The organism is Arthrobacter sp. P1_A5 (assembly GCF_056406825.1).
In genome coordinates this window covers 1-42,658 of record NZ_JBFTZL010000015.1, presented here as the reverse complement: position 1 = coordinate 42,658, position 42,658 = coordinate 1, and the positions used below count along the sequence as shown (strand labels likewise).

Below are 42,658 nucleotides of genomic sequence, written 5' to 3'. Positions count from 1 at the left end.
GTGTCGGAGGTGCGGGCGAGGTAGTCCGGGATCCGGTTCCAGCGCGCGGCCCGGGCAAGGGCCGAGCCCACCCCGCGGACGCCGTGGGGCGGGTAGCGGGTGGCGGCCACGGCGGCCTCCGCCTCGGCTGCCGAGTTCACCATGGGGATCAGCAGGTTCTGGACGCCCAGGTCCAGGTACTGCTTGATGAGCACCGTGTCATTCACCGGCGGCCGGACCACCGGATGGACCGGGTAGCCGTGCACGGCCTGCAGTTGGGCCAGTATGGATTCGAGTCCGTTGGGGCTGTGCTCGGCGTCGATCAGGAGCCAGTCCAGACCGGACCCGGCGCAAAGCTCGGCTACCAGGGGACTGCCCGAACACACCCACATCCCGGCCAGCGGCCGGCCGGCAGCGCCGGTTTGGTTGCGCAGGGCGTGCTTGAAGGTTGCGTCGGGTTCTACTCGAAGCGGCATGTGATGCTCCCCAGGGGTCCGTAGTCGGCGTGCACGGTGTCACCCTTGTAGACCCAGAGGGGCCGGGTGAAGGAGCCGGCGAGGATGATGTCGCCGGCTTTCATGCCATCGCCGTGGGCGGCAATCTTGTTGGCCAGCCAGTGCACGCCGTTGGCCGGGTGGTCCAGGACCCCTGCCGCGACGCCGGTTTCCTCCACGGTCTGGTTCTTGTAGAGGATGGCGGAGACCCAGCGCAGGTCCACGGCGTCCGGGCGGACGGGGTTGCCGCCGATCACCATGGCGCCCATCGCCGCGTTGTCCGCGATGGTGTCCACGATGGTCCGGCCCTCCATTTCGATCCGGGAGTCCAGGATCTCCAGGGCCGGGACCACGTAGTCCGTGGCGGTCAGGACGTCGAAGATGGTGCAGCCGGGACCGGCGAGGTCGGTCTTCAACACGAACGCGAGCTCCACCTCCACCCGGGGATGGGTGTACCGGTCCCAGTCCACGGAGCAGCCGGTTTCCAGCACCATGTCATCGAAGATGGCGCCGTAGTCCGGCTCGGTGATGCCGGTCGCGGCCTGCATCGCCTTGGACGTGAGGCCGATCTTGCGGCCCACGAGCCGGCGTCCGGCGTCCTCGTTGCGCCGCCGCCACAGCCGTTGGACTGCGTAGGAGTCCTCCACCGTCATCCCCGGGTAGCGGGTGGTCAGGCGGGGGACCGGTTTGCGGTTCCGGCCGGCTTCCAGCAGTTCGTCTGCGATGGCCTCGATCGTCGCGGAATCCAGCACGCTAAACCTGCGCCCCGAGCTTGAAGCCCGTCGCTTCTCCGGCAGAGCCGTCCTCTTCCTTGCGGGTGTAGGAGAACCCGTCGGCGCCCACGGTCACGGCCATCTCGCTCTTTTCCTCGCGGACGATCACGGGCTGGGGGTTGCCGTCGAGGTCCAGGACCAGGGAGGCTTCGGTGTACCAGGAGGGGACCACGGGGTTGCCCCACCAGTCGCGGCGCTGGTTGTCGTGGACGTCCCAGGTGATGGTGGGGTTGTCCGGGTCGCCGGTGTAGTAGTCCTGGGTGTAGATCTCGATGCGGTGGCCGTCCGGGTCCAGGATGTAGAGGTAGAAGGCGTTGGAGACGCCGTGCCGGCCGGGGCCGCGTTCGATCCGGTCTGAGATGCGCAGGGCGCCCATCTTGTCGCAGATCTGGATGATGTTGTGCTTCTCGTGCGTGGCGAAGGCAATGTGGTGCAGCCGCGGGCCGTTGCCGCCGGTCAGGGCGGTGTCGTGCACAGTCTGCTTGCGGTGCATCCACGCGGCGTACGTGACGCCGTCGGAGTCCTTGATGTCCTCGGAGACGCGGAAGCCCAGGTCCTCGAGGTACGCCCGGCCGCGCGGGACGTCCGGGGTGACCTGGTTGAAGTGGTCCAGCCGGACCAGTTCGCCGGCGGAGTAGAGGTCGTAGCGCTGGGTGAGACGCTCGACGTGTTCGGTCTMGTAGAAGAATTCGTAGGGGAAGCCCAGCGGATCCTCGACGCGGACGGCGTCGCCGATGCCCTTGGTGAAGCCTTCCCTGCGGCGCTCGGTGCGGCAGCCCAGTTCCTTGTAATAGGCCTCGGCCGCGTCCACCTCTGCCGGCGACTTCACCCGGTAGGCGAAGGCGGCCGCGGCGGCCACGGGCCCCTTGCGCAGCACCAGGTTGTGGTGGATGAACTCTTCCAGGGAGCGCAGGTAGATGGTGTTTTCGTCTTCCTCGGTGACGTGCAGGCCCAGCAGGTCCACATAGAACTGGCGGGACTTGGCGAGGTCCGTGACCACGAGTTCCAGGTAGGCGCAGCGGACGATGTCCGGGGCCGGGACAGTGGGGGTGGGGACGAAGTTGGTCATGGTGCTCTCTCTTCTTTGAAAGGGGTCTGGGTGGCGCCGGCGGGAAACTTAGGCGCCGAATTTGGGCGTGTGAACGGTGCCGAGGGTGATGTGGACGGCCTGCTGGTCGGTGTAGAAGTCGATCGAGCGGTAGCCGCCCTCGTGGCCCAGGCCGGAGGCCTTGACGCCGCCGAACGGGGTGCGGAGGTCGCGGACGTTGTGGCTGTTGAGCCAGACCATGCCGGCCTCGACGTTTTGGGAGAAGTTGTGCGCGCGGGTCAGGTTCTGGGTCCAGATGTACGCCGCGAGCCCGTACCTGGTGTTGTTCGCCAGGGCGAGGGCTTCGTCGTCGGTATCAAACGGTGTGATGGCGACGACGGGGCCGAAGATTTCCTCCTGGAAGATCCGCGCGTCCGGGGCGACGTCGGCGAACACGGTGGGGGCGATGTAGTTGCCTTCGGGCAGGTGGTCGGGGCGGCCGCCGCCGGCCAGGAGCCGGCCTTCGGTCTTGCCGATTTCCACGTAGGAGGCCACCTTGGCGTAGTGCTCAGGGTGGACCAGGGCGCCGACCTCGGTCTTGGGGTCGTGCGGGTCCCCGACCACGATGTTTTTTGCCCGGGCGGCGTACTTGTCGCAGAATTCCTCGTACACGGCGCGCTCCACCAGGATCCGGGAGCCGGCGGTGCAGCGTTCGCCGTTGAGGGAGAAGACGCCGAAGAGGGCGGAGTCGATCGCGGCGTCGAGGTCGGCGTCGGCGAACACGACGCACGGTGACTTGCCGCCGAGCTCCATGGAGAGGCCCTTGAGGTTGGCCGCGGCGTTGCGGAAGATCGTCTGGCCGGTGGTGGTTTCGCCGGTGAAGGAGATCAGCGGGACGTCCGGGTGCTTGACCAGGGCGTCGCCGGCTTCCTCGCCGAGGCCGTTGACGAGGTTGAACACGCCGTCGGGGAGGCCGGCGTCCTTGAAGATCGTCGCCCAGAGCGAGGCAGAGAGCGGGGTGAATTCGGCCGGCTTGAGCACCACGGTGTTGCCGGTGGCCAGGGCCGGGGCGAGCTTCCAGGACTCGAGCATGAACGGGGTGTTCCACGGCGTGATGAGCCCGGCGACGCCGATGGGCTTGCGGTTGACGTAGTTGATCTGGGCGCCGGGGACCTTCATGGCGTCGTCGAATTGGGCCACGATCAGGTCCGCGAAGAAGCGGAAGTTCTCGGCCGCGCGCAGCGCCTGGCCCTTGGCCTGGGTGATGGGCAGGCCGGTGTCGAAGGTTTCGAGCTCGGCCAGGCGGGCCTCCTGGGCCTCGACGGCGTCGGCGATCCTGTTTAGGATCCTGGCCCGCTCGCGCGGCTTCATCTTCGGCCATGGGCCGTTGGTGAACGCCTCGCGGGCCGCGGCGACGGCGAGGTCGATGTCTTCCTTCTGGCCGGCGGCGGCGGTGGCGTAGTTGGTATTGGACACCGGGTCCAGGACATCGAAGGTTGCCCCGCCCACGGAGTCGACGAATTCGCCGTTGATGTAGTGCTGGATGTGGGTGGGAATGCCCTGCGGAACGTAGTGGGTGGTGGTTTCTGCGGCAGTGAACGTCATTGTTTTTCCTTACTGATAGTGCAACGCGGGGTCACTTACGGCCCATGCCGGGCGCCTCAATGGGCGCTAAGTGACCCCGCGTTGGTTTGGGCGAGGTACGCGTCGAGGGTGGCGCTGCGGTGGCGGCGGGCGGCCTTTTCGATGTCATCCGGGCTGGCGCCGGATTCGATGAGCTGCAGCAGGGCCTCGTGTTCGTCAACGGATTCGTGGGCCCGGCCCGGGACGAAGCGGAACGTGGAGGAGCGCAGGGACGCGAGCCGGTTCCAGCCCCGGTGGACGAGGTCCAGGATGTGCGGGTTGGGGCAGTGCTCGAACAGGACGGAGTGGAAGTCCTGGTTCAGCCGGGTGAACCGGACGGGGTCGAAGTGCTGCAGGCACTCGCGCATCTCGGCGTTGACGGCCCGGGCGCGGGCCACGTCCGCCGCCCCGATCAGCGGGGCCGAGAGTGCCGTTGCGGCGCCCTCGACGATGCTAAGGGTCTGCATCGTGTAGAGGTATTCGGTGGGGTCGATCCCGGACACGGTGGCGCCGACATTCCGCTCGAACTTGACCAGGCCCTCGGCCTCGAGCCGGCGGATCGCCTCGCGGACCGGCACCACGCTGACGCCCAGGTCCTCGGCGATCTTGGCCAGCACCAGCCGGTAGCCGGGGGAGTAGGTCCCGTCCACGATCCGGGCCTTCACGGCCGCATAGGCCTGCTCGGATTTGCTGCCGGAGGTTGCCGGCGTGGCTGCGGCCCTGGTTGTGTCAGTCATGGGTTTTGCCTGCTTCCCATTCCTGGTACCGGGTCCGCCAGGCGGCGTTGAGCGGGTAGAGGCCGTCCACGCTGTGGCCCTGCTGCACCATCTCGGCGATGAAGGTTTCCTCGCGTTCCTGAGCGATGGAGTCGTCCGCGAGCTCATCGGCGAGGGCCGGCGGGATCACCAGGATCCCGTCTGCGTCAGCGACGATGATGTCCCCGGGCTGCACGGTGGTGCCGCCGCAGGCGATGGTGATGTCCGTGTCCCAGGGGATGTGCCGGCGGCCCAGGACGGCCGGGTGCGGGTTGGCATAGTAGGTCGGCATGTCCATGGCGGCCACGGCGGTGAAGTCGCGGACGCCACCGTCGGTGATGATGGCGGCGGCGCCGCGGACCTGGGCGCGCAGGGCCAGGATGTCCCCGATCGTGCCGGTGCCCTTTTCGCCGCGGGCCTCCATCACCAGGATCTCGCCCTCGTTGACGGAGTCGATGGCCTTCTTCTGAGCGTTGAAGCCGCCACCGTGGGTCGTGAACAGGTCCTCACGGTTGGGCACGTAGCGCAGGGTCCGGGCCAGGCCCACGATCCGCTTGTCCGGGCGGGTGGAGGTCAGGCCGTCGATGCTGACGTTGTTCAGGCCACGCTTGCGCAGCTGGGAGGACAGGGTGGCGGTGCAGACGGACTCCAGTTTGGCCTTCAGCTCCGGGGACAGGCCCGGCATCCCTGACGACTGGGCGGCAGCAAGGCCGGCCGCTTCACGGGAACCGTAGGCTTCCTCCCGCTGGAGATCATCGGTCTTGGGCCGGGCGCCGAAGTCCGCGAACGGCGTCGTGCCTTCCGACACCCGGGTGACCAGCCGGCCCGTGGAGAGAGCGGAGAGTTCGCCGGCGCTGACTTCCACCTCGACGACGTCGCCCGGTGTGGCAACCGACGCCCCTGCGGGGGTGCCGGTGAGGATGATGTCGCCCTCTTCGAGGGTGAGCAGCTGGGACAGGTCGGCCACGAGCCGGGCGAACGGGAACAGCAGGTCCCCGGTGGTGTCGTCCTGGACCAGTTCACCGTTGTGCCACGTGCGGATCCGCAGTTTGGCGGGATCGACGGCGTCTGCCGCGATCAGGCCCGGGCCCACGGGCGTGAACCCGTCACCGCCCTTGGAGCGGAGGTTGGAGCCCTTGTCCGCGTAGCGGAGGTCGTAGACGCCGAGGTCGTTGCTGGCGGTGACCCATTCGACATGGCTCCACGCATCCTCGAGGCCCACGCGGCGGGCGGTCTTGCCGATGATCAGGGCGATCTCGCCCTCGTAGCCGAGGAGTTCGCAGCCGGCCGGGCGCTCCACGGTTGAAGGCGCTGCTGCCGAACCGAGAGCCAGCGACGACGACGGCTTCAGGAAGTAGGAGGGCTGCCCGGGTGTGCGGCCGCGCTGGGCTGCCCGGCTGGGGTAGTTGATATGCACCGCGATGACCTTGCGGGCCGCGGCCAGGATGTGGTCGGTGACCTGTTCCAAGTGTTACTCCTCATCGAGTACGAAATCGTATACGAAACACTATGGACCGGGAATCGGGGAGCGTCAACCCCTTGCGCGGGGATGTTTGCGGGGGTATTTGCCGGGACCATCTGGCGCACTTGTAACCTGCGTCATATCTGACGTACAGTTTTGGATCAGGGACCGAAATTCTATTATCGAACGTCACGTTCTAATATCGAACACACTAGGCCGGCGACAGGCCGCCACACAACGAAGTGAGGAAAGCCCGTGCATTTCCACCACCACGGCTACGTATCCGGTGACCCGCGGGTCCAGCCGGCCGCCGGCACCGGCATCGACCGGCCCACGCAGCTTCCCGACGAGGTTGATGTGCTGATCGTGGGCTCCGGCCCCGCAGGCATGCTCGCCGCGGCCCAGCTGTCCCAGTTCCCGGGCGTCACCACCCGGATCGTGGAACGCCGGCCGGGCCGGCTCGCGATCGGCCAGGCGGACGGCATCCAGGCCCGCAGCGTCGAGACCTTCCAGGCCTTCGGTTTCGCCGAGCGGATCATCGCCGAGGCGTACCGCATCACGGAGATGGCGTTCTGGAAGCCGGATCCCGCGGACCCCTCGAACATCGTCCGCAGCGCCCGCACCCTCGATGACCCGGGCGGGATCAGCGAGTTCCCGCATCTCATCGTCAACCAGGCCCGCGTGCTCGACTACTTCGCCGAGTTCATGGCCATGTCACCGAGCCGCATGAGCCCGGACTACGGGCTGGAGTTCCGCGGCCTGGAGGTCACCGGCGAGGGCGAGTACCCGGTCGCCGTGACGCTGGCGCACACCGCCGGTCCTGACGAGGGCCGGGAGCGCGTCGTGCGGGCCAAGTACGTGGTGGGCGCGGACGGCGCCCGCAGCAAGGTGCGCGACTCGATCGGCTGCACCATGGCGGGCGACCAGGCCAACCATGCGTGGGGCGTCATGGACGTGCTCGCCTCCACGGACTTCCCCGACATCCGGCTCAAGTGCGCCATCCAGTCCCACGACGGCGGCAGCATCCTGCTGATCCCGCGCGAGGGCGGGCATCTCTTCCGCATGTATGTCGATCTCGGCGAGGTCGCCGCGGACGACCGCGGTGCGGTCCGCAAGACCACCATCGAACAGATCATCGCCAAGGCCAACGCGATCATGCACCCCTACACGCTCGACGTGCGCAACGTGGCCTGGCACAGCGTGTACGAGGTGGGCCACCGTCTTACCGACAGGTTCGACGACGTCCTCCCGGAGGAGTTGGGCACCCGCACGCCGCGAGTGTTCATCACCGGCGACGCGTGCCACACGCACAGCGCCAAGGCCGGCCAGGGCATGAACGTCTCTATGCAGGACGGCTTCAACATCGGCTGGAAGCTCGGCCACGTGCTGGAGGGACGCAGCCCGGAGAGCCTGCTGTCCACGTACTCGGCCGAGCGRCAGGTGGTCGCGAAGAACCTGATCGACTTCGACAAGGTGTGGTCGACGCTCATGGCGAAGAAGCCCGAGGAGTTTGAAAACCCCTCCGAGCTCGAGGACTTCTACGTGCGCACCGCCGAGTTTCCTGCCGGCTTCATGACCGAGTACTCGCCGTCGATGGTCGTCGCCGAGGCGACGCACCAGCAGCTGGCCACCGGCTTTCCCGTCGGCAAGCGCTTCAAGTCCGCGCCCGTTGTGCGGGTCTGCGACACCAACCCGGTCCAGCTCGGCCACCAGGCCACGGCGGACGGCCGCTGGCGCATCTACGTCTTCGCGGACCAGGCGGCGCCAGGACAACAGGCGGGCGTCCCGTCGCCCGCCGCGGACCTCGCCGCGTGGCTGGCCGCCGCGCCGGACTCGCCGCTCGCCGCCACCCCCGCGGGGTCCGACCGTGATGCCTGGTTCGACGTGAAGGTGATCTACCAGCAGGATCACACGGGCATCGACATCGGCAACGTCCCCGCGGTGTTCAAACCGGAGGTGGGGCCGTTCAGGCTCCCCTACCTCGAAAAGGTCTACGGCACCGACCCGGCGGCGGACATCTTTGAGTTGCGCGGCATCGACCGCGGCGGCGTCATCGTGGTGGTGCGCCCGGACCAGTACGTGGCCAACGTCCTGCCGCTGACGGCGACGGCGGAGCTTGCCGCGTTTTTCGCACCCCTGCTGCGGGCAGGGCGGGCCGCGGCGGTGTGACCGTGGGGTGGCCTTCTTCGCAAGGTTTGTCCAGGCTGGCGGTCAGAGGCCGGCCGCCTGCCTGGACCTGTATTCCGCGGCGGGGTAGACGCCAAGGATGCGCACCTCCGTGGTGAAGAACTCCAGTTCCTCCAGCGCCAGGCTGAGCGGCAAATCCTCGGGGTGCCCCTCGACGTCGGCCATGAACATCGTGGCCGCAAATTCATTGCCTACCATGTAGCTTTCCAGCCGCGTCATGTTCACCCCGTTCGTGGCGAATCCTCCCAGCGCCTTGTAGAGGGCTGAGGGGACATTCCGGACACGGAATACAAAGCTGGTGACTGCCGGTCCGGACAGGATGTCCCGGGCCGGCAGCGGCTCTTCCCGTGCCAGAACCACGAACCGCGTGGTGTTGGAAGGGTCATCCTCGACGGCGGAGGCGAGCACTTCCAGGCCGTAGAGCTGGGCCGCGAGTGGAGGAGCGAGCGACAGTTTTGTGGGATCGTTCCAGTCGCGCACTTCGCGGGCGGACCCGGCGGTATCGCCGGCGATCACGGGGCGCAGGCTGGCGGAGCGGATCAGCCGCCGGCACTGCCCCAAAGCGTGGAGGTGGCTGTGGACCTCGGTGGCTGCCTCGATGGTGCTGCCCGGGATGCCCAGCAGGTCGAAGTGAATGGGCAGAAAATACTCGCCGACGATCTGCAGCCCGGACTGGGGCAGCAGCACATGGATATCGGCCACCCTGCCGGCAATGGAGTTTTCGATCGGRATCATGGCCAGGTCGGCGGTGCCGACGGCYACCAGTTCAAAAGCGTCTTCGAAACTCGCGCAGGGAACGCTCTCCAGTTCGGGAAACATCTGCATGCACGCAATATTGGAGTTGGCGCCCGGTTCACCCTGGTACGCAATCTTCTGGGCCATGCTCCGTATGGTTTCACGCCGGGCGCCCTCCCACCCAAGTAAGTCGCGGCAGGGCCGTTTGAGGACCAAAAGCCCCTGCTGCGACTCAGCTGGGGTTCAGATGCTTGGCGAAGTGGTCCTCGATCCGCTGCCAGGCTTCCGGGGCCGATTCCGGATCCGGGCCGATGCCCATGACCCGCATGAGCGGCCGCAGCACCTTCGGCCCGGTCTCCACGTCGTTGAGGAAGGCGTGCCCGGCGTGCGGGAACTCCTTCACGTCGTTCTCCACGCCCAGCCCGTCGAGCACGGCCGCGAGTTTCGCCGCTTCGCCGGGCAGGGTGCGGTCCCGGCCACCGAAGTTGGCCACGATCGGGCAGGCGCCGGCGAGGGCCTCCCCGGGGTCTTTCGGGCGCCGTCCGTAGTTGACGGCGGCGGCGTGGAAGCCGTCATTGGCCAGCAGCAGGGCGAAGCCGCCGCCCATGCAGAAGCCGATGACGCCGATCTTGCCGGTGGTCCGGCCGGTTTCTCGCAGCCAGTCCCGGGCGGCGGCCAGATCGGTGAAGGCCCGGCCCTCGCCCGCGGACAGCGCGCGCATGGTGGCGACGAGGCAGCGGCGCGCCCCGCCGTCGCTGTACAGGTCAACGGCCAGTGTCAGGTAGCCGGCCGCCGCCATCCGGTCGGCGTGGCGGACGGTGATGTCGTCCAGGCCAAACGCCTCATGGACCATCAGGACCCCGGGGAACGGCCCTTCGCCCTGCGGCGTCGCCAGGTAGCCGCGCAGCGCCGGCGAACCGCCGGCGGCGGCGCCGGACCTGCCGAGGTCAGTATTGCTGAGATCGCGGGTGGCGGGCTTGCCGCGTCCTTCGTGTGTCCGTGCCATGCTGACCCCTCCGTCGGCTGTGGGGCCATTCTTGCACGGGCACAAAAAAGCGGCGCCGGAAATCCCCCAAAGGAAGATCCGGCGCCGCCATCGTTCTAAGGACTAGTCCTTCTTGAAGGCGTCCTTGACGTTTTCGCCGACCTTCTTCGCGTCGGCTACAACCTGGTCCTTCTGGCCCTCGGCGCGCAGCTGGTCGTTGCCAGTGGCGTTTCCGGCAGTTTCCTTGGCCTTGCCGCCGAGGTGCTCTGCTTCGTTCTGAATCTTGTCTCCGACACCCATGGTGTAGGCCACCTTTCGTTCCGGTTGAAAATACTGTCCGATCAGCCTAACACAAAGCATGCTTACTAATTCAAGGGGTCTCGCGGGGTAATTCTCCGGAGCGTCGTCCGCGGCAGCGGCGGGGCGGTTCGCGAAAGGATGAAATCCCCCCGGCCCGCGGGCTAGGCTCGAGGTCATGGACCACAAGACCACTCTCACGCAGCACATCAAGGCTCCGGCGGACGCGGTCTGGGCGGTGGTGTCGGACATTCCCGGATCTGCCGCGACCCTCTCCGGCGTCGAATCGATCCAGATGCTCACCGACGGACCCTATGCCGTGGGCACCCGCTGGAAGGAAACCCGCACCATGATGGGGCGCGCGGAAACGGTGGAGATGTGGGTATCCCAGTCCGAGGCGCCGTCGAACGGCCGGGGCGGCAGCACCACCGTGAAGGCCCTCCAAGGCGGCGCCGGCTACACCACCAGGTTCGCGCTGGCAGAGCGCGGCGGCGGAACCGACCTCACGCTGACCTTTGGCGCCGAAGTCATCCAACCGACCCGGTTCAGCAGGATCATGCTCACCGTGTTCGGTCCGCTCGGGATGCGCATCACCCGCAAGGCGCTTGCAAAAGACCTGGCGGACATCGCGGCCAAGGCCGAGTGCCAGTGATGGTCCGGCGCACCGCGGCGGAGAAAACCCCCAAGGTCACCGCCCCCCGGCTCGCGCCGGTCCGGCCCGGGGATCTGCAGGACGACCCTGCCCCGGAGTTCCGTCGGGGTGTTCGGTACGACGGCGTCCGCTACAGCCGCGCATCGGCAGACGGTCTGGACCTGGGCGGTACGGACTTTGCCGAGTGCGAATTCACCGGGGTGTCCTTCAATGAGACGCAGCTGCGGGGCGCGACTTTCCGTGACTGCATTCTGACCGAGACATACGCCCCGGTGCTGATGGCGGCCCGGACCAGCCTGCGGGATGTCGAGATCGGCAACCCCCGCTGGGGATCGGCGGAGCTCTATGAAAGCGGCTGGCAGTCCGTGCGGATCGACGGCGGCAAACTCGACTACGTGAACCTGCGCGGATCCAAGCTCACGGACGTGCAGATCAGCGACTGCATCATTAACGAGCTGGATCTGGGCTCCTGCACCGCCACGCGCGTCGCCTTGAAGAACTGCACGATCGGCACCCTCGATTTCACCGGAGCCCGGCTCAAGGACTTCGACCTCCGGGGCACCGACTTCCGCACCATCAGCGGTCTGGGCAGTCTGTCCGGCCTCGTCGTCGACGATCACCAGCTCACCCTGCTCGCTCCATTGCTCGCGGCTCATCTGGGCGTCGTCGTCGCGTAATCCGGCGGCATCCGGTTGACCCCCTTGCTCCGCCGTGTAATCTTTATAGAACGAACGGTCGGTAAATTACTCTGCTGCCGGCCCCGCTTTCTTGGTGAAGGATGTTCTCATGGTCGAGGCTTTTCTTGTTGGCGGCGCCCGCACTCCCGTGGGCCGCTACGGCGGCGCCCTCTCCGCAGTCCGCCCCGATGACCTGGCCGCACTGGTAGTCCGCGAGGCTGTGGCCCGCGCCGGCATCGATCCGGACACCATCGACGAGGTCATCCTCGGCAACGCCAACGGTGCCGGCGAAGAGAACCGCAACGTGGCCCGCATGGCCACCCTCCTTGCCGGGCTGCCCCTCCACATCTCCGGCATCACCGTGAACCGGCTCTGCGCCTCCGGGCTCAGCGCCATCATCATGGCCAGCCACATGATCAAGTCCGGCGCCGCGGACATCGTGATCGCCGGCGGCGTCGAATCCATGAGCCGCGCCCCCTGGGTCCAGGAAAAACCCCGGACCGCCTTCGCCAAACCGGGCGAAATCTTCGACACCTCCATCGGCTGGCGTTTCGTCAACCCCCAGTTCACCAAGGGCGAGCTGTCCCGGGACGGCAAAATGACCTACTCCATGCCGGAGACGGCAGAAGAAGTGGGGCGGGTTGACGGCATCTCGCGGGAGGACGCCGACGCCTTCGCCGTCCGCTCCCACGAACGCGCCCTGGCCGCCATCGCCGCCGGCCGCTTCGCCGAGGAAATCGTCCCCGTGACCGTCAAGACCCGCAAGGGCGAGACCGTGGTGGACACCGATGAGGGCCCMCGCGCCGGCACCAGCATGGACGTCCTCGCCGGGCTCCGGCCGGTAGTCAAGGGCGGCTCGATCGTCACCGCCGGCAACTCCTCCACCCTCAACGACGGCGCCTCCGCCATCATCGTTGCCTCGGAGGCCGCGATCCAGAAGCTTGGCCTCACGGCCCGCGCCCGCATCATCGACGGCGCCTCAGCCGGCTGCGAGCCCGAGATCATGGGCATCGGCCCGGTCCCGGCCACCCAGAAGGTGCTCGCCCGTTCCGGGCTCAGCGTCGAGGACCTCGGCGCCGTCGAGCTCAACGAGGCGTTCGCGACCCAGTCCCTGGCCAGCATGCGCCGGCTCGGCCTCGACCCGGAGATCGTGAACCGCGACGGCGGCGCGATCTCCCTGGGTCACCCGCTGGGGTCCTCCGGATCCCGGATCGCCATCACACTGCTGGGCCGGATGGAACGCGAAAACGCCAAAATCGGCCTCGCCACCATGTGCATCGGCGTCGGCCAGGGCACGGCCATGCTGCTGGAGCGCGTCTAGTGGCGGCCCCGGCCCTCGACCCGGCTGGCTTCGGCACGCTCCTGGTCGAAGAGCGCGAGGACCGCGTGGTGGTGGTGCTCAACCGCCCCGAGGTCCGCAACGCGATCGACCAGCAGATGGTCGATGAACTCCACACCGTCTGCGCCCATCTCGAGCGGCACCCCAAAGTCCTCATCATCGCCGGCACTGACGGGGTGTTCGCCTCCGGCGCCGACATCGGCCAGCTGCGCGAACGCCGCCGCGACGATGCCCTGCAGGGCATCAATTCCACCATTTTCGTCCGGATTGCCAAGCTGCCGATGCCCGTCATCGCGGCACTGGACGGCTTCTGCCTCGGCGGCGGCGCCGAACTGGCGTACGCCGCCGACTTCCGGATCGGCACCCCGTCCGTCCGGATCGGCAATCCCGAAACCGGACTCGGCATCCTGGCCGCCGCCGGCGCCAGCTGGCGCCTCAAGGAACTCGTGGGGGAGCCCGTCGCCAAGGAAATGCTGCTCGCCGGTTCCGTGCTGCGCGCAGAACGTGCCCTCGCGGTCAATCTCATCACCGAAATCCATGACCCGTCCGATCTGATGGCCGCGGCCCACAGCGTCGCCGACCGGATTGCCACGCAGGATYCGCTCGCCGTCCGGATCACCAAATCCGTGTTCCATGCCCCGGCCGAGGCGCATCCCCTCATTGACCAGCTGGCACAGGGGATCCTCTTCGAATCCCAGGCCAAGTTCGACCGTATGCAGGCTTTTCTGGATAAGAAATCAGAAAAGAAGTCAGCCAAAGAATCAGGGAAGCAGAAATAGACATGGGCAACTCCGCACTCCCCGCCAACCTTCCCGCCAGTGATCTTCCCAACAGCAACCTTCCCCACTCCGTGGGAGTCCTCGGTGGCGGCCGCATGGGCGCAGGCATCGCCCACGCCTTCCTGATCAACGGAGCCAACGTCGTGGTCGTCGAGCGCGACGAGGCGTCGGCCGAGGCCGCCCGGGAGCGGGTCGAGTCCGCCGCCGCCAAGAGCATTGAGCGCGGCGCCGTGGACGGCAACCTGGACGAGATCGTTTCCCGGCTCGAGGTCACCGTGGACTACGACGACTTCGTCGGCCGGCAGCTTGTGGTCGAGGCCGTTCCGGAGGACTGGGACCTGAAGATCACCGCGCTGCGCGGCATCGAGGAACGGCTCGCCGACGGCGCCTACCTCGCCTCCAACACGTCCTCGCTCTCCGTCAACGGTCTGGCCCGCGAACTGAAGCGGCCGCAGAACTTCCTGGGCCTGCACTTCTTCAACCCGGTGCCGGCGTCGACGCTCATCGAGGTGGTCCTCGGCGAGCAGACTTCCGACGCCCTGGCCCAGGCCGCCCGCGGGTGGGTCGAGGCGCTCGGCAAGACCGCCGTCGTGGTCAACGACGCGCCCGGCTTCGCCTCCTCCAGGCTGGGCGTCGCGATCGCCCTCGAAGCGATGCGCATGGTGGAAGAGGGCGTGGCCACCGCGGAAGACATCGACAACGCCATGGTGCTGGGCTACAAGCACCCCACGGGACCGCTGCGGACCACCGACATTGTGGGCCTGGACGTGCGCCTCGGCATCGCGGAGTACTTGCAGTCCACGCTTGGTGACCGTTTCGCTCCGCCGCAGATCCTCCGCGACAAGGTCGCCCGCGGCGAACTGGGCCGCAAGTCCGGCAAGGGCTTCTTCGACTGGACCAAGTGACCGGCATTCGTGCCTGCCCCTAGGATGGTGCGGTGACCTCCCTGGACCGCCCCGCGATTGCGCCCATCACCCTGACCGGCAAGTACGTCGTCCTTGAGCCGCTGAGCCAGGACCACCATGACGGCCTTGTCGAGGCGGCACGCGACGGCGAGCTGTGGCACCTCTGGTACACCAGCGTGCCCGCCCCGCAGCACATGGCCGCCGAGATTGAGCGTCGCCTGGCCCTGCGGGACAGCGGCGCCATGCTGCCCTTCACCACGCGGCTGCTGGACCCCGCCACGGGCGGGCCGGGGCGGGTGATCGGCATGACCACCTACATGAACATCGACGCCGCCACGCCCCGGGTGGAGATCGGCTCCACCTGGAACGCGGCGTCCGCGCATGGCAGCGGCAGCAACCCGGACTCCAAGTTTCTGCTGCTGCGGCACGCCTTCGAGACGCTGGGCTGCCCCGCCGTCGAGTTCCGGACGCACTGGCTCAACCACCAGTCCCGCGAGGCGATCACGCGGCTGGGGGCCAAACAGGACGGCGTGCTCCGCAGCCATACGCGCAGCGCTGACGGGGCGCTGCGGGACACTGTCGTGTATTCCATCCTGGAACATGAATGGCTGATGGTCCGGAACGCCCTCGAAGCCCGGCTGGCCAAGCGGCGCTAGCGTGCCGAGTAGGCCTTGGCCCCGTTAAGCGATGCGAAGTACGCCTCGTATCCCCGGGCGTTCGGGTGGAAGTTTTCGGGACTGGCGAGGGCCGTACGGCTGAAATTGATCCACGGGGCCGCAGAGTTCACGCCGTGACCTGCGAAAGCGGCCCGCACATCGACGTACTCAGCTCCGGTGGCCCGGGCGGCGGCGGCGATGGAGCCGTTCAGGCCGTCCGCCAGGACCGTGGCCTTGTAGATGAACCGGGACATCGGATCAGCCTGGCCGGGCGCGACCGGATCGTAGAGGTAGGGGTAGCCCGTCACTACAACCTTGGCGTTGGGGGCCGCAGCCTTCACGCGCTGGATCATCGCTGTCACGTCGCTGGACAGCCGATGGCTGGAGATCTGGCCCTCGGCGTAGGCACTGGCTGCATCGCACAGCGGCCCCGCAGCGGGATTGACCATGGCGGCGCCGCAGGAGGCGAGGATTTCCGCAAACCGGAGGTTGTTGCCGCCGGCGGTGATGGTGACGAGCCCGGTGGTCCTGGTCAGCCGCCTGAGCTGGGTGTTGACGACGTCCTGGGTCGTCTTGCCGCTGCAGGCCGCGTTGGCGACGAGTTTGATGGTCTTCGTGTGGGCAGCGAGTTCGGAATAGCTGTTCTCGCTGCGGTAGCAATCATCCAGGTACGGCCCCGCCCCCAGCCCGGCGGCATAGGAGTCTCCGAGCGCGACGTACCGGGTCCTGTCCGCCGCCTCCGCCGGTACCGCCGCCACACCGGCCGCCATGGCCAGGGCGGCGAGACCGGCCGCCAGAGCGGTCCGCCGGCGTCGTAGTTTCAGAGGTCCCATGGTGTTCTCCTCAGTGGCACCCTGGGTTCAGCGCCCGTGCCGTGAAAAACGTGTTGCGAAGCGTTAACCCCGCACCATGCCAATGGTCCCATTGTGTATAACGTTTGTGAATCCTGCCGCGGATCGCGCCGGTGCGTGTGCTTAGCTTTCTGGATGATGATTCCTGCAGCGCCCCTGGGCCAAGCCAAGGGGCAGGCGGTGCCCGGAACCGTGGAGTGGGATGGGGCCGTCAACGCGTGGCACGTGGCCGGGGACGTGTTCCGCATGGGACGGCGGGAGTGGCTCACCGAGTCCGGCTGGCGGCAGGTGCACCGCCGGGGCATCCGGACCGTCATCGACCTCCGCAACGAAGCCGAAATCCGGCGTCGGGAGACCGATCCGCCGGTGCGGGCTGAGGCCCTGGCCGGTTTCGACGTCGTGCTGGCCCCCACCGAAGACCCGGACAACCGCGAATTCCGCGAGCTCTGCGTGCCGTACCTCAACGACCCATCCTGTTATGCGGACAACGCCAGGCTGTTCCCGCACCTGCTGGCCCGGGTCTTCAAGGCGGTGGCCGCCGCGGAGGGCGGTGTGGTCATCCATTGCTCCGCGGGGCGGGACCGGAGCGGCATGATCGCCGCGATGCTCCAGGACCTCGCCGGTGACAGCGACGAGGCCATTGTGAGCAGCTACCAGCGCTCCATGCGGGGCATCAACGAGCACCTCCGGCACGCCGCCGTCCCGCATCCCCACGAGCGTTTCTTGCCTGAGAACGTGCTGGTGCCCCTGCTGGAATCCCGGGGCAAGAGCCTGCTGCAATTTGTCCGCTCCCTCAACACCGCGGACTACCTCTTCCGCCACGGCGTGACGACCCCGGAACTCGCGGCCATCCTCGGAAAGCTCGGCCGATAGGGTGGGCGCAGTTAGGGTAGGCCAGTGAAGACTCCGAAGTTCCAGCCGATGGTGCGGGCCGCCGCTGCCCTCGCGATTGCGCTTGCCGGTACCGTGCCTGCCTTTGCGCTGACCGCGGTCCCGGCGATGGCCGAAGCCAACGCCCCCGCCCCAGTCCCTGCAGACCCGGCGCCGGCTGCGTCGGCGATCGCGACGCCGGTTTCGACGCCGGTTCCGATGCCGGATGCGTCTGCGTCTGCGGTCCCGGCGCCGGCTGACGCGCCTTTGGCCGGTTCTTCTCCGGTGCCGTCCGCGACGCTGATCAGCGATGCCGGCCTCGCCGAGGCCGTGCGGCGGGACCTTGGCATGACCCTCGCGGAATTCGACGCCGCCGGTGCGCTTGCCCGCCGGGCCGCCGACGCCGCGCCCTCCCTGCGTGCGCTTCCCGGCTATATGGGGATCAGCCTCGCCGGAGGCAAAATCGCGGTTGAAGGCAGCGGCGCCGAACTCCGTGCCCGCGTGGCCGAACTGAACGGGTCCGGCCCGGCCGACTTCCTGCTTGCCGCCCCCGCGGCCGCCGCCGCTGTCCCGTCAGCCGCGGAGCTGCTGGCCTCCAGCACCCAGCAACTGTTCGAGGCCTATGTCCGCGAGGTCGGGGCCGCCGGGCTGCAGGCTGTCACCTACACAGACGGCCACTTTGTCATCCGCACCGGCGGCACCAACACGGCGCAGTCCGTTCCGGCTGCCGACGCCCTTCCCGCCCTTCCGGCCGCAGTTCCCGMCTCCGTTGTTCCCGCCTCCGGCGCGGGTGTGCAGCCGGCGAAAGCTCCGGGCACGGTGCCGAAGATGTCCGCGGCCGAATTCGTGGCCCGCTACGCCAACGTGACGCTGGAACAAGGATCCCGGATCACCACCGAGGAGGACTACTTTGGCGGCGAGGGCTACATCGTTGACGGCCTAGCCCTGTGCTCGGCCGGGTTCGGGGCCTTCAGCCCCGCGGGCGAGCCTCTGGTCCTGACCGCCGGGCACTGCGCCGGTGACGGCTCCGCGAAGCAGGCCGAGATCGAAAATCCGGCGGATGCGCCAGCGGCCGGGGGTGCAGGTTCTGGCGCGGCCGCCGGGATCCTGGGCACCTTCGGGTTCAGCCAGTTCGGCGGCACCGGCAATTCCAAAGTTGCGCCGGACGGCACCAACGTCGGCACGGACATCGCCGTCCTCCACGGCATCAGGAGCGGCCTGGACCTCCAGCCCGCCGTCACCCGATGGGACAAGCCCGCCGACCCGGGGCCGACGTCCGTGAGGATTGTGGGAACAGTGGCTCCTTTCCAGGGCCAGCCCGTGTGCCGGTCCGGCCGGACCACCGGGTGGAGATGCGGCACGGTGGACTCGGTCGGCATCTGGGCCATGGTTGGGCCAAATTCACTACCGCCCGATTATGACAACGATCTCCGGGCCGTCCGGGGCTTCGACTCAACGTCCGTCACCTCCGGCGGCGGGGACTCCGGCGGCCCGTGGATCAGCGGGAACTTCGCCGTCGGGCTGCACACGGGGGCGGAAAGTACCGACCAGGGCGTCCAGACGCGGGCCATCGCGACCAGCCTCGAGGACGCCATGGGCCAGGTCCCCGGCGGTGTCCAACTGCAACTGTTCCTGGCCAAGCCAGCGCTCGCTGCGGCCTCCAACGGAACCGTCACGGCCGGTGAGCCGATTACCGGGCACATCGATGCCGGTCCGGCCTCCGTGGTGGCTCCGAATTCCAAGGTCCGCATCACCGTCCTGAACCAGAAACCAGGCCAGACCTCAGGCCAGAAGGACGGCCAGCCCCTGGAAGTACCGGTCGACGCGTCGGGAAACTGGCAGCTCCCTGCACCGTCGTTGGCCGGGCCCTTCAAGTTCTTGGCTGAGACCGTGAACGGCTTCAGCGGCTCCGGCGCCGTCGCCCTGTCCGTCGATGTCTCCCGCCTCGCGGCTCCGGCCATCACCTCACCGGTGGACGGCCAGCCGGACGGCCCGGGACTCACCGCCATCGAAACCATCGAGGGCACCGGAGAAGCCGGAGGCACGGTGCGGCTCTCCGGCGACTTCACCGGGACCGGGCTCGTCGACGCAGACGGCCGCTGGAGCATCAACGTGGCCGATCAGCCGGTCTTCGGAAAAATTTCGGTCACGGCAGTGCTCACGGCCCCCGGAGAAATGGACAGTCCCGCGGCGACCCGCACCTACACCGTCATTCCGCCGGCTCCGGCGGTGTCGAACCTCAGGGACGGCCAACACCTGCGACAGGACGCCCTGCCAGCCACCATCTTTGGCACGGCCCTTCGAGGTGCCGGCGTGGCCGTGGCTGTGGACGGGGTGGCCGTGGACTCCGTGCAGGCCGGTTCCGGTTTCGGAGCGGGCAATGCCGCGCTCGAGCCCGGGACCGCGCAGACCTTGGCCGGCAGTGCCCGGTGGAGTGTCACGTTCCCCGCGGAACTGGCCGCCGGTGCGCACACCTTGACCGTGACGCAAAGCATTGACGGCGCCGCATCGCCGCCGGCCGCCGTGGCGTTCAGCGTCGACGCCGCGCCCGTTTCCGGGGAAACTCCGGCCGGGCCGCCAGCCGGGACAACAGGATCCGTGCAGCCGGCAACGCCTGGCCAGCCGGCGGTCCCGCAACAGCCCGCCAACCCGGCCGGGGCTCCCGCCGGACCGGTCAAACCGGTGCAAGCTCCCGCCCCGCCGTCGGACACCTCCGTCATTATGGGCGGCACAGCACCGGACAACACGGCACCAGGCAACACGTCGGGCACCACAGGCCAGCTAGCGAGCACGGGCGCAGGCGGGCTCCTGCCCTTGGCGGGCCTCGGCGCCGGTGTCCTGCTGCTCGGCGCGGCCTTCGTGGCGTTCGGCCGGCGCCGGGCGGTGCGTTAGCCGGGGGCTCCAAGCCCGGGCTCGCCGGAAAGCCGCGGGGTCGCCGTACGGCTACGGCGACCCCGCAAGTTTTGGGCGAATCCGGGCGTTCGGGAGGAAACAGCGAGCCGCGGGTTACTGGAAGTCAGCCAGCCAGAGATCCGGGCCGAAAACCTCGTACTGAATGTCCTTGGCGGGGACGCCACCGGCAATCAAGGCGCTCCGAACCGACTTCAGGAACGGCAGGGGGCCGCAGAGGTAGTACTCGGCGTCGTCCGGGAGTTCGACGTCGCTGACGTCCATGAAACCGGAGAGCACGGAACCGGACGCCCCGCCGGTCTCGCGCGCCCCGCCGGTCTCGCGCGCCTCGCCGGTTTCGCCCGCTTCACCGGTCCCCGCTGCCTCCGCGGGAGTCAGGAACCACGTCTTCAGGGTCCCGTCCGCGAGTTTCGCGAGATCGTCCGTGACCTGCGCGCGGAGCGGGAAGGATGCCTCGCTGTCATCGGCATGCAGCAGCATCACCTGGCGTCGTGAACCGGACTGCACCAGGTGGGAGAGCATCCCGGCCATGGGCGTGATGCCGATTCCCGCGCTGGCCATGACCAGAGGCCTGTCCGTGTACTCCAGCACAACGTCGCCGAACGGAGCCGAGAGCACCACCTCGTCGCCTACCTTCACGTCATTGTGGAGCAGACTGGACATCTCGCCGTCGGGAGTCGGAAGCCCGTGGACCCTCTTGACGGCGAACTGCCGGTGCTGCCCGTCGTCGGCCTTGGTCAGGCTGTATTGCCGGGGCTGCTGTACGCCGTCGGGCATGGTCATCTTGAGGGTCACGTACTGCCCGGGCAGGGACGGCTTGACGTCCCGCTCGTCGATCCGTTCGACGACGAACGAGACGACGTCGGCGGTCTCCTGGATCCGCTGCACCACACGCCACGTCCGCCAAATGGTCTCGGGGGAGAGGTGCACTGCGTTGTACAGCCCGCGCTCCTTGTTGATAAGCAGGTTCGCCATCAGCCAGTAGACCTCGTCCCAGGCGGCGGCGACCTCGGGAGTGACGGCATCGCCCAGAACATCCACGATCGCCCACATGAGGTGGTCGTGGACAATTTGGTACTGGTYCGGGCTTAGTCCCAGCGAGACGTGTTTGTGGGCCACCCGGGAGAGCAGATGGTCCGGCACCTGGTCCGGTTTCTCTACGAGCATGCCGGCGAAAGCCGCGATGGATCCGGCGAGCGCCTGCTGCTGGCGGCCATCCGCCTGGTTTCCCCGGTTGAAGAGCCCGTCCAGGAGATCCGGCTGCGCCTCGAACATATGTTTGTAGAAGCGCTTGGCGATTTCCTCGATGTGCTCGCCGACTACGGGCAGCGTTGCCTGAATGACGGGAAGTGAGGTGTCTGAGAGCATGGTGGATCCCTTCCGGTGAGACCGGTGATACCCGGCGGTGCCGGGCGACTCAGCACTTCCAAGCTAACAGCCGCGGCACCGTGCCTTCCGGGCCGATYGGCCCTACAGCGGGGGCGGGGTCCGGTGTAGGCGGGTGCTCAGGCCCGGGTGCTCACTCCCTCGGCCCGAGTTCGCCGGAAAGCTCCCGGGTCGCCGGAAAGATACGGCGAACCCGCACGGTTCCGGCGACTCCGAGGGTCGGGGCAGAAGTCAGGCCTTGCGGTCCAGCAGCAGGTTGGTGATCCGCAGCGTGCAGATTCGCTGGCCGGTCTCGTTCGTGATCAGCACCTCGTGGGTGGTCAGTGTGCCGCCCAGATGGATAGGGGTGGCCGTGATCGTGATCAGTCCCTCGCGGGCCGACTTGTGGTGCGTGGCCGAGACGTCGACGCCCACCGCCGTCTTGCCCAGGGTGCTGGCGTGGATGACGGCGGCCCAGGACCCCACGGCCTCGCCCACGGCCAGTGAGGCGCCACCGTGCAGGAGCCCGAACGACTGCCGGTTGCCCTCCACCGGCATGGTCGCGACCACGCGGTCCACGGACTCCTCGACGATCTTCACGCCCATCTTCTCGTCGAGTTCCCCCAGGGTGATTTTCCACAACTCGGTGCTGCCGGTCTCGGGCGTCATAGCGTCTCCWTTGTTGCCGGCCGGCCGGGTCCCGGACGGTCGGTGCCGCCGCGGCTAGTGTGCGGCAGGCCTCMTTCATGTACTSTAGATCATATTACCGAACGGACGGTCAGTAATGTTCCGRCCSYGTTGATCTTGCTCCCCCGTTGGAAGGACCCGTCAACGATGACCACCACAGCCGCACCCGCAGTAGACACTGTCGAGATCGTTCCCAGTTTCATCCGGGGTTCCTGGTSGACTCCCGACGACGCCGCCGCCGCCGGCGCGGCGCCGGTACTGGACGCCAGCACCGGCGAACTCCTGGCGAAGGTGAGCACCGAGGGGCTCGACCTCGCCGCCGTCGTGGATTACGGCCGCACCACCGGCCAGACGGAACTTGGCACGCTGACCTTCCACCAGCGCGCGCTCAAGCTCAAGGAACTGGCGCAGTACCTCAATGGCCGCCGCGAGGAGTTCTACGCGCTCTCGGCGCAGACCGGCGCCACCAAGATCGACTCCATGATCGACATCGACGGCGGCATCGGCGTCCTGTTCACCTTCGGGTCCAAGGGCCGCCGGGAGCTGCCCAACTCCCAGGTGGTGGTGGATGGCCCCATGGAGGTGCTGTCCCGCGACGGCTCGTTCGCCGGTGAGCACATCTACACCCGCATCCCCGGCGTCGCCGTGCAGATTAACGCCTTCAACTTCCCGGTCTGGGGCATGCTGGAGAAGCTGGCCCCGGCCTTCCTCGCCGGCGTCCCCACCATCGTCAAGCCCGCCACCCCCACCGGGTACGTGGCCGCCGCCGTGGTCAAGGCGATCGACGAATCCGGCATCCTGCCCACCGGCTCGCTGCAGCTGATTTCCGGCTCGGTCCGCACGCTGCTGGACCACCTGGACTACCGCGACCTCGTGGCCTTCACCGGCTCCGCGTCGACCGCCAACACGCTCAAGTCGCACCCCAATGTGGTCAAGGGCGGGGTCCGCTTCACGTCCGAGACCGACTCCCTGAATGCCGCGATCCTGGGCCCGGATGCGGTCAAGGGCACACCGGAATTCGACGCCTTCATCAAGTCCCTCGTCACCGAGATGACCGCCAAGGCCGGCCAGAAATGCACCTCGATCCGCCGCGCGATCGTGCCGCAGGAACTCGTCGCCGACGTCACTGCCGCCGTGGGGGACCGCATCCGCGAACGCGTCGTGCTCGGTGATCCCCGCGCCGAGGGCGTCACCATGGGCGCCCTGGCCTCCCTCGAGCAGCTCGCCGACGTGCGCGCCGCCGTACAGTCCATGCTCGACGCCGGCGGGGAGCTCGCCTACGGCACGCTCGACGCGCCCAAGGTCACCAGCGCGGACGGCAGCATCGGCGTCGTCGACGGCGGCGCCTTCATGTCCCCGGTCCTGCTGAGCTGGGCCAACCCGGAGGCCGAGGAAGTCCACTCGCTCGAGGCCTTCGGCCCGGTGTCGTCGGTGATCGGCTACACGGACCTGGCCGACGGCGTCCGCCTCGCCGCCCGCGGCGGCGGCTCGCTCGTCGCCACGGTCTGTACGAACGATCCCGCCGTGGCCCAGCAGCTGGTCACCGGCATCGCGGCCCACCACGGCCGCGTGCTCATGCTCAACCGCGAGGACGCCCGCAGCTCCACCGGCCACGGCTCCCCGGTCCCGCACCTGGTCCACGGCGGTCCCGGCCGCGCCGGCGGCGGCGAAGAGCTCGGCGGGATCCGCTCGGTGATGCACCACATGCAGCGCACCGCCATCCAGGGCTCGCCGAACATGCTCACCGCCGTCACCGGGCTCTGGCACACCGGAGCGGACCGCAACTTCACGCTCGAGACCGAGGGCCAGCACCCGTTCCGGAAATCCCTCGCCACCCTGCACATCGGCGACGCCATCCGCTCGGAGCTGCGCGAGGTCTCGCTGGAGGAAATCACCAAGTTCGCGAACTCCACCGGCGACACCTTCTACGCCCACACCAACCAGGAAGCTGCCGCGGCCAACCCCTTCTTCCCGGGCATCGTGGCGCACGGCTACCTCCTGCTCAGCTGGGCCGCCGGCCTGTTCGTGGAGCCCGCGCCGGGACCGGTCCTGGCCAACTACGGCCTGGAGAACCTGCGGTTCATCACCCCCGTGGCCGCGGGCGATTCCATCCGCGTGACCCTGACGGCCAAGAAGATCACCCCGCGCGAGACCGACGAGTACGGCGAGGTGGCCTGGGACGCCGTCCTGACCAACCAGAACGACGAAATCGTCGCGACTTACGACGTCCTGACCCTCGTCGAGAAGTAGCCTCACCCGACGCTCCCTCACGTCCTGCGGGTCCAGCGCGGACGCTCCCTCACTAGTGCGGGAGCGTCCGCTGTTGTTCTGCCGCGAGTGGGGGAGCGTTGCTTGTTCGGAGGCGCAATTTGTAGGGGCTTTCGACCCCGCTCCGGCGTAAAATCTTGCTCGTAGGAGGTGGCGAAATGACCCTAGTACTCAATAAAGCCACAACAGTCCTGCCAGTTGATGATGCAGAGCGTGCCCGGCATTTCTACGCGGACACTTTGGGGCTCCCGCACCGTGGCGTGGCAGATGACGGAAGCGAATTGTTCGGCTCAGAAGGCGGTCCAATGCTGCAGCTGATGCCAGTCAAGGATGGAATGCATTCAGAGCACACCACCCTGAGCTTCGAAGTCAGCGAGATCGAGCGCACGGTCCAGGAAATGGAAGCCAAGGGCGTCATGTTCCAGGACTACGATCGCCCGGACCTCAAGACCGAGAACCATATTTGTACAACGGATTCAGAGAAGTGCGCCTGGTTCATGGACTCCGAGCACAATATTCTGTGCGTGCACGAGAACATCACCACGGCAGCTGATTACCAGCTCTAAACGGCGGGCAACGGCGGATTTTCGGGCGCTCCGGCTCAGCGGGGCGCCCTTTTCTGTTGCCCGCCGTCATCCAGGGCGCCTCGCCGCCTTCCGGTGGCGCGGGCTGGTCAGCTTCCGTTGTACTCGTCGTCGGTGATGTGCTCGCCCCACGTGGTGGTCGTCGCTGCGTCCTCGCCGTTCTGGAGCATGGMGATATGTTCCATGAAGCAGCCAGGGGCGGCCGCGTGCCAGTGCTCCTCGCCGGGCGGCGTGTAGAGCGTCTGGCCGGGGTGGACTTCGACGATCTTGCCGTCCCGGGTTCCGAACCGGCCAACACCCTGGGTGACGCGGAGGTACTGGCCGTGTTCGTGGGAGTGCCAGGCGGTGCGGGCCCCGGGCGCAAAACGGACGGTCGCGACCACCATCGTCTGATCCGGCTCGTGCGGGAGCGCGATCGGATCGAGCCAGACGTCGCCGGCGAACCGGGCCGGCGGGTTCTTCGCAGTGGGGACAGTGGGTTCGATGTTCATGGTGATCCTTACTCGCTCTCGGTGAAGAGTCGCTTGGCGACGCCCATGGCGGCCATGCCCTTGGGCCAGCCTGCGTAGAGCGTGACATGGGTGATGGCTTCGATGAGTTCTTCCCGGGTGACGCCGTTCTCAATGGCGCGGCCAAGGTGGAAGCCGAGCTGTTCGGTGTTGCCGCCGGCGGTGAGTACGGCGACGGTGATGAGGCTGCGGTCACGGGCCGGAAGCTCCGGGCGGTTCCAGACGTCCGCGAACAGGACGTCGTCGCTGAGCTCGGCGAGCTTCGGGGCGAAGTCTCCGAACATGTTCCGGCCTCCGCCGATCTGTTGGGGTTGGTCAGTCATGATTTTCCTTCTTTCAGTGGAAACTGGAATTGCTGCACAGGGCTTCATGCAGGGCTTCAACCGCCTCGTTGGTCACAGTTGTTTGCGTCGCCGCGCCAGGGGCGTGAGTTCGTTGGCGCCATAGCTGTTGTCGTCCGGGTTGACGGTAACGCCGGGTGCGACGAGCTGGTCGATGCGGTCCAGCACGTCGCTGGCCAAGGTGATGTCCGCGGCGGGCAGGTAAGACTCGAGCTGTTCCATGGTGCGCGGTCCCACGATGGCGGCCGTGACGCCGGGGTGGTTGATCACGAAGGCGATGGCCAGTTCGATGAGCGTCAGCCCGGCTTGTTCAGCGAGGCGGGCGAGTTCTTCAACGATGTCGAGCTTGCGCTGGTTGGCCGGGCTCGTCATGTCGAACCGGGCGTTCGGCCGCGCGGTTGAGGTGGGCGCGGAGGCTGCGTTTTTACGCCAGCGCCCGGAGAGCCAGCCGCCGCTGAGCGGGCTGTAGGTCAGGGTGCCCATACCGTGGCGCTGCACCGTGGGAAGGATGTCCTCCTCGATACCGCGGACCAGGATCGAGTACGGCGGCTGCTCGGTGACAAACCGCTCGAGGTTGCGTTCCCGGGATGCCCATTGGGCTTCCACGATCTGCGACCCGGAATACGACGAGGAGCCGACGTACCGCACCTTCCCTTGGCGGACCAGGTCGGTGAGGGCGCCGAGAGTCTCCTCGACGTCGGTATCCGGGCTGGGCCGGTGCACCTGGTAGAGGTCGATGTAATCGGTGTTCAAGCGGCGAAGGGAGTCTTCGACCGCCCGCATGATCCAGCGGCGGGATCCACCCCGCTGGTTGGGTTCGTCCTCGCTCATGGGCATGAAGAACTTCGTGGCGAGGAACACGTCCTCACGCCGGCCTTCCAGTGCCTGCCCGACGATTTCCTCGGATGCCCCGCCGGAGTAGACATCGGCGGTGTCGATGAAGTTGATTCCCGCGTCGAGGGCGCGGTGGATGATTCGAATGGAGTCCGCGGTGTCATTGTTGCCCCAGGGGCCGAACATCATCGCGCCGAGGCATAAGGGACTGACCCGCACGCCGGTGCGGCCAAGGGGACGGTATTCCATGATGGTGCCTTCTCTCTGTCTCAGGCTTCGGGGATGACCATGGCGAAGCGTTCTTCGCGGGCCTCGTCGGGATCCGGTCCGTTGCGCACGCCGGTGTCGAGTGCGTCGATGGCGGCGAGTTCGTCGGCGCCGAGTTCGAAGTCGAAGACGTCGAAGTTCTCCGCGATGCGTGCGGGGTTGGTCGACTTCGGGATGGCTGAGCGGCCCTGCTGCAGGTGCCAGCGGATCATTACCTGGGCGGGGCTTTTTCCGTGTGTTTGTCCGATGCCGGTGATAGTCGGGTCTTCCATCACGTTCCTGCGCTTCTCGCCCCATCCGGGGTAAAAAGTGATGCCTCCGATCGGTGACCACGCCTGGGTAAGGATGCCGTGTTCGGTGTCCGTTGCCTGGACGGCCGGCTGGGCGAAGTATGGGTGCAGCTCAATCTGGTTCACCGCCGGGACGACGTCTGTGGCCGCCAGCAACTGCACCAGGTGGTGCGGCATGAAGTTGCTGACACCGATCGCCCGGACGCGCCCGTCAGCATGCAGGGTCTCCAGTGCCTTGTACGCGCCGACAGTTCTTTCGAAGCGGTCGGGGGCGGGCTGATGCAGGATGAACAGGTCCAGGTAGTCGACGCCGAGCTTGCCAACAGCCTTCTCCCAGGCGTGCAGCGTCTGGTCGTACCCGTAGTCGCTGACCCAGACTTTGGTCTCGATGAACACGTCGGAACGGTCCAGGCCCGAGTTGCGGATGCCCTCACCGACCTCCCGCTCGTTGCCGTACGCCGCGGCAGTGTCGATGTGCCGGTAGCCGGCCGCCAGCGCCGTTTCGACGGCCGCCGTCGTTTGCTCCGGTGCGCTTTGGAAGACGCCCAGTCCGAGGGCGGGCATCGTGACGCCGTTATTGAGAGTAAGTTCCATGTTCATGCCTTTCACGGTATTCAGGTGTGCGGGATTGTGGGAGGGCACGTGAGTACCCCCTTTTCGGATGTTGACAGGTCAGCGGGCGGCCTCGGCCAGGGGTGCGGGTGCGGCCCCGAGCGGTGTCCGGGCCCGGCGGGCGGCCAGATCAGCGGGCAGAATGAGGGCCGCGGTGACAGCCAGGGCCAGGAGCAGGAGGACACTGCCCGTGGTGAGGGCAGCGCTGGCCTGCGTGGCCAGGTGCCCTGCGGCAGCGCCGGCGGCCGGGACAGTGGCTGCGGCCGCGACCGCGATGCCCAGCCCGAGGCAGGTGGCCGGGGAGGCCCAGCCCGCGTCGGCGGTGTTGATGATGCCGAACACGAGGGCGCCGACACCCAGGGTCGCGCTGAGCGCGCCGAACAGGTCGAAGCGGCCGCGGGCCCTGCCGGTTTCCGGGAGGAACCGCGGAGCGAGTGCGATCATCGCGGCGCCGATGGGCACGTTGACGAAGAACCCGGCACGCCAAGAGATCCAGTGGGCCAGCGCCCCGCCGATGTCCAGTCCCAGGCTGGCACCCATCCCTGCGGTCGCGCCGTATAACGCCACGGCCCGCGTGCGCTCACGGCCTTCCGGGAAGCTCGCCGTGAGCAGGGACAGGGAGGCGGGCGTGACGATCGCCGCCCCGATGCCCTGGATCGCCCGGCCGGCGATCGCCCACCAGCCCGCCGGGGCCAGCCCGATCAGCAGGGACGCGACCGAGAACACCACCAGCCCGAACACGAAGACACGCCGGCGGCCGAGGAGGTCGCCGGCCCGGGCGCCGAGAAGCAGCAGGCCGCCGAAGACCAGCGTGTACGCGTCCTGGACCCAGGAAAGCTCCTCGGTACCCAGCTGGAGATCGGCCTGCAGGCTCGGCAGGGCCGTGAAGATGACCGAGTTGTCCAGCAGGATCATGAAGTAGCTGGCGAGGATGATCGCCAGGATCGCCGCCGGGCGGCCAGTAGCTGCGGGTTCAGGATTCATGTTTTCCATGGAACCGTGATTTCTCAACGGCGGGGAGTCACGGACGTTCCGGGTAATGCCAGTGCCTCCCTCGTCGCATAGGCCGCGGGTAGCGTGGAGGCCATGACACACAGCGACGACGTGCGGAAGTTCCTGACCTCCCGCCGTGCCAGGATCACGCCAGAGGAGGCCGGCCTCCCGGTCTACGGCGGAAACCGCCGCGTTACCGGGCTGCGCCGCGAGGAAGTCGCGATGCTCGCCGGGATGAGCATCGATTACTACATACGCCTTGAGCGCGGAAACCTCTCCGGCGCCTCGGACAGCGTCCTTGAAGCCCTCTGCCGGGCACTGAAGCTTGACGACGCCGAGACGGCCCACCTTTTTGACCTGGCCCGCGCGGCCACGGCCGCTCCCCGGGTGCGGCGAAAGCGCAGCCCGCAGACGGTGCGGCCGAGCGTGCAACGCGTCATTGATGCGATCACGACGGCGCCGGCCTGGGTCCGCAACGACCGCGGGGATGTCCTTGCCGCCAACGAACTCGGCCGTGCCCTCTACCTGGACATGATGGCTGAGCAGGTGACTCCGCCGAACAGTGCACGGTTCACCTTCCTGAACCCGAAAGCGCGGGAGTTCTTCGCCGATTGGGAACGCAGCGCGGACGACATCGTCGCGGTCCTGAGGTCCACCGCCGGGAAAAACCCCTACGACAGGGACCTCTCGGACCTGGTCGGAGAGCTTTCGACCCGCAGCGAGGAGTTCCGCACCCGGTGGGCGAGGCACGACGTGAAGTACCACCGCACCGGCCGCAAACGGCTCCACCACCCGATCGTGGGGGACCTGGACCTGAGCTTCGAGGCACTGGAACTGCCCGCGGACCCGGGGCTGCGCATCAACGTCTACACGGCAGATCCCGGGACACCCTCCGAGGACGCCCTGAAAGTCCTCGCCAGCTGGGCCGCCACCCAGCGCGAGACGGCAGCGGCCGCAGTCAGGGAGAAGAAATAACCGACCGTTCCTGCGCCGCGCTCATTGTTGGCGCCACCCAGTCAATGCCCGGGTCCGGTGACGATCTTCTTTCGTTCGGATTCGTGCGCGCCGCCCTTCTTCGCCAGCGTTGAGCACGCCTCCTCGATATCCCGGGCGAGCGTGTCGACGTGCTCGCGGCTCATCGTTTCCTTGACCAGCGCACGCATGATCGTCACGTTCTGGGCGTTCGGCGGCAGGGTGTAGGCCGGCACCATCCAGCCGCGTTCGGCCGAGAGCTGCCAGGCAATGTCGAACTCGTCGTACCCGGGGTCGGCGGCGAGCCGGAACGCAACCAGGGGAAGTTGCTCCTCGTCGGGGCCGATGATCTCGAACCGGCCCATGGCCTCCAACTTCTCGGCGAGGGCGCGGGCGTTGGACTGCATGTTCTGCATGATGTAGGTGTAGCCGGCGCGGCCGTAGCGCACGAAGTTGTAGTACTGGGCGAGAACCATCGACGAGCCGGTGGAGAAGTTCAGGGTGAACGTCGAGTCGGTCTTGCCGAGGTAGTTCTCCTCAAAAACAAGGTCCTTGGCCAGGTCGGCCTTCTCCCGGAAGATCAGCCAGCCGATGCCCGGATAGACCAGTCCGAACTTGTGTCCGGAGACATTGATCGAGCGGACCTGCTCGAGCCGGAAGTCCCACTTGGAGTCCGGGTACAGGAAGGGCCAGACAAACCCCCCACTGGCCCCGTCCACGTGCAGCGGCACATCAAGGCCCCGCTCACCCTTGACCCGAACCAGCAGGTCGTTGATGCCGGCGATGTCGTCTTTGTGCCCGGTGAACGTCGTGCCCAGCACGGCTGCGACGCCGATGGTGTTCTCATCGATATGGGCCTCCACGTCCTCCGGGCCGATCGTGTACTTCCCCGGCTGCAGGGGCACGATCCGCGGCTCGACGTCGAAGTAGCGGCAGAACTTCTCCCACACAACATGCACGTCGCCGCCGAACACCAGGTTAGGGCTCGACGTCGATGCGCCGGCGGCCTCGCGGCGTTTGCGCCAGTTCCACTTCAGGGACAGGCCGCCGAGCATGATCGCCTCGGACGATCCCTGGGTCCGGGCGCCCGTCGTCTCGCCGGGCGCGTGGAAAAGGTCTGCAAGCATCCGAATGCAGCGCTGCTCGATTTCGGCCGTGCGGGGATATTCGGCGTGGTCGATGAAATTGCGGTGCAGGTTCGCTGCGATGATCTGCTGGGCCTGCGGCTCCATCCATGTCGTTACGAAGGTGGCCAGGTTCCGGGCCGGATCACCCTCCAGCGCCAGGTCCTCCGACACCAGCCGCAAAGCGTCCTCAGCAGGAATGCCGGTCTCCGGGAACTCCCGGCTCGGAACCTCCTGGGTGACAAATCGGTTGCCGAACAGTGCCACGTCGGCGTCCGCCGGCTGGGAATTTATTGACATCACTTCTCCTCACGAGACTGTTGAAAGGGGGTTACGGATGAGCTCCCCGGTCCGCGGGAACCGAGACGGCGGCGGATTCTGGACTCAGCATCAGAATCGCGCCGGTGAGGAAGCACAGGGCTCCTACGAGGGTGCCGAGAGTGGCCAGGTCGGCGTTCCAGACATCGCCGCTCGACGGTATGACAAAGGCCGCCAGAGCCGAGACGCCGAACGCAACAGAGCCGGCCAGGTTGATCACGCCGATTTTCCACACCCGGGGCCTGGGCCTGCCGGCAATGGCGCGACCGGCATCCCGCAACGCCACACCGCTGGCAACGAGGAAGGCGACTGAACCCAGCGCATCGGGTCGCCACACCCGCTGCTCGGTCAGCGCCACACTGAGATTGACCCGCAATGCGTTTCCCGTACTCCAGTTGAACCACAGCGTGCCGGCAAGTTGAACTGCGCAGGCGAGCCAGCCGAGATTCCGTGGCGCCCACACCCAAAACCAGTGGCGGCGCTTGGCCCCCAGGAACGGGAGGGCGTCAACGGCTTCGCGGTACTGCAGGAACGACGCACTGGTGAAGAACAGCGAACCGACGAAGAAGGTGATCGCGCACAAGCGCAATCCCACGGCCTCGGCGTATGACGGAACCGCCCCCAAGGCGAACAGACTCGAGCCAATGATGAACAACCACGCGATCCACCGGTCCCGTYCGGTCGAACCTCCCGCGCTCGACATCTCACTTGCATGGCCGGACTTCGAGTCAGCCCGATGGCGGACCTTCCCGCCAGCGTCAGGCGCCACGGGCCCTTTCGGGCCCGGGACCGGGAGCACGTTGGAGATCACGAAGGCCACCGCCACAGCCACCACCACCTGCGGTGTTACCGCCACACCGTCCACTCCCAGCAGCAGCGTGGCCAGCAGGGTCGACGTCAACGGCAGCCGCAGCATGGCTGCGCACATGGCTCCCATGCCCATGCCGAGTCCTGCCGCGAGATTCATTCCGGGCAACCCGCTCGCGACAATACCGAGCGCCGCACCGATGAACATCGAAGGGAACACGGGCCCACCACGAAATGCGCTCAGCGAGAGCCCGTAGGCAAAGGCCTTACAAGAGATCAGCAGGAGGAGCGCCGAAAGCGAGTAGTCCGTGGCGTGTTCGACCAGATCCGGAAGGGCGTCCTGCCCCGAGAACAAGACCTGCGTGAAGCTGTTCCCAGAGATCAACTGGTAGGCCATCGCGGCAAGACCGATCAGCAGGCCGAGCCCAGAGGTCACCAATATCCGGTTCAGGTGCACGACCGGACGAAGCGAGAGCCCGACCCAGCGGATCAACCATCCCAACAGCGCGCCGACGACGCCCATGATCACCGCCCAGCCCAGCGTCGCCAGGGTCGGCGGCACCGCAGGCGGCACGACGGGCAGCGCCAGCGAGAAGCTGCCCAGCCCGGTCCAGCCGTCCAGGCCGACGAACACCAGCGCCCCGACGCCGGAAGCGAGCAGTCCGGGCAGGGCCATCAGGCTCAGCGTCATTCCCCCGATCCCGGCGGCCTCCATGATCAGGAATGCACCGAGCACGGGGGATCCGAGCAGGGTACTGATCGCTGCGAAGCTGCCGGCCGACGCCATGATCGTCAGGGCCATCGGCGGAGCGTCCTTCTTCGCCAGGTGCACCGCCAACGCCCCGAGGCCGCCACCGATCGCGATCAGCGGACCCTCCGGCCCGAGCACCGCACCCAGGCTGAGCGTGGTCAGTGCCGCGAGAATAATGCCCACGAGCTCCCGGCCGCTGGGCGGACCGCCGCCCGTCTTGAAGCCGAAAGCCGGTGAGTGGCCCGCGGTTCCCGGCAGATACCGTATGGTCGACGCCGTCAACAGCCCACACAGCACCAACCAGGGAACCGGCCACCAGGCAGGAACGGGACTCCCGAGGACTTGTTCCGGCAGGCCTACGAAGACGTACTGCTGGACCACCGCGACCAAAGCGAGAAAGCCGTACGCAATGACCGAGATGGGAACGCCCAAGACCGCAGCCAGCACGAGCGCAGAGATGTACGCCCTGGAACGAATGACGACGGCCGGATCGAAACTGGGCGGCGATGCGGCAGGCTCGCTCATTCCCGGCAACCCGGCGCGGCTGTGACGATTCGGGTGACCCCGAATGTCCTTTTTCCAACTCGGGGTGGCGTGCCCGTCCGGCAACACCGCGGGTCACCGATGATCAACGAGCAGAACATCATCCCTCCTCCTTCCGCCAGACGGCGGGAGCCTTTAGCGAGGTCTCACAAGCGATAGAGGTGGTCCTTCAGATGTTCTCCAAGCTAACCCTTCCAGTGGGGGGCGGTCGTCACCCAATGCGGGTGAAAGAGAACCAAAGCGCTGCGGGTCACACCCCAGGTGCCCCCGGTGCCCCCGCTCCGTCCGGGCGTGACCACGGCGTGACCGGGCGCTCCTGCCGGACGCCGTCCACCGTGATGTCCACTCTCTCATTGAAGAAACTGACAAGTCCGTGGATCTGGGCGGCGTCGAGGAGCCGCCGGTCATAGCTCCACGCGACGTTCCTGCCCTGCCCGGAAGCAGGGTAGCTCCAGTAGCTCGCCTGGCCCTTRTACGGGCAGATGGTCCGTTTGGGGCTCTCTTCCATCAGATCCAGCCGCACATCCGACGGCGGAATGTAGTAGCGCACCGGCAGCATGGTTTCGTAGAGCAGCTGCGCGCCGTTCGTCGTGGCGAGAGTGACGCCGTCGAGCCCTACCTCAACGGTGAGCGAGGACGCCCGGATGTCCACACGGTGGAACGGATCACGTGGGTGGCCGATGATCTCCTCGTCGTCCTCGAGCCAGTCGAAGGCGTTGAAATCCAGCACCACGTAGCCGGCGAGGTCGGGGTCCGCCGGCCGGAAGGCAGCTCGGGGCAGCCTCGCATGGGGAGTGACGACGTCGAGCTCCTCACCGGCCGCCGTGTGCCTGCCGAACCCCGTGCGCGGATCCAGTGCCCGCGGCCCCTCCCGGCTCACTCTGAAGTCGTGTTCCGGGACATCGCCCGCCTGCTGCCCCGGCGGCGCCAGTTCGGCCCGGAGGTCGCCTTCGGAAACTGCGTAGATGGGGGTGATGCGTTTGGGCTCCCACACCAAGAGCGCACCCAGAGTGTCGACGACGGCACGCCCGCCCACCATGGCACGGACCCTTTTTGCGGTGGGCTGGTAACGCAAATCGGGGAACGTGCTGAAGAGGACGTCAGATATCTTCGTGGCCATGACTACAGGGTGGGCGTCCGTTATCCTGCCGTCAACGACTGTCCCGGCCACCCGCCGGCCGGCGGGCGGTCAGCGGGGGACGTGTAGGCCGTGGAACGCCATGGTGATGACGTCGTCGGCCAGCTTCTCCGGGGACAGCGAGCCGCCCGGCTTGTACCACTCGACGATCGAGTTGATGGTGCCGAACAGCAGCCGGGTGACGGTGCGGGGGTCAATGTCCTGGCGGAGCGAGCCCTCATCCCGGGCCTCGGAAATCAGTGCGGCGACCTTGTGGTCGAAGGTGCGGCGCCGTTCCAACGCATCCCGCTCGATCTCCGTGTTCCCGCGCAGGCGCAGCAGCAGCGTCACGAAGGGCAGCCGCTCCACCAGCACCGAGATGGTCTGGCGGACCACGAACTCCAGCCGGGCATCGGCCGAACCGGAGGTTGCCCCGGGCTGGTCCAGGATCGCCTCGAGCCCGCCCAGGGCGTGGTCCAGGGCTAGCTTCAGCAGGTCACCCTTGGACGGGACGTGGTGGTAGATCGCGGACTTGGAGATGCCCAGGTTCTCAGCAAGGATACCCATCGAGGTGGCATCGTAGCCGTGGCGGTTGAAGACGTCGACGGCGATGACCAGCACCGACTGCTGGTCATAGCCGGGGCGGCCGCGCTTGGTGGTGGTTGCTGTGCTGGGCATAGTGGCTAGTTTCTCACGATCTGGTGCTCACTCAGCCCTTGGGGCGCATGTCGTAGATCCGGCGCAGCTTGCCGTTGGACCGCTCCAGCGAGCCGGGGTCGACGACGTCGACGGTGCAGGAGGAACCGACGTGGATCTTGATCTGCTGCTGCAGGGCCTTGGCAGCCGCCGCCGCGCCCTCGACGCTGACGGCGTCGCGGCGCTCGATCTTGACGGTCATCTGGTCCATCCGATGGCCCTCGGGCCGGGTCAGTTCCAGCTGGAAGTGCGGGCTGAGCTCGGGGATGCGCAGGGCGATCTCCTCGATTTGGGACGGGAACAGGTTCACGCCGCGCAGGATGATCATGTCGTCGCTGCGGCCGGTGATGCGGCCCATGCGGCGGTGCGCCGGGCGCGCGGTGCCCGGCAGCAGCCGGGTGAGGTCCTTGGTGCGGTACCGGATGATCGGCAGCGCTTCCTTCGTGAGCGAGGTGAACACCAGCTCACCGGGTTCGCCGTCGCCCAGCACCACGGTGGGGTCGAAGGCGTCGATGATCTCGGGCCGGAAGTGGTCCTCCCAGATGTGGCTGCCGTCCTGCGTTTCCACGGCTTCGCCGGCGACGCCCGGGCCCATGACCTCGGAGAGGCCGTAGATGTCGCAGGCCTTGAGGTTCATGGTGGTCTCGAGCTCGTGCCGCATTTCTTCGGTCCACGGCTCGGCGCCCAGGACGGCGTACTTCAGGGACGTGGAGGCCGGGTCGATGCCCTGCTTGATCATGGCGTCGGCGATGGTCAGCAGGTACGTGGGGGTGGCCAGGATGGCGTCGGGCTTGAAGTCCTGGATGAGGGTGATCTGGCGCTCGGTCTGGCCGCCGGAGATCGGGATGACGGTGCAGCCGAGGGCCTCGGCGCCGGCGTGGGCGCCCATGCCGCCGGTGAACAGGCCGTAGCCGTAAGCGTTGTGCACCTTCATGCCGGGCCGGACGCCGGAGGCGCGCAGCGAGCGGGCCACAAGCTTGGCCCAGTCGGCGAGGTCCTTCTTCGTGTAGCMCACCACGGTGGCGCGGCCCGTCGTGCCGGAGCTGGCGTGGATCCGGGCGACCTCGTGCTGCGGCACGGCGAACATGCCGAAGGGGTACTCGAGGCGGAGGTCCTCCTTGGTGGTGAAGGGGAACTTGCCGAGGTCGGAGAGTTCACGCAGGTCCGCCGGGTGGACGCCGGCCTCGTCGAACTTGCGCTTGTACAGGGGGACGCGGTCATAGGCGTAGGCCACGGTGTGCTGCAGGCGGCTGAGCTGGAGCGCCTCGAGCTCGTCGCGGGAGATGGTCTCCTCGCGGTCCAGGACAGCGTCGGTAGTGGCGGCGGCAGTTTCTTGGGTCATCAGTGGTTCCCTGTTTCTATTTCTTGGAGATGGTGCGGCTGCGGCCGCGGAACTCGGCGATGAGTTCCCACGTAGGGGCGTCGGTAGCGGTATCGGTGGGGAGCTGGCCCGGAAGGGTTGCTGCGGGGGCCGCGCCGGCCGGTGCCGCCGCCGGGATGCCCGCGCCAGAGTCGGCGGCGTAGATCTGGATGTCGTACAGCCCGCTGCGTCCGGTGCTGGCGCGGCGGTTCGCGACGGCGGTCAGCACCTGTCCGCGGAAGGCGGGCTTCAGGAAGTTGATGTCGACGCCGGCAGCAACCGTGATGCTGGAGTCCTCGCCCGGGAGCGGGTTGGCCGGGTTGCAGGCGAGGGCGAAGGCGGTGTCGCCGAAGGCGAAGATCATTCCGCCGTGGGCCATGCCGAAGCCGTTGAGCATTTCCTGCCGGAGCGTCATGCGGATCGTGGCATGCCCGTCGTCCAGCGCCAGGACTTCGATGCCCATCCATTCCGAGGCGTAGTCGTCTTTCAGGATGGGGTGGGTGCCCCCGGAAACCGTCAGTTCAGCCATGCGTCGTTGCCTCCAGCTTTATTTACCGAATGTTCATTAGGTAATCCCATGTGGGTGCCCGCTGTCAAGGGGTGTAAGTATGCTGGGACACATGGCCAAAGGAATTTACGTCAGCGCGACCACCCCGGGCTCCGGCAAGTCCCTCATAGCGCTGGGGCTGGCGGACACCCTCCACCGGCACGCGGACCGGATCGGCTTCTTCAAGCCTGTGGTTCACGGCAACGACGCCGCGGCGGACCCGATGGTGGCGCTGATGAAGGCCCGGTTCGATCTTGATGACCAGCGCTGCCGCGGCGGCCTGACGTTTGCCGAGGTCCGCGGGCTGCTGGCCGAGGGAAACAGGGCCGAGATCGACGCCCGCTGCGTGGAGATCTTCGCCGAAATGTCCCGCCACTGCGACGTGGTGATTGTGGAGGGGACGGACCTCACCGGCCAGGATGCCGCCGTCGAATTCGACCTCAACGCTCGCCTCGCGAACAACCTGGCCGCCTCGATCGTCGCCGTGGTGGGCGCGAAGGGGCGGACCGTCGCGGAGGCTGCCGACGCCGTCGAGGTTGCGCGCAAGGAACTGGCGGCGGAACACTGCAGCCTCCTGGCCATCATGGTGAACCGCGCCGACCCGGAGGACGTGGACGGGATCGTCGCCGCCGTGAAGCCCGGCGCGTCCGGCCGCCCCGTCTACGTCTTCCCCGAGCTGGAGGACATCGCACGGCCGACCACCGGGGAGGTGGCCTCGGCCCTCGGGATCCGCCAGGTGGCCGGCCGCCAGGACATGGAACGCGACGTCCATTCCATCAAGGTGGCGGCGATGAACGTGGCCAACTTCCTGCACGTGCTCGACGACGGCGCCCTCGTGATCGTCCCGGGTGACCGTGCGGACGTGATGGTCGCGTGCCTCGCGTCGTCGTTCTCGCCCGAGTTTCCGGTGCCGTCGGCGCTCATCCTCACCGGCGGCCTGGCCCCGGACCCCAACATCTACTCCCTGCTGGCGCAGGCACCATTCCCCGTGTTCGCGGCCCCGGACGATACCTACACCACCGCCAAACGGGTGTCCGAGGTCCGCAGCGAGATCTGGTCGGGGCACCGCCGCAAGGTGGCCTCGGCCGTGGGGCTGTGGGCTAAGCGCGTGGACGAGGCCGAGCTGGTGGAGCGGCTGCACCTGCCGCGGCTGGAGCGGATGACGCCGCTGCGGTTCCTGCACGACCTCATTGAGCGGGCCCGGCTGCAGCGCCGGCACATCGTCCTGCCCGAGGGGAACGACGTGCGGATCCTGCGGGCCGCCGAAATTCTGCACCGGCGGGACGTCTGCGACCTCACGATCCTGGGCAATGAGTCGGCGGTCCGGGAGCTGGCGTCCACCCAGGGCATCGACCTCTCCGGCATGAGCATCGTGGACCCCGCGACGTCGGAGCTGCGCCAGCAGTTTGCCCAGAAGTACGCGGAGCTGCGGGCGCACAAGGGCGTGGACCTGGCCCGGGCGCTGGAAGTCATGCTCGACGGCAGCTACTTCGGCACCATGATGGTGCAGCTCGGCGTGGTGGACGGCATGGTGTCCGGCGCCGCGCACACCACGGCCCACACCATCCGGCCCGCGCTGGAGTTCGTCAAGACGCGGGACGGCGTAAAAATCGTCTCCTCGGTGTTCCTGATGCTGATGCCGGACCGGGTGCTGGTCTACGGCGACTGCGCGGTCAACCCTGACCCGAACGCGGAGCAGCTGGCGGATATCGCGCTGGCCTCAGCCGAGACCGCAGCCCAGTTCGGCGTGGAGCCGCGGGTGGCCATGCTGTCCTACTCCACCGGCGGATCCGGGACCGGGGAAGCAGTGGACAAAGTCCGGYAGGCCACCGAAGTCGTGAAGGACCGCCGCCCGGATCTCGCCGTTGAAGGCCCCATCCAGTACGACGCCGCCGTCGACGCCGCCATCGCCGCGTCCAAGATGCCGGGCTCGTCCGTGGCAGGGCAGGCGACCGTGTTCATCTTCCCGGACCTGAACACCGGCAACAACACCTACAAGGCAGTGCAGCAGTCCTCGGGTGCGGTCGCCGTCGGGCCGGTCCTGCAGGGCCTCCGCAAGCCGGTTAACGACCTCTCGCGCGGGTGCACCGTGGAGGACATCGTGAACACGGTGGCCATCACCGCCGTGCAGGCGCAGTCCGTGGAKCCCGCTACCGAGCCGGAACCTGCGGCTGCCCGCGCATAGTCAGCTGTTTTCCGGCTTCGCCGGACTTTCGGGGTCTTCCTCCTTGGCCGGCTCATCGGCCAGGCCCGCCGGCGTGAGATCCAGGTCCTCCAGATTCTCGGGGGCCTCGGGCGCTTCGCCGACCTCGGCGGCTTTGGGGTTTCCTGTGTCGTCCAGGGCCGGGTTCGCGCCGACGACGCCGGTGGGATCCTGTTTACCGGAACCGCTGGCGGGTTCGGTGCCCGCTGGTTCGGTGCTCTCCGGCTGGGTCGCGTCGTCAGTCATGGAAATCCCCTTCGTGAGTTGTCCAGTTGGTCCGCCGACTCTAGGCGCCCGGCCAGGCTTTCGCAACGGACTGGCTTTCGCAACGGATGGGCGCCACTGGCGTTCCGGCAAATTTGGTCCGGCAATTTATAGTGGATCCCACGGAGCGCTCGGCCAGGCTCCGGCGTGATGCCAGTCCCGGCGCACCCTCGGGTAGCGTCGAAGCCAAGGCTTAGGAGGCCCCATGCTCGTGCTCGTCATCAACTCCGGCTCGTCCTCGCTCAAGTACCAGGTGCGCGACGTCGAGGCCGGCAGCGTGCTCACCGAAGGCCTGATCGAGAAGATCGGCATGGGCGCCGGCGGTGAAGGCGACGGCCAGATCGAGGGTCCGCGCGACCACGCCGAGGCGCTGGAGCAGGTGGACGCCGCCATCCACGACGCCTTGGGGGACCGCGTACTGGATGCCGTCGGCCACCGCGTGGTGCACGGCGGGGAGCGCTTCGCCGAGCCGGTGCTGGTCAACAACGAGATCACCCGGGCCATTGAGCGGCTGAACCCGCTCGCCCCGTTGCACAACCCCGCCAACGTCCTTGGCATCCGCGCGATCTCGAAGAAGTGGCCCGAACTGCCGCAGGTGGCCGTGTTCGACACCGCCTTCCACCGCACCCTGCCYGAGCACGCCTGGCGCTATGCGGTGCCGGACGAGCTCTACACGAACCATGGGATCCGCCGCTACGGCTTCCACGGCACCTCGCACGAATACGTTGCGCACCGGTCRGCGGCGCTGCTGGACGTTCCGGTCGAGGAGTTCGACGCCGTGATCGCCCACCTGGGGAACGGCGCCTCGGTCACCGCGATCCGCGGCGGCCAGTCAATCGACACGTCCATGGGATTCACGCCCCTCGAGGGACTCGTCATGGGCACCCGATCCGGCGACCTCGACCCGTCCATCCTGGTCTTCCTCGGCCGGAACGGATGGTCACCCGAGGACCTGGATTCGATGCTGAACCGGCAGTCCGGGCTCAAAGGCCTGGCCGGCAACAACGACATGCGCTCCGTGGTCGAGGCCGCGGAAGCCGGCGATGCCAAGGCGGCCATGGCCCTGGCGGTCGCCTCCTACCGGCTCGCGAAGTACATCGGCGGCTACCACGTGGCCGTGGGCGGCGCGAAGGCCCTTGTGTTCACGGCCGGAATCGGCGAGAACTCGCACCAGTTCCGGAACCTGGTGGCGCAGCGGCTCGGTGCCCTCGGCGTCGAGCTCGACGCCGGGCTGAACCGGGAACGGTCCAGGGAACCCCGCGTCATTTCCACCCCGACGTCGGCCCTGCCGGTCCTGGTGGTCCCCACCGACGAGGAACGGGCGATCGCGGAGGCAACGGCCGCCGTCGTCGCGCAGGCCTCCGTTGCTCCGTAGCCGCCCTTTTGGCCGCGCAAAACGGCGCTTCCGGAGCAGCGGATGGGTAGCGTTGGGGACATGAATGAACCCAAGCCGCTGCCTCCGCTGCCCATCCGCACCGAGCGGCTGGTGCTGCGGCGTTTTGCAGCTGCCGACCTCGATGCCTTCCATGCCTACCACTCGCTCCCGGAAACCGCCCGGTTCCTGCCCCGCGAGGCCAAGAGCTACACCCAGTCGATGGAAACGGTGGGGCGATACGCCAACTTCGAGTTCGAGAAGGAGGGTGACTGGGTGGCCCTGGCGATTGAGGCCCAGGATTCGCCCGGGCTCCTCGGCGAGGTGGTGCTGAAGTGGCTGGAGGGGTGCGGGCAGGCCGAGATCGGCTGGAGCCTGGCCCCGGAGGCGCGGGGACGGGGCATCGCCAGCGAGGCCGCCCGGGCACTGCTGAAGCTCGGCTTTGAGGACCTGGGCTTMCATCGCATCGACGCCAAGCTCGATGCCCTGAACACGGCCTCGGCGGCACTCTGTGAACGGCTCGGCATGCGCCTGGAATCACGGCAGGTGGACAAATGGCACTACAAGGGCGAATGGGCCACGGAGGTGGTGTACGCCATCCTCGCGGACGAGTGGCAGGCCCGCTGACCTTGTCCGGCGCTTGAACTCGCGCAACTCCGGCTGAGTACCTTGAGGGCGGTCTTCCCTGCCCGGCCGGCAGGGATGCCGTGGAGACGAGGGCCGCGGTGACGAAGGGGGGGTGCAGCGTAGCGGCCGACCCAACCATCGGCCTCAAGCTCAACCACGGGCCTCAGGTGCCGGACGAGCCAGGCTCATAGGTCCCGTACGTCGGAAGCCCTGCCGACTCATAGACAAGAATCGCGAGTCCGCCCGGCGTCGCCTCATTGCCGACCAGACGCAGGCCCGCCGGGGCGCCTCCGGGCGGAAACAGTTGCCTGCCGTTACCCACCACCACAGGGGCGATCACCAGCCTCAGTTCGTCGATCAGCCCCTTCGCCAGGAGCGACTGGGCCAGCCGGGCACTCCCGTGGATCTGTAACTCCCTGCCGGGCTGCCTCTTCAACTCAGCAACCTGTGCGGGGACGTCCCCGGACAGGATGGTCGTCGGCGCCCAACCAGCCTGCGCCAGGCTCTGCGAGGCCACGTACTTCCGCAAACCGTTCATCTTCTCAGAGAACGGATCATCAGGGTCCGTGATTCTCGGCCAGTCCCTCGCGAAGTTGACGTAGGTCCGGCGGCCGAACAGCAACGCATCCGCCTCGCCAAGCCAGTCCGCCGCCCGCTGGATGAATTCCTCGTCAAGGAAGGGGACGAACCAACCTCCTTGTGAGAAGCCGTCGCTGGTATCCTCCTCGGGCGATCCAGGACCCTGCGCCACACCGTCCAACGTGAGGAACTCAGTCAGCGTTAGTCTCATCGTGTTGCCTCTCCGTGCTGGGTGCTGGGTGCTGGGTGCTGGGTGCTGGGTGCTGGGTGCTGGGTGCTCCGGGTGCCGGATTCACTGGCCCGGGTTGGGCCTGGAATCACGGCAGGTGGCAAGTGGCACAACAAGGACGAACGGGCCACGGAAATGGTGTACACCATCCCCGCGGATGAATGGAAGGCCCGGCAGCAGGTATCCGGCATCCGACGGCGCAACGAGGCCCCAATCTAAGGGAAGCGCCATCTAAGGGAAGTACCGACCTGACGGGGCAGCGATCTCACGGGTGGCGGTCTGTCGAGACGCCGATCTGACGCAGATGGCCGGAATGAAGTCCTCATTCCGGCCATCTGCGTCAATTCGGAACCGATTCGGGCCCAATCCGAACCCGATTCGAACCCGATTCGGGTCCTCGCCTTAGGGTGCCGGCGGCGCGGTGGATGCGGGCGCCGGTGAGA

General features: G+C 67.5%; 41 protein-coding genes. 16 read left to right on the top strand and 25 right to left on the bottom strand.

Annotated elements, in window-relative coordinates; translation table 11 throughout:
• From AC1D1S_RS05155 to AC1D1S_RS05130, 6 genes are all read right to left on the bottom strand, one after another.
• On the bottom strand, window positions 1–455 hold a 455-nt coding region (locus AC1D1S_RS05155), incomplete at its 3' end, for an aldolase/citrate lyase family protein (RefSeq protein ID WP_476993890.1).
• Window positions 440–1,225 (bottom strand): 2-oxo-hept-4-ene-1,7-dioate hydratase, encoded by a 786-nt coding sequence (gene hpaH / locus AC1D1S_RS05150; RefSeq protein WP_243181941.1) that lies wholly within the window; start codon window positions 1,223–1,225, stop codon window positions 440–442. The genes hpaH and AC1D1S_RS05155, both read right to left, overlap by 16 nt.
• Window position 1,226: 1 nt before the next feature.
• Window positions 1,227–2,315 (bottom strand): 3,4-dihydroxyphenylacetate 2,3-dioxygenase, encoded by a 1,089-nt coding sequence (hpaD, locus tag AC1D1S_RS05145; protein ID WP_476993889.1) that lies wholly within the window; start codon window positions 2,313–2,315, stop codon window positions 1,227–1,229.
• 48 nt (window positions 2,316–2,363) lie between these two features.
• Window positions 2,364–3,878 (bottom strand): 5-carboxymethyl-2-hydroxymuconate semialdehyde dehydrogenase, encoded by a 1,515-nt coding sequence (hpaE, locus tag AC1D1S_RS05140; protein WP_028276399.1) that lies wholly within the window; start codon window positions 3,876–3,878, stop codon window positions 2,364–2,366.
• Between the two features lie 56 nt (window positions 3,879–3,934).
• A complete protein-coding gene (locus tag AC1D1S_RS05135) occupies window positions 3,935–4,633 on the bottom strand; it encodes a GntR family transcriptional regulator (protein WP_476943080.1) in 699 nt (232 codons plus the stop codon).
• Entirely contained in the window at window positions 4,626–6,119 is a 1,494-nt protein-coding gene (locus AC1D1S_RS05130; protein ID WP_476943079.1) for a fumarylacetoacetate hydrolase family protein, read from the bottom strand. The genes AC1D1S_RS05135 and AC1D1S_RS05130 overlap by 8 nt, the downstream gene beginning before the upstream one ends.
• A 249-nt stretch (window positions 6,120–6,368) precedes the next feature.
• On the opposite strand from AC1D1S_RS05130, the gene AC1D1S_RS05125 reads away from it, so the two are divergent.
• Window positions 6,369–8,282, top strand: a complete 1,914-nt coding sequence (locus AC1D1S_RS05125) for an FAD-binding monooxygenase (RefSeq protein WP_476993888.1) — start codon at window positions 6,369–6,371, stop codon at window positions 8,280–8,282.
• 42 nt (window positions 8,283–8,324) lie between these two features.
• Here AC1D1S_RS05125 and AC1D1S_RS05120 read toward each other — a convergent pair whose 3' ends face one another.
• From AC1D1S_RS05120 to AC1D1S_RS05110, 3 genes are all read right to left on the bottom strand, one after another.
• A complete protein-coding gene (locus AC1D1S_RS05120; protein ID WP_476943077.1) occupies window positions 8,325–9,182 on the bottom strand; it encodes a prephenate dehydratase in 858 nt (285 codons plus the stop codon).
• Window positions 9,183–9,267: 85 nt separating this feature from the next.
• On the bottom strand, window positions 9,268–10,041 hold the full coding sequence (locus AC1D1S_RS05115) for a dienelactone hydrolase family protein (RefSeq protein WP_476993887.1): 774 nt from the start codon (window positions 10,039–10,041) through the stop codon (window positions 9,268–9,270).
• Between the two features lie 102 nt (window positions 10,042–10,143).
• A complete protein-coding gene (locus AC1D1S_RS05110) occupies window positions 10,144–10,320 on the bottom strand; it encodes a CsbD family protein (RefSeq protein ID WP_043435744.1) in 177 nt (58 codons plus the stop codon).
• 175 nt (window positions 10,321–10,495) lie between these two features.
• Here AC1D1S_RS05110 and AC1D1S_RS05105 point away from each other — a divergent pair, with 175 nt between their 5' ends.
• The 6 genes from AC1D1S_RS05105 (at window position 10,496) to AC1D1S_RS05080 (ending at window position 15,325) form a co-directional block, all read left to right on the top strand.
• Window positions 10,496–10,969 carry an SRPBCC family protein gene (locus tag AC1D1S_RS05105; RefSeq protein WP_476993886.1) on the top strand — a complete coding sequence of 158 codons (474 nt, stop codon included), beginning with the start codon at window positions 10,496–10,498 and terminating at the stop codon, window positions 10,967–10,969.
• Window positions 10,969–11,646 carry a pentapeptide repeat-containing protein gene (locus AC1D1S_RS05100; RefSeq protein ID WP_476943074.1) on the top strand — a complete coding sequence of 226 codons (678 nt, stop codon included), beginning with the start codon at window positions 10,969–10,971 and terminating at the stop codon, window positions 11,644–11,646. Before AC1D1S_RS05105 ends, AC1D1S_RS05100 begins: the two co-directional genes overlap by 1 nt.
• Before the next feature lie 109 nt (window positions 11,647–11,755).
• The gene (locus AC1D1S_RS05095) at window positions 11,756–12,967 is read left to right on the top strand and encodes a thiolase family protein (protein WP_476943073.1); all 1,212 of its coding nucleotides are present in this window, start codon (window positions 11,756–11,758) and stop codon (window positions 12,965–12,967) included.
• Window positions 12,967–13,764: an enoyl-CoA hydratase/isomerase family protein gene (locus AC1D1S_RS05090; RefSeq protein WP_476993885.1), complete on the top strand. Its 798-nt coding sequence runs from the start codon at window positions 12,967–12,969 to the stop codon at window positions 13,762–13,764. Before AC1D1S_RS05095 ends, AC1D1S_RS05090 begins: the two co-directional genes overlap by 1 nt.
• Window positions 13,765–13,766: 2 nt before the next feature.
• On the top strand, window positions 13,767–14,669 hold the full coding sequence (locus tag AC1D1S_RS05085) for a 3-hydroxyacyl-CoA dehydrogenase family protein (RefSeq protein WP_476943071.1): 903 nt from the start codon (window positions 13,767–13,769) through the stop codon (window positions 14,667–14,669).
• A gap of 32 nt (window positions 14,670–14,701) precedes the next feature.
• Window positions 14,702–15,325 (top strand): GNAT family N-acetyltransferase, encoded by a 624-nt coding sequence (locus tag AC1D1S_RS05080; RefSeq protein ID WP_476993884.1) that lies wholly within the window; start codon window positions 14,702–14,704, stop codon window positions 15,323–15,325.
• Here the strand turns inward: AC1D1S_RS05080 and AC1D1S_RS05075 are convergent.
• Window positions 15,322–16,158 (bottom strand): SGNH/GDSL hydrolase family protein, encoded by an 837-nt coding sequence (locus AC1D1S_RS05075; protein WP_476943069.1) that lies wholly within the window; start codon window positions 16,156–16,158, stop codon window positions 15,322–15,324. The genes AC1D1S_RS05080 and AC1D1S_RS05075 overlap by 4 nt on opposite strands.
• A gap of 153 nt (window positions 16,159–16,311) precedes the next feature.
• On the opposite strand from AC1D1S_RS05075, the gene AC1D1S_RS05070 reads away from it, so the two are divergent.
• Entirely contained in the window at window positions 16,312–17,049 is a 738-nt protein-coding gene (locus AC1D1S_RS05070) for a tyrosine-protein phosphatase (RefSeq protein ID WP_476946588.1), read from the top strand.
• A 24-nt stretch (window positions 17,050–17,073) separates the two neighbouring features.
• A complete protein-coding gene (locus AC1D1S_RS05065; RefSeq protein ID WP_476993883.1) occupies window positions 17,074–19,938 on the top strand; it encodes a S1 family peptidase in 2,865 nt (954 codons plus the stop codon).
• Window positions 19,939–20,052: 114 nt separating this feature from the next.
• On the opposite strand, the gene AC1D1S_RS05060 is transcribed toward AC1D1S_RS05065, so the two are convergent.
• Both AC1D1S_RS05060 and AC1D1S_RS05055 read right to left on the bottom strand, forming a co-directional pair.
• Window positions 20,053–21,324, bottom strand: coding sequence for a globin domain-containing protein (locus AC1D1S_RS05060; RefSeq protein ID WP_476993882.1), 1,272 nt, complete (start codon window positions 21,322–21,324; stop codon window positions 20,053–20,055).
• Between the two features lie 249 nt (window positions 21,325–21,573).
• Window positions 21,574–21,990 (bottom strand): PaaI family thioesterase, encoded by a 417-nt coding sequence (locus AC1D1S_RS05055; protein ID WP_223913660.1) that lies wholly within the window; start codon window positions 21,988–21,990, stop codon window positions 21,574–21,576.
• 165 nt (window positions 21,991–22,155) lie between these two features.
• Between AC1D1S_RS05055 and paaZ the strand changes: the two genes are divergently transcribed.
• Window positions 22,156–24,258 carry a phenylacetic acid degradation bifunctional protein PaaZ gene (paaZ, locus tag AC1D1S_RS05050; RefSeq protein WP_476993881.1) on the top strand — a complete coding sequence of 701 codons (2,103 nt, stop codon included), beginning with the start codon at window positions 22,156–22,158 and terminating at the stop codon, window positions 24,256–24,258.
• A 176-nt stretch (window positions 24,259–24,434) separates the two neighbouring features.
• Complete coding sequence (locus AC1D1S_RS05045) at window positions 24,435–24,842, top strand: VOC family protein (RefSeq protein WP_028276383.1); 408 nt, start codon at window positions 24,435–24,437, stop codon at window positions 24,840–24,842.
• 107 nt (window positions 24,843–24,949) lie between these two features.
• Here AC1D1S_RS05045 and AC1D1S_RS05040 read toward each other — a convergent pair whose 3' ends face one another.
• The 5 genes from AC1D1S_RS05040 to AC1D1S_RS05020 all read right to left on the bottom strand — a co-directional run bounded on the left by AC1D1S_RS05040 (window position 24,950) and on the right by AC1D1S_RS05020 (window position 28,697).
• A complete protein-coding gene (locus tag AC1D1S_RS05040; protein ID WP_476993880.1) occupies window positions 24,950–25,351 on the bottom strand; it encodes a (R)-mandelonitrile lyase in 402 nt (133 codons plus the stop codon).
• 8 nt (window positions 25,352–25,359) lie between these two features.
• The gene (locus tag AC1D1S_RS05035; RefSeq protein ID WP_476993879.1) at window positions 25,360–25,692 is read right to left on the bottom strand and encodes a carboxymuconolactone decarboxylase family protein; all 333 of its coding nucleotides are present in this window, start codon (window positions 25,690–25,692) and stop codon (window positions 25,360–25,362) included.
• Between the two features lie 72 nt (window positions 25,693–25,764).
• A complete protein-coding gene (locus AC1D1S_RS05030; protein WP_476993878.1) occupies window positions 25,765–26,793 on the bottom strand; it encodes an aldo/keto reductase in 1,029 nt (342 codons plus the stop codon).
• A gap of 20 nt (window positions 26,794–26,813) precedes the next feature.
• A complete protein-coding gene (locus AC1D1S_RS05025) occupies window positions 26,814–27,695 on the bottom strand; it encodes an aldo/keto reductase (RefSeq protein ID WP_476993891.1) in 882 nt (293 codons plus the stop codon).
• A gap of 78 nt (window positions 27,696–27,773) precedes the next feature.
• On the bottom strand, window positions 27,774–28,697 hold the full coding sequence (locus AC1D1S_RS05020) for an MFS transporter (protein ID WP_476993877.1): 924 nt from the start codon (window positions 28,695–28,697) through the stop codon (window positions 27,774–27,776).
• A gap of 102 nt (window positions 28,698–28,799) precedes the next feature.
• Between AC1D1S_RS05020 and AC1D1S_RS05015 the strand changes: the two genes are divergently transcribed.
• The gene (locus AC1D1S_RS05015; RefSeq protein ID WP_243181917.1) at window positions 28,800–29,681 is read left to right on the top strand and encodes a helix-turn-helix transcriptional regulator; all 882 of its coding nucleotides are present in this window, start codon (window positions 28,800–28,802) and stop codon (window positions 29,679–29,681) included.
• Window positions 29,682–29,722: 41 nt separating this feature from the next.
• On the opposite strand, the gene gad is transcribed toward AC1D1S_RS05015, so the two are convergent.
• From gad to AC1D1S_RS04985, 6 genes are all read right to left on the bottom strand, one after another.
• On the bottom strand, window positions 29,723–31,102 hold the full coding sequence (gene gad / locus AC1D1S_RS05010) for a glutamate decarboxylase (RefSeq protein WP_243181916.1): 1,380 nt from the start codon (window positions 31,100–31,102) through the stop codon (window positions 29,723–29,725).
• A gap of 31 nt (window positions 31,103–31,133) precedes the next feature.
• Window positions 31,134–33,203 (bottom strand): chloride channel protein, encoded by a 2,070-nt coding sequence (locus AC1D1S_RS05005; RefSeq protein ID WP_476993876.1) that lies wholly within the window; start codon window positions 33,201–33,203, stop codon window positions 31,134–31,136.
• Window positions 33,204–33,471: 268 nt separating this feature from the next.
• Window positions 33,472–34,341, bottom strand: coding sequence for a DUF427 domain-containing protein (locus AC1D1S_RS05000; protein ID WP_476993875.1), 870 nt, complete (start codon window positions 34,339–34,341; stop codon window positions 33,472–33,474).
• A gap of 69 nt (window positions 34,342–34,410) precedes the next feature.
• A complete protein-coding gene (locus tag AC1D1S_RS04995) occupies window positions 34,411–35,016 on the bottom strand; it encodes a TetR/AcrR family transcriptional regulator (RefSeq protein ID WP_028276376.1) in 606 nt (201 codons plus the stop codon).
• A gap of 31 nt (window positions 35,017–35,047) precedes the next feature.
• Window positions 35,048–36,376, bottom strand: coding sequence for a phenylacetate--CoA ligase PaaK (gene paaK, locus AC1D1S_RS04990; protein ID WP_476993874.1), 1,329 nt, complete (start codon window positions 36,374–36,376; stop codon window positions 35,048–35,050).
• Window positions 36,377–36,392: 16 nt separating this feature from the next.
• The gene (locus AC1D1S_RS04985; RefSeq protein WP_243181912.1) at window positions 36,393–36,923 is read right to left on the bottom strand and encodes a hotdog fold thioesterase; all 531 of its coding nucleotides are present in this window, start codon (window positions 36,921–36,923) and stop codon (window positions 36,393–36,395) included.
• A gap of 91 nt (window positions 36,924–37,014) precedes the next feature.
• Between AC1D1S_RS04985 and pta the strand changes: the two genes are divergently transcribed.
• Window positions 37,015–39,126: a phosphate acetyltransferase gene (pta, locus tag AC1D1S_RS04980; RefSeq protein WP_476993873.1), complete on the top strand. Its 2,112-nt coding sequence runs from the start codon at window positions 37,015–37,017 to the stop codon at window positions 39,124–39,126.
• On the opposite strand, the gene AC1D1S_RS04975 is transcribed toward pta, so the two are convergent.
• Entirely contained in the window at window positions 39,127–39,390 is a 264-nt protein-coding gene (locus AC1D1S_RS04975) for a hypothetical protein (protein WP_476993872.1), read from the bottom strand.
• A 223-nt stretch (window positions 39,391–39,613) separates the two neighbouring features.
• Between AC1D1S_RS04975 and AC1D1S_RS04970 the strand changes: the two genes are divergently transcribed.
• Both AC1D1S_RS04970 and AC1D1S_RS04965 read left to right on the top strand, forming a co-directional pair.
• Entirely contained in the window at window positions 39,614–40,783 is a 1,170-nt protein-coding gene (locus tag AC1D1S_RS04970) for an acetate kinase (protein ID WP_476993871.1), read from the top strand.
• A gap of 60 nt (window positions 40,784–40,843) precedes the next feature.
• Window positions 40,844–41,407 (top strand): GNAT family N-acetyltransferase, encoded by a 564-nt coding sequence (locus AC1D1S_RS04965; RefSeq protein ID WP_476993870.1) that lies wholly within the window; start codon window positions 40,844–40,846, stop codon window positions 41,405–41,407.
• Window positions 41,408–41,570: 163 nt separating this feature from the next.
• Here AC1D1S_RS04965 and AC1D1S_RS04960 read toward each other — a convergent pair whose 3' ends face one another.
• Entirely contained in the window at window positions 41,571–42,197 is a 627-nt protein-coding gene (locus tag AC1D1S_RS04960) for a dihydrofolate reductase family protein (RefSeq protein WP_476993869.1), read from the bottom strand.
• A 72-nt stretch (window positions 42,198–42,269) separates the two neighbouring features.
• Here AC1D1S_RS04960 and AC1D1S_RS04955 point away from each other — a divergent pair, with 72 nt between their 5' ends.
• A complete protein-coding gene (locus tag AC1D1S_RS04955) occupies window positions 42,270–42,434 on the top strand; it encodes a hypothetical protein (protein ID WP_476993868.1) in 165 nt (54 codons plus the stop codon).
• The last annotated feature ends 224 nt before the right edge of the window (window positions 42,435–42,658 follow it).

Excerpts from the sequence above, each read along its gene's own strand:
- hpaE (WP_028276399.1), bottom strand. The coding sequence starts at position 3,878 with ATGACGTTCACTGCCGCAGAAACCACCACCCACTACGTTCCGCAGGGC.
- AC1D1S_RS05135 (WP_476943080.1), bottom strand. The coding sequence starts at position 4,633 with ATGACTGACACAACCAGGGCCGCAGCCACGCCGGCAACCTCCGGCAGC.
- AC1D1S_RS05115 (WP_476993887.1), bottom strand. The coding sequence starts at position 10,041 with ATGGCACGGACACACGAAGGACGCGGCAAGCCCGCCACCCGCGATCTC.
- AC1D1S_RS05110 (WP_043435744.1), bottom strand. The coding sequence starts at position 10,320 with ATGGGTGTCGGAGACAAGATTCAGAACGAAGCAGAGCACCTCGGCGGC.
- AC1D1S_RS05105 (WP_476993886.1), top strand. The coding sequence starts at position 10,496 with ATGGACCACAAGACCACTCTCACGCAGCACATCAAGGCTCCGGCGGAC.
- AC1D1S_RS05100 (WP_476943074.1), top strand. The coding sequence starts at position 10,969 with ATGGTCCGGCGCACCGCGGCGGAGAAAACCCCCAAGGTCACCGCCCCC.
- AC1D1S_RS05085 (WP_476943071.1), top strand. The coding sequence starts at position 13,767 with ATGGGCAACTCCGCACTCCCCGCCAACCTTCCCGCCAGTGATCTTCCC.
- AC1D1S_RS05075 (WP_476943069.1), bottom strand. The coding sequence starts at position 16,158 with ATGGGACCTCTGAAACTACGACGCCGGCGGACCGCTCTGGCGGCCGGT.
- AC1D1S_RS05070 (WP_476946588.1), top strand. The coding sequence starts at position 16,312 with ATGATGATTCCTGCAGCGCCCCTGGGCCAAGCCAAGGGGCAGGCGGTG.
- AC1D1S_RS05055 (WP_223913660.1), bottom strand. The coding sequence starts at position 21,990 with ATGACGCCCGAGACCGGCAGCACCGAGTTGTGGAAAATCACCCTGGGG.
- AC1D1S_RS05045 (WP_028276383.1), top strand. The coding sequence starts at position 24,435 with ATGACCCTAGTACTCAATAAAGCCACAACAGTCCTGCCAGTTGATGAT.
- AC1D1S_RS05035 (WP_476993879.1), bottom strand. The coding sequence starts at position 25,692 with ATGACTGACCAACCCCAACAGATCGGCGGAGGCCGGAACATGTTCGGA.
- AC1D1S_RS05030 (WP_476993878.1), bottom strand. The coding sequence starts at position 26,793 with ATGGAATACCGTCCCCTTGGCCGCACCGGCGTGCGGGTCAGTCCCTTA.
- AC1D1S_RS05025 (WP_476993891.1), bottom strand. The coding sequence starts at position 27,695 with ATGGAACTTACTCTCAATAACGGCGTCACGATGCCCGCCCTCGGACTG.
- AC1D1S_RS05020 (WP_476993877.1), bottom strand. The coding sequence starts at position 28,697 with ATGAATCCTGAACCCGCAGCTACTGGCCGCCCGGCGGCGATCCTGGCG.
- AC1D1S_RS05015 (WP_243181917.1), top strand. The coding sequence starts at position 28,800 with ATGACACACAGCGACGACGTGCGGAAGTTCCTGACCTCCCGCCGTGCC.
- gad (WP_243181916.1), bottom strand. The coding sequence starts at position 31,102 with ATGTCAATAAATTCCCAGCCGGCGGACGCCGACGTGGCACTGTTCGGC.
- AC1D1S_RS04995 (WP_028276376.1), bottom strand. The coding sequence starts at position 35,016 with ATGCCCAGCACAGCAACCACCACCAAGCGCGGCCGCCCCGGCTATGAC.
- AC1D1S_RS04985 (WP_243181912.1), bottom strand. The coding sequence starts at position 36,923 with ATGGCTGAACTGACGGTTTCCGGGGGCACCCACCCCATCCTGAAAGAC.
- AC1D1S_RS04975 (WP_476993872.1), bottom strand. The coding sequence starts at position 39,390 with ATGACTGACGACGCGACCCAGCCGGAGAGCACCGAACCAGCGGGCACC.
- AC1D1S_RS04960 (WP_476993869.1), bottom strand. The coding sequence starts at position 42,197 with ATGAGACTAACGCTGACTGAGTTCCTCACGTTGGACGGTGTGGCGCAG.